The sequence below is a fragment of the Pseudomonas sp. NPDC087697 genome, from assembly GCF_044743155.1.
Taxonomy (GTDB): Bacteria; Pseudomonadota; Gammaproteobacteria; order Pseudomonadales; family Pseudomonadaceae; genus Aquipseudomonas.
In genome coordinates this window covers 1-57,671 of record NZ_JBIUVW010000037.1, presented here as the reverse complement: position 1 = coordinate 57,671, position 57,671 = coordinate 1, and the positions used below count along the sequence as shown (strand labels likewise).

The 57,671-nt window shown below is 59.5% G+C and carries 51 protein-coding genes and 4 pseudogenes (1 of these 55 running past the window's edge); 22 read left to right on the top strand and 33 right to left on the bottom strand.

Features of this window, described 5'->3' with window-relative positions; all coding sequences use genetic code 11:
• The 5 genes in view from pilQ to ACIPIN_RS21785 are tightly spaced (at most 13 nt apart) and all read right to left on the bottom strand, a layout consistent with a single transcriptional unit that may run on beyond the window.
• Positions 1-1,227, bottom strand: the 5' portion of a protein-coding gene (gene pilQ, locus ACIPIN_RS21805) for a type IV pilus secretin PilQ (RefSeq protein WP_401121958.1). It extends 858 nt beyond the left edge of the window; only the first 1,227 of its 2,085 coding nucleotides appear in the window; it begins with the start codon at positions 1,225-1,227; the stop codon falls past the left edge of the window.
• A gap of 13 nt (positions 1,228-1,240) precedes the next feature.
• Positions 1,241-1,768, bottom strand: a complete 528-nt coding sequence (locus ACIPIN_RS21800) for a pilus assembly protein PilP (RefSeq protein ID WP_401121957.1) — start codon at positions 1,766-1,768, stop codon at positions 1,241-1,243.
• Positions 1,765-2,388 carry a type 4a pilus biogenesis protein PilO gene (pilO, locus tag ACIPIN_RS21795; protein ID WP_401121954.1) on the bottom strand — a complete coding sequence of 208 codons (624 nt, stop codon included), beginning with the start codon at positions 2,386-2,388 and terminating at the stop codon, positions 1,765-1,767. Before pilO ends, ACIPIN_RS21800 begins: the two co-directional genes overlap by 4 nt.
• Positions 2,385-2,951, bottom strand: a complete 567-nt coding sequence (locus ACIPIN_RS21790) for a PilN domain-containing protein (RefSeq protein WP_401121952.1) — start codon at positions 2,949-2,951, stop codon at positions 2,385-2,387. The genes pilO and ACIPIN_RS21790 overlap by 4 nt, the downstream gene beginning before the upstream one ends.
• Complete coding sequence (locus tag ACIPIN_RS21785; protein ID WP_401121950.1) at positions 2,951-4,015, bottom strand: pilus assembly protein PilM; 1,065 nt, start codon at positions 4,013-4,015, stop codon at positions 2,951-2,953. The genes ACIPIN_RS21790 and ACIPIN_RS21785 overlap by 1 nt, the downstream gene beginning before the upstream one ends.
• A 215-nt stretch (positions 4,016-4,230) precedes the next feature.
• On the opposite strand from ACIPIN_RS21785, the gene ACIPIN_RS21780 reads away from it, so the two are divergent.
• Complete coding sequence (locus ACIPIN_RS21780) at positions 4,231-6,666, top strand: penicillin-binding protein 1A (protein WP_401121974.1); 2,436 nt, start codon at positions 4,231-4,233, stop codon at positions 6,664-6,666.
• A 1,141-nt stretch (positions 6,667-7,807) separates the two neighbouring features.
• Here the strand turns inward: ACIPIN_RS21780 and ACIPIN_RS21775 are convergent.
• The 3 genes from ACIPIN_RS21775 to rpmE all read right to left on the bottom strand — a co-directional run bounded on the left by ACIPIN_RS21775 (position 7,808) and on the right by rpmE (position 10,297).
• Positions 7,808-9,076: a malic enzyme-like NAD(P)-binding protein gene (locus ACIPIN_RS21775; RefSeq protein WP_401121948.1), complete on the bottom strand. Its 1,269-nt coding sequence runs from the start codon at positions 9,074-9,076 to the stop codon at positions 7,808-7,810.
• Between the two features lie 181 nt (positions 9,077-9,257).
• A complete protein-coding gene (locus tag ACIPIN_RS21770; RefSeq protein WP_401121972.1) occupies positions 9,258-10,040 on the bottom strand; it encodes a thermonuclease family protein in 783 nt (260 codons plus the stop codon).
• Positions 10,041-10,081: 41 nt separating this feature from the next.
• Positions 10,082-10,297 carry a 50S ribosomal protein L31 gene (rpmE, locus tag ACIPIN_RS21765; RefSeq protein ID WP_054595223.1) on the bottom strand — a complete coding sequence of 72 codons (216 nt, stop codon included), beginning with the start codon at positions 10,295-10,297 and terminating at the stop codon, positions 10,082-10,084.
• 449 nt (positions 10,298-10,746) lie between these two features.
• On the opposite strand from rpmE, the gene ACIPIN_RS21760 reads away from it, so the two are divergent.
• The 10 genes from ACIPIN_RS21760 to ACIPIN_RS21715 all read left to right on the top strand — a co-directional run bounded on the left by ACIPIN_RS21760 (position 10,747) and on the right by ACIPIN_RS21715 (position 23,796).
• Entirely contained in the window at positions 10,747-12,966 is a 2,220-nt protein-coding gene (locus ACIPIN_RS21760) for a primosomal protein N' (protein ID WP_401121946.1), read from the top strand.
• Between the two features lie 238 nt (positions 12,967-13,204).
• Positions 13,205-14,941: an arginine--tRNA ligase gene (gene argS, locus ACIPIN_RS21755; RefSeq protein ID WP_401121943.1), complete on the top strand. Its 1,737-nt coding sequence runs from the start codon at positions 13,205-13,207 to the stop codon at positions 14,939-14,941.
• 1 nt (position 14,942) lies between these two features.
• Positions 14,943-15,653, top strand: coding sequence for an SPOR domain-containing protein (locus ACIPIN_RS21750; RefSeq protein ID WP_401121941.1), 711 nt, complete (start codon positions 14,943-14,945; stop codon positions 15,651-15,653).
• A 254-nt stretch (positions 15,654-15,907) separates the two neighbouring features.
• Positions 15,908-16,438: an ATP-dependent protease subunit HslV gene (gene hslV, locus ACIPIN_RS21745; RefSeq protein ID WP_007899242.1), complete on the top strand. Its 531-nt coding sequence runs from the start codon at positions 15,908-15,910 to the stop codon at positions 16,436-16,438.
• A gap of 54 nt (positions 16,439-16,492) precedes the next feature.
• On the top strand, positions 16,493-17,833 hold the full coding sequence (gene hslU / locus ACIPIN_RS21740) for an ATP-dependent protease ATPase subunit HslU (protein WP_401121937.1): 1,341 nt from the start codon (positions 16,493-16,495) through the stop codon (positions 17,831-17,833).
• A 177-nt stretch (positions 17,834-18,010) separates the two neighbouring features.
• A complete protein-coding gene (locus tag ACIPIN_RS21735; protein ID WP_262112569.1) occupies positions 18,011-18,388 on the top strand; it encodes a DUF971 domain-containing protein in 378 nt (125 codons plus the stop codon).
• 243 nt (positions 18,389-18,631) lie between these two features.
• Positions 18,632-20,311, top strand: coding sequence for a class II poly(R)-hydroxyalkanoic acid synthase (gene phaC / locus ACIPIN_RS21730; RefSeq protein ID WP_401121935.1), 1,680 nt, complete (start codon positions 18,632-18,634; stop codon positions 20,309-20,311).
• A 147-nt stretch (positions 20,312-20,458) separates the two neighbouring features.
• Complete coding sequence (gene phaZ, locus ACIPIN_RS21725; protein ID WP_123423951.1) at positions 20,459-21,316, top strand: poly(3-hydroxyalkanoate) depolymerase; 858 nt, start codon at positions 20,459-20,461, stop codon at positions 21,314-21,316.
• Between the two features lie 114 nt (positions 21,317-21,430).
• A complete protein-coding gene (gene phaC / locus ACIPIN_RS21720) occupies positions 21,431-23,113 on the top strand; it encodes a class II poly(R)-hydroxyalkanoic acid synthase (RefSeq protein WP_401121932.1) in 1,683 nt (560 codons plus the stop codon).
• 62 nt (positions 23,114-23,175) lie between these two features.
• Positions 23,176-23,796, top strand: coding sequence for a TetR/AcrR family transcriptional regulator (locus ACIPIN_RS21715; RefSeq protein ID WP_401121930.1), 621 nt, complete (start codon positions 23,176-23,178; stop codon positions 23,794-23,796).
• A gap of 155 nt (positions 23,797-23,951) precedes the next feature.
• Here the strand turns inward: ACIPIN_RS21715 and ACIPIN_RS21710 are convergent, their stop codons facing one another.
• The 3 genes from ACIPIN_RS21710 to ACIPIN_RS21700 all read right to left on the bottom strand — a co-directional run bounded on the left by ACIPIN_RS21710 (position 23,952) and on the right by ACIPIN_RS21700 (position 25,667).
• On the bottom strand, positions 23,952-24,740 hold the full coding sequence (locus tag ACIPIN_RS21710) for a phasin family protein (RefSeq protein ID WP_401121928.1): 789 nt from the start codon (positions 24,738-24,740) through the stop codon (positions 23,952-23,954).
• Positions 24,741-24,750: 10 nt separating this feature from the next.
• On the bottom strand, positions 24,751-25,173 hold the full coding sequence (locus ACIPIN_RS21705; RefSeq protein WP_401121926.1) for a phasin family protein: 423 nt from the start codon (positions 25,171-25,173) through the stop codon (positions 24,751-24,753).
• A gap of 218 nt (positions 25,174-25,391) precedes the next feature.
• The gene (locus ACIPIN_RS21700; RefSeq protein ID WP_401121924.1) at positions 25,392-25,667 is read right to left on the bottom strand and encodes a polyhydroxyalkanoic acid system family protein; all 276 of its coding nucleotides are present in this window, start codon (positions 25,665-25,667) and stop codon (positions 25,392-25,394) included.
• Positions 25,668-25,821: 154 nt separating this feature from the next.
• Here ACIPIN_RS21700 and ubiE point away from each other — a divergent pair, with 154 nt between their 5' ends.
• The 10 genes from ubiE (at position 25,822) to ACIPIN_RS21650 (ending at position 33,940) form a co-directional block, all read left to right on the top strand.
• Positions 25,822-26,592, top strand: a complete 771-nt coding sequence (gene ubiE / locus ACIPIN_RS21695) for a bifunctional demethylmenaquinone methyltransferase/2-methoxy-6-polyprenyl-1,4-benzoquinol methylase UbiE (RefSeq protein WP_401121921.1) — start codon at positions 25,822-25,824, stop codon at positions 26,590-26,592.
• Positions 26,592-27,215 carry an SCP2 domain-containing protein gene (locus tag ACIPIN_RS21690; protein WP_401121919.1) on the top strand — a complete coding sequence of 208 codons (624 nt, stop codon included), beginning with the start codon at positions 26,592-26,594 and terminating at the stop codon, positions 27,213-27,215. Before ubiE ends, ACIPIN_RS21690 begins: the two co-directional genes overlap by 1 nt.
• Complete coding sequence (gene ubiB / locus ACIPIN_RS21685) at positions 27,212-28,816, top strand: ubiquinone biosynthesis regulatory protein kinase UbiB (RefSeq protein ID WP_401121917.1); 1,605 nt, start codon at positions 27,212-27,214, stop codon at positions 28,814-28,816. Before ACIPIN_RS21690 ends, ubiB begins: the two co-directional genes overlap by 4 nt.
• A gap of 81 nt (positions 28,817-28,897) precedes the next feature.
• Positions 28,898-29,296, top strand: a complete 399-nt coding sequence (hisI, locus tag ACIPIN_RS21680; RefSeq protein WP_054595207.1) for a phosphoribosyl-AMP cyclohydrolase — start codon at positions 28,898-28,900, stop codon at positions 29,294-29,296.
• Entirely contained in the window at positions 29,289-29,621 is a 333-nt protein-coding gene (locus ACIPIN_RS21675; protein WP_018929162.1) for a phosphoribosyl-ATP diphosphatase, read from the top strand. Before hisI ends, ACIPIN_RS21675 begins: the two co-directional genes overlap by 8 nt.
• A 25-nt stretch (positions 29,622-29,646) precedes the next feature.
• The gene (locus ACIPIN_RS21670; protein WP_401121914.1) at positions 29,647-29,928 is read left to right on the top strand and encodes a twin-arginine translocase TatA/TatE family subunit; all 282 of its coding nucleotides are present in this window, start codon (positions 29,647-29,649) and stop codon (positions 29,926-29,928) included.
• Positions 29,929-29,938: 10 nt separating this feature from the next.
• Entirely contained in the window at positions 29,939-30,370 is a 432-nt protein-coding gene (gene tatB / locus ACIPIN_RS21665; RefSeq protein WP_401121911.1) for a Sec-independent protein translocase protein TatB, read from the top strand.
• Entirely contained in the window at positions 30,367-31,161 is a 795-nt protein-coding gene (tatC, locus tag ACIPIN_RS21660; protein ID WP_401121908.1) for a twin-arginine translocase subunit TatC, read from the top strand. Before tatB ends, tatC begins: the two co-directional genes overlap by 4 nt.
• Positions 31,158-31,865: a 16S rRNA (uracil(1498)-N(3))-methyltransferase gene (locus tag ACIPIN_RS21655; RefSeq protein ID WP_401121904.1), complete on the top strand. Its 708-nt coding sequence runs from the start codon at positions 31,158-31,160 to the stop codon at positions 31,863-31,865. The genes tatC and ACIPIN_RS21655 overlap by 4 nt, the downstream gene beginning before the upstream one ends.
• Before the next feature lie 158 nt (positions 31,866-32,023).
• The gene (locus tag ACIPIN_RS21650) at positions 32,024-33,940 is read left to right on the top strand and encodes a methyl-accepting chemotaxis protein (RefSeq protein WP_401121901.1); all 1,917 of its coding nucleotides are present in this window, start codon (positions 32,024-32,026) and stop codon (positions 33,938-33,940) included.
• Positions 33,941-34,060: 120 nt separating this feature from the next.
• On the opposite strand, the gene ACIPIN_RS21645 is transcribed toward ACIPIN_RS21650, so the two are convergent.
• The 12 genes and pseudogenes from ACIPIN_RS21645 to ACIPIN_RS21590 form a co-directional block, all read right to left on the bottom strand.
• A complete protein-coding gene (locus ACIPIN_RS21645) occupies positions 34,061-34,795 on the bottom strand; it encodes an amino acid ABC transporter ATP-binding protein (protein WP_401121899.1) in 735 nt (244 codons plus the stop codon).
• On the bottom strand, positions 34,788-35,747 hold the full coding sequence (locus ACIPIN_RS21640; protein ID WP_401121896.1) for an amino acid ABC transporter permease: 960 nt from the start codon (positions 35,745-35,747) through the stop codon (positions 34,788-34,790). Before ACIPIN_RS21640 ends, ACIPIN_RS21645 begins: the two co-directional genes overlap by 8 nt.
• A 162-nt stretch (positions 35,748-35,909) precedes the next feature.
• The gene (locus ACIPIN_RS21635) at positions 35,910-36,707 is read right to left on the bottom strand and encodes a transporter substrate-binding domain-containing protein (RefSeq protein WP_401121894.1); all 798 of its coding nucleotides are present in this window, start codon (positions 36,705-36,707) and stop codon (positions 35,910-35,912) included.
• Between the two features lie 289 nt (positions 36,708-36,996).
• Positions 36,997-39,567: a glucans biosynthesis glucosyltransferase MdoH gene (gene mdoH, locus ACIPIN_RS21630; RefSeq protein ID WP_401121891.1), complete on the bottom strand. Its 2,571-nt coding sequence runs from the start codon at positions 39,565-39,567 to the stop codon at positions 36,997-36,999.
• Positions 39,560-41,320, bottom strand: coding sequence for a glucan biosynthesis protein G (locus ACIPIN_RS21625; RefSeq protein ID WP_401121888.1), 1,761 nt, complete (start codon positions 41,318-41,320; stop codon positions 39,560-39,562). Before ACIPIN_RS21625 ends, mdoH begins: the two co-directional genes overlap by 8 nt.
• A gap of 277 nt (positions 41,321-41,597) precedes the next feature.
• The gene (gene dtd / locus ACIPIN_RS21620; RefSeq protein WP_401121885.1) at positions 41,598-42,035 is read right to left on the bottom strand and encodes a D-aminoacyl-tRNA deacylase; all 438 of its coding nucleotides are present in this window, start codon (positions 42,033-42,035) and stop codon (positions 41,598-41,600) included.
• Positions 42,032-43,003: a prolyl aminopeptidase gene (gene pip / locus ACIPIN_RS21615; RefSeq protein WP_401121883.1), complete on the bottom strand. Its 972-nt coding sequence runs from the start codon at positions 43,001-43,003 to the stop codon at positions 42,032-42,034. Before pip ends, dtd begins: the two co-directional genes overlap by 4 nt.
• A 104-nt stretch (positions 43,004-43,107) precedes the next feature.
• Positions 43,108-44,043, bottom strand: a complete 936-nt coding sequence (locus ACIPIN_RS21610) for an alpha/beta hydrolase (RefSeq protein ID WP_401121881.1) — start codon at positions 44,041-44,043, stop codon at positions 43,108-43,110.
• A 211-nt stretch (positions 44,044-44,254) separates the two neighbouring features.
• Entirely contained in the window at positions 44,255-45,199 is a 945-nt protein-coding gene (locus ACIPIN_RS21605; protein WP_401121879.1) for a choline ABC transporter substrate-binding protein, read from the bottom strand.
• A gap of 251 nt (positions 45,200-45,450) precedes the next feature.
• Positions 45,451-45,699: pseudogene (locus ACIPIN_RS21600) on the bottom strand (N-formylglutamate amidohydrolase); the annotation flags it as partial.
• A pseudogene (locus ACIPIN_RS21595) lies at positions 45,692-46,120 on the bottom strand (amino acid permease); the annotation flags it as partial. The pseudogenes ACIPIN_RS21595 and ACIPIN_RS21600, both read right to left, overlap by 8 nt.
• Positions 46,117-46,405: pseudogene (locus tag ACIPIN_RS21590) on the bottom strand (glycine betaine ABC transporter substrate-binding protein); the annotation flags it as partial. The pseudogenes ACIPIN_RS21595 and ACIPIN_RS21590, both read right to left, overlap by 4 nt.
• 184 nt (positions 46,406-46,589) lie before the next feature.
• Between ACIPIN_RS21590 and ACIPIN_RS21585 the strand changes: the two are divergent.
• Positions 46,590-47,114 carry a hypothetical protein gene (locus ACIPIN_RS21585; RefSeq protein WP_401121877.1) on the top strand — a complete coding sequence of 175 codons (525 nt, stop codon included), beginning with the start codon at positions 46,590-46,592 and terminating at the stop codon, positions 47,112-47,114.
• Positions 47,115-47,129: 15 nt separating this feature from the next.
• Here the strand turns inward: ACIPIN_RS21585 and hutG are convergent, their stop codons facing one another.
• From hutG to ACIPIN_RS21535, 10 genes and pseudogenes are all read right to left on the bottom strand, one after another.
• Positions 47,130-47,933 carry an N-formylglutamate deformylase gene (gene hutG / locus ACIPIN_RS21580; protein WP_401121874.1) on the bottom strand — a complete coding sequence of 268 codons (804 nt, stop codon included), beginning with the start codon at positions 47,931-47,933 and terminating at the stop codon, positions 47,130-47,132.
• 10 nt (positions 47,934-47,943) lie between these two features.
• Positions 47,944-49,149, bottom strand: a complete 1,206-nt coding sequence (hutI, locus tag ACIPIN_RS21575) for an imidazolonepropionase (protein WP_401121872.1) — start codon at positions 49,147-49,149, stop codon at positions 47,944-47,946.
• A 20-nt stretch (positions 49,150-49,169) separates the two neighbouring features.
• A complete protein-coding gene (locus tag ACIPIN_RS21570; RefSeq protein ID WP_401121869.1) occupies positions 49,170-50,576 on the bottom strand; it encodes an amino acid permease in 1,407 nt (468 codons plus the stop codon).
• A gap of 107 nt (positions 50,577-50,683) precedes the next feature.
• Positions 50,684-52,213, bottom strand: coding sequence for a histidine ammonia-lyase (gene hutH, locus ACIPIN_RS21565; RefSeq protein WP_401121970.1), 1,530 nt, complete (start codon positions 52,211-52,213; stop codon positions 50,684-50,686).
• A 148-nt stretch (positions 52,214-52,361) separates the two neighbouring features.
• Complete coding sequence (gene hutH, locus ACIPIN_RS21560; protein ID WP_401121867.1) at positions 52,362-53,885, bottom strand: histidine ammonia-lyase; 1,524 nt, start codon at positions 53,883-53,885, stop codon at positions 52,362-52,364.
• 141 nt (positions 53,886-54,026) lie between these two features.
• Positions 54,027-54,851 carry a glycine betaine/L-proline ABC transporter ATP-binding protein gene (locus ACIPIN_RS21555; protein WP_401121865.1) on the bottom strand — a complete coding sequence of 275 codons (825 nt, stop codon included), beginning with the start codon at positions 54,849-54,851 and terminating at the stop codon, positions 54,027-54,029.
• Entirely contained in the window at positions 54,848-55,699 is an 852-nt protein-coding gene (locus ACIPIN_RS21550; protein ID WP_401121863.1) for an ABC transporter permease, read from the bottom strand. The genes ACIPIN_RS21555 and ACIPIN_RS21550 overlap by 4 nt, the downstream gene beginning before the upstream one ends.
• A 70-nt stretch (positions 55,700-55,769) precedes the next feature.
• Positions 55,770-55,904 (bottom strand): annotated as a pseudogene (locus ACIPIN_RS21545) (histidine ABC transporter substrate-binding protein); the annotation flags it as partial.
• Complete coding sequence (locus ACIPIN_RS21540) at positions 55,870-57,336, bottom strand: purine-cytosine permease family protein (RefSeq protein ID WP_401121862.1); 1,467 nt, start codon at positions 57,334-57,336, stop codon at positions 55,870-55,872. The gene ACIPIN_RS21540 and the pseudogene ACIPIN_RS21545, both read right to left, overlap by 35 nt.
• 167 nt (positions 57,337-57,503) lie before the next feature.
• On the bottom strand, positions 57,504-57,671 hold a 168-nt coding region (locus tag ACIPIN_RS21535), incomplete at its 5' end, for a hypothetical protein (RefSeq protein WP_401121967.1).

Here is a 57,671-nt window from a genome sequence, read left to right as displayed (position 1 = left end):
GACAGTGATCGAACCGCGCTCATCAATTTTCGCCTCGGCGCTGGTCACCGACTGGAACAGCTTGGCGATATCCGCCGCCTTGGCGTAGTTGACCTGCAGCAGCTCACGGCGCAATGGCGCCAGTTCGGCGATCTGTTTGCGTGACTCCAGCTCCTGGCGCTCGCGGGCAGCGATCTCTTCTGCCGGTGCTACCAGCAGGACGTTGCCGATTTTGCGCTTGTCCAACCCTTTGGTTTTGAGCACCAGATCCAGTGCCTGATCCCACGGTACGTTTTGCAGGCGCAAGGTGATGCCGCCCTGCACCGTGTCACTGGCCACCAGATTGAGGTTGGTGAAATCGGCGATCAGTTGCAGTACCGAGCGCACGTCGATGTCCTGGAAATTCAACGACAGCTTCTCGCCGCTGTAGGCAAAGCGCTCTGCGTTACGTTTCTGCAGATCGTCGACGGTCATCGGGCGGACGCTGACAGTCAGCTTGTTATCGGTCTGGTAAGTCGAATAGTCGAATGCGCCGCTGGGTTCGATGCTGATGCTGGCTTTATCGGAAGACGCACTGGCGTTGACGAACTGCACCGGCGTGGCGAAATCCTTGACGTCCAGACGAACCCGCAAGCGCTCAGGCAACTGGGTTTTGGCGAAGTTGAGGATGATCTTGCCGTCATGTTCCTGGATATCCGGGCTGATACCCGGGTCTGACAAATCAATGACGACATTGCCTTCACCCTGCTCACCGCGCTGAAAGTCCACACCGCGAATAGCCTTGTTTACGGGGGCGTAGGTCTTGGCAGGAGCGGGAATGCCGCTGGCCACACGCGGTGCGGCGGGCCGGGGTTTCTGAGCGCCAGCAGTGGCCTGCCCAACCACCACGTATAGCGTGTTGCCCTCGACTCGTGTGCTGTATGGCGTCAACTGCGTCAGGTTGATGATCAAGCGCGTCCGCTCCTTGGCCTCGACCACCGTCGCACTGCGGGCGTTGCCACCCCCCAGGTCACGAGTCTTGCTTGTCAGCTGACTGCTCACACCCGGTAAATCGAGGGCGATTCGTGCCGGTTGATCGGTGGTGTAGCCATGGGGCGCGGGCGGTGGCCCATCGAAAGCCAGTTTCAACTCGACGCGATCCCCCGGCAGCGCGGCGACATCCAGCGCTTTGAGATTGGCCGCCTGTACCATCGGTGAAAGCAGCGCCATCCATAGCGAAAAACCGAGGGTTGAAAGGATCCTGTTCATGATTCGAGTTCCACTATGAGTGCTCTTTCAAAGGAATAGTCCGCGGTCGTTCCAGCCAGGCACCCTCGCCATCGGGAACGATTTCGACCACATCGACTTGCGAGTCACTGATGGCCACAATCCGGCCATCATTGCGACCCAGGTAGTCACCGACCTTCAGTCGATGCACCCCACCGGCACCGCGCAACAATGCGAAAGCGCCTGAGGCATTGGAGATGGTGCCGACCATTTCAAACTGCTCGATGTTGAAACCTTCGAGGTATTGCTTGATCCGCTTCGGATCGGGTTTGACGTTGCGCGAGCCCTGTTTTCGACCTGCCAGATCGACCTTGACCTGTGGCGAAAACGGGCTGCGCAACGACGCAGCGTTATAGGTGAAGGTTTCGTACGATCTGAACGTCGGCACAGGTTCAATCTTGCCGGGCGGGCGCAGGCGCACCTCGTTCATGTAGGCATCCAGATCGCTGAAGTCGTTACCGTTGCCACAACCAAGGAGACTCCCCAACAACACAGCCAGCGAAAACCATCGGGCCGCATTCATTTCTGCAGCCCCTTGTCGTTGTAACGGTAGGTCTTGGCCAGGATGTTCATGCGCAGTTTCGAGCCGCTGCCCGGAACGACCGGCTCGATGTTGAAATCGTGCAGGGTGACGATTCGCGGGAGACTGGCGACGCCACTGACGAAGGTCGCCAGATCATGGTAGGCGCCGGTGACGGTGATCTGAATCGGCAGCTCGATATAGAACTGTTGGGTGACTTCCGGCAGCAGCTTGATCTCTTCGAACTCCAGCCCGCTGCCCAATCCAGTCCGGGTGATGTCCTCCAGCAGACCGGGCACTTCGGTATCGCCGGGCAATTGCCGCAACAGCACGCCGAAGGAGGTTTCCATCTCCTTCATCTGCTCGGTGTAGCGCTCCAGATTGGCCGCGAGGTGTGCTTTGCTCGCGAACTGTTCCTTGAGGGTGATTTCCCCGGCACGGGACTGTTCGAGCTGATCTTCAAGCTCCTTGAGGTAAAAGCTGTAGCCCAGCGCCAGCACCAGAACCATCAGCAGCCCGACTACCAGGCCTTTGACCGCCGCGGGCCAGGAGCCCATGTTGCTCAGGTCCAGGTCATTGATATCGACCTTGCGCAAGCTTTCGAACCATTCGGCCGGACTCATTTCGCGTCCTCCGCTGCGGTCGGTTGAGTCTGACGAACGCTCAACTGGAACACGTTGGCTTGATCCAGCGCACCGGCCGTGGTCGCTTTGACTTCGGTCAGGCTAGGCGCCTCGAACCAGTCGGACGCATCAAGGTTACGCATCAGGTCCGAGACGCGATTGTTCGATTCGGCCGCACCACTGATGGACAGCGTTTTATCGACCATTTTCACGTTGGTGAAATACACCCCGTCTGGCAGGGTGCGCGCCAATTGATCGAAGATCCGCCCGCTGACCGGCCGGTTGCCTTGCAAGTCCTGGATGATCCGCATCCGCTCCACAAGTTGCTGGCGCCGGGCTTTAAGGTCGCTGATCTGCTTGATCCGGTCATCGAGCACAGCAATTTGTTTAGCGACGTAATCGTTGCGCGCGACTTGCCGATCAATGGCACTGCTGATGTATCGGTCACCCAGCAGAATCACGCCGACTGCCGCGACCAACACGCCGGCCAATACCAACAGAAAGCGCTTGCGACGTTCCTCACGCAGTTCTTCGCGCCAAGGAAGAAGATTGATCCGCGCCATCAGTCGAAACTCCTTAGCGCCAGGCCGCAGGCAATCATCAGCGCCGGCGCATCACTGACCAGGGCACCGGCGTTGACCTTGCTGCTCAATGTCATGTCCGCGAACGGATTGGCCACCTGCGTCGGCGTGCCCAGACGCTGCTCGATCAGCCGATCCATCCCGGCGACGGAGGCCGTACCACCGGCCAGCAGGACGTAGTCGACCGCGTTGTACTGGCCCGAGGCGAAAAAGAACTGCAACGATCGCGAAACCTGCTGCACCAGCGCCTCGCGGAACGGTTGCAGGACTTCGCTGACGTAGTCGTCAGGCAAACCACCCTGTTTTTTTGCAAGCCCGGCCTGTTCGACGGTCATGCCATAGCGACGCTGGATTTCCTCCGTCAACTGACGACCGCCGAACAACTGCTCACGGGTGTAGATGATTCGGCCGTTGGACAACACGCTCAAGGTGGTCATGGTGGCGCCGATGTCGACCACGGCCACCGTCGAACTCTCGGATACGCCGGCCAACTGCGCCTTCAGCAAGCCGAATGAACGCTCCAGCGCGTACGCCTCGACATCGACGACCCGTGCGGTCAGGCCGGCAAGGGCCAGCGCGGCTTCGCGAACTTCGACGTTTTCCTTGCGACAGGCTGCCAGCAGTACATCGACCCGCTCGGGATTACGACGGGAGGCGCCCTGTACTTCAAAATCGATGGCGACTTCTTCGAGGGGATAGGGAATGTATTGGTCAGCTTCGATCTTCAGCTGATTTTCCATGTCATCCGGGGAAAGCCCGGCATCCATTTCGATGGTCTTGGTGATGACGGCTGATCCGGCAACCGCCACCGCGACACTTTTGACGCTGGTTTTGGCCTTGAGCAACACCCGGGACAACGCCTGCCCGACACCTTCCAGATCGGCGATATTTTTCTCGACCACCGCGTTGATCGGCAGCGGCTCTACCGCATAGGCTTCGACACGGTACCGATTGCCTGCGCGGCTGAGCTCGAGCAGCTTCACCGAGGTAGAGCTGATGTCGATCCCCAAAAGTGTGCGGTTTTTTTTATTGAAGAGTCCTGGCACTTGCAATTCCCTATGACTATCCGTGAGTTACGGACTCTTTATCGTTCGTTGCATTCAATAGCTGCGCCTTGACAGCGGCGCCAAATGCGCTTTCGGTGGAAAAATGCTTATAATGCCCAGCGTTTTTTCCGCTTTCTCAAGCGCGGGCCGATCCTTGCTTACCCTGAAGCCCTGACGCCTAATTCATTCTTTACCCTGGATGTCCAAAAGCCTTGATTCGTCTGCTGAAATTTTTCGGGTGGTCCATCGTCGCCGTTTTCTGTGGACTGCTCCTCGGTCTGAGCGGCGCCTTTCTTTACCTTAGTCCTGGATTGCCGTCCGTGGAGGCGCTGAGAAGCATTCAGTTGCAGATTCCTTTGCGGGTCTACAGCAGTGACGGCAAGTTGATCGCGGAGTTTGGCGAAATGCGCCGCACGCCGATCCGTTTCGCCGACATCCCGCCCAACTTCATAAATGCGTTACTAAGTGCTGAAGACGACAACTTCGCCAATCACTATGGTGTCGACCCCAGCAGCCTGATGCGTGCCGCAACTCAATTGGTCAAAAGCGGACACATTCAATCCGGCGGCAGCACCATCACCATGCAGGTGGCAAAGAACTTCTTCCTCAGCAGCGAACGCAGCTTCTCGCGCAAGACCACGGAAATCCTCCTGGCCCTGCAAATCGAGCGTCAGCTGACCAAGGACGAGATCCTTGAGCTCTACGTGAACAAGATCTATCTGGGCAACCGTGCCTACGGCATCGAGGCGGCGGCGCAGGTGTATTACGGCAAGTCGATTCGTGACGTCAGCCTGGCGCAGATGGCGATGATCGCCGGCCTGCCGAAAGCCCCTTCGCGCTTCAACCCGCTGGCCAACCCTGCGCGCAGCAAGGAACGTCGCGACTGGATCCTGGGGCGCATGTACAAGCTCGGGAAAATCGACGAGGCGGCGTATCAGACTGCGATCAACGAGCCGCTGAATGCCAGCTATCACGTGCCGACGCCGGAAGTGAACGCGCCGTACATCGCTGAAATGGCCCGCGCCGAAATGGTCGGCCGTTATGGCAGCGATGCCTACACCGAAGGTTTCCGCGTCACCACTACCGTGCCGAGCAACCTCCAGGAAATGGCCAACACCGCCGTTCATGAAGGCCTGGTCACCTACGACCAACGTCACGGCTACCGCGGCCCTGAATCCCGCCTGCCGGGCAAGACGCCCGCCGCCTGGGCCACAGAGCTGACCAAGCAGCGCACCATCAGCGGCCTGGAACCAGCCATTGTCACCTTGGTCGAGAAAAACGGCGTGCAGGTCCTGACCCGCAGCGGCGAAGAACATGTCAGCTGGGACAGCATGAAATGGGCGCGCCCTTTCCTGAATACCAACAGCATGGGCCCGGCACCGAAGCAGCCATCGGACGTCGCCCAGGTCGGTGACCTGATTCGCGTACAGCGCCAGGACAACGCCCTGAAGTTCAGCCAGATTCCGGTCGCCCAAAGCGCGCTGGTTTCGCTGGACCCGCAAAACGGCGCCATCCGTGCGTTGGTCGGCGGCTTCGCTTTCGAGCAGAGCAACTACAACCGCGCGATGCAGGCCAAGCGCCAACCGGGTTCGAGCTTCAAGCCATTCGTCTACAGCGCTGCGCTGGACAACGGCTACACCCCGGCAAGCCTGGTGAACGACGCACCGATCGTGTTCGTCGACGAGTACCTGGACAAGGTCTGGCGTCCGAAGAACGACACCAACACCTTCCTCGGCCCGATCCGCATGCGTGAAGCGCTCTACAAGTCGCGCAACCTGGTGTCGATCCGTTTGCTCCAGGCGCTGGGTGTCGATCGCACCATCGACTACATCAGCAAATTCGGCTTCAACAAGCAGGACCTGCCGCGCAACCTGTCGCTGGCGCTGGGCACCGCAACACTGACGCCGATGGAAATTGCCACCGGCTGGAGTACCTTTGCCAACGGCGGCTACAAGATCACCCCGTACATCATCGACAAGATCGAAAGCCGCAACGGTGACACGCTGTTCGTCGCCAATCCGCCAAGCGTGCCAAAGGGCGATATCGCCAGCAGCGGGATTGCAGCGCCGGTGAGCAACACGTTTACGGTCAACCCGACGCCAGGCGAAGCCCCGGTGGCGCAAACCACCGTACAAGCCCCGGCCGTCGCGGAACGGATCATCGACGGGCGCACCACCTTCATCCTCAACAGCATGCTTGAAGACGTGATCAAGCTGGGGACCGGGCGTCGCGCCCTGGCAATGGGCCGCAGCGACATCGCGGGCAAGACCGGGACCACCAACGAATCCAAGGATGCCTGGTTCTCGGGCTACAACGCCGATTACGTGACCACGGTCTGGACCGGTTTCGACCAACCGGAAAGCCTTGGCAAGCGCGAGTTCGGCGGCACTGTCGCGCTGCCAATCTGGATGAACTACATGGGCGCTGCGCTCAAAGGCAAGCCACCACACACGCAGGCCGAACCGGAAGGCATCCTCAGCCTGCGGGTTGATCCGGTCAGCGGCCGTGCGGCCACTCCAAGCACGCCAGGCGCCTACTTCGAGCTGTTCAAGTCCGAAGACACGCCACCATCGGTCAATGAGCTGGGCAACGGCAATGCGCCGGGCAGCCCACTACCAGCGGACGAAGCGGCGCCGATCGATTTGTTCTGATCACACAGCCCCACCCAAAAGCCCCGCTCTTCGTTTGAAGGCGGGGCTTTTTAGCATCTGGAGGTGGCAGCTGTACGCGGATTGACAGACCGGGAATCAAGGGACCCGGCACACCCGAAGGTGTCCCACGCACAGCCACCATGACACGATACCCCAGACGAAAAATCGCCTGAAATAGGTCTTGGGCGCTGGTGCGCCTTGATTTACACGGACGGTCAAATCCGGTCGCTGAATGAGTAGCGACGTCCAAAGGCTAGACGCGGTGCTTCCGAGCGGCAACCTGAAAGACATGTCAGATGTTTCTGCGTTACTCGTGATGCTGTCATCGAGTTCAAGCCTCTTCCTACGGGCATTACACAAATCCCAATAACGCAGGAACGATCGAGCCAGATCAAAAGATCGCAGCCTGCGGCAGCTCCTGCGAATATCTCCCCACCCACAATGAAGTGGCGCGCCCCAACCACTCAGGCCGGCTGTCAGGCCGCCGTGCTTTGCTTTTGACCTGCCCGCCCCTCCGGGAGGCCGAGTGGAGGTGTTCATCAGGGGGTTGGCGCGCAGCGCCGTACGGCGTAGCCGGACACCTCGAGAGGAGGTCGTCGCGCAGCAGACCGTAGGCGATGCCCCCTGATGGACACCGGAGCGAGGGAACGCCGAGCCTAGGCGAGGTGCCGGACGCTTGGGGCGAAGCCTTTTGCTTACTTTTCGGCGTCTGGAAAAGTGAGGCGCCGTAAGGGCGAAACCCTAAGCAGCCGTTACCGCAGGAATGGATATGTACACCTGCAAGAGATTGGTCGGCTGTCAGGCCGCCATCGCGAGCAGGCTCGCTCCCACAGTTTTGATTGATGTACATCTGCGGGAGATGGGTCGGTTGTCAGGCCGTCTTCGCGAGCAAGCCCGCTCCCACAGTTTTGATTGGGGGACATCTGAGGGAGATGAGTCGGCTGTCAGGCCGTCATCGCGAGCAAGCTTGGCTCCTACAGTTTTGATTGGTAGTACATCTGCGAAAGACAGGCCGGCTGTCAGGCCGCCTTCGCAGGCAAGCCAGCCCCACAGTTTTGATTGGTGTACATCAGCAAAAGACAGGCATAAAAAAACCCCGACTCGCAAGAGCCGGGGCTTTCTGTTGAAGCGCTACAGCGGCTTAGCCGTTGAACACATCATCCACGCTTTTCAGCGGGTAGTTCTTCGGATACGGCAGGGTCGCCACACCGGTCTCGATCGCAGCCTTGGCCACAGCATCAGAAATCACAGTGATCAAACGCGCATCCATTGGTTTCGGAATGATGTACTCACGACCGAACTCCAGCTTGATGCCACCGTAAGCGTCACACACTTCCTGAGGCACTGGCAGCTTGGCCAATTCACGCAGAGCGTTGGCCGCAGCCACTTTCATTTCTTCGTTGATGCGCTTGGCGCGAACGTCCAGAGCACCACGGAAGATGAACGGGAAGCCCAGTACGTTGTTCACCTGGTTCGGGTAGTCCGAACGGCCGGTAGCCATGATCACGTCGCTACGGGTGGCGTGAGCCAGTTCCGGGGCGATTTCCGGATCCGGGTTGGAGCACGCGAACACAATCGGGTTGGCCGCCATCAGCAGCAGGTTTTCAGCGCTCAGCAGGTTCGGACCGGACAGACCAACGAACACGTCTGCGCCTTTCAGGGCGTCAGTCAGAGTGCGCTTGTCGGTCGCGTGAGCGAAGACAGCCTTGTACTGGTTCAGGTCGTCACGGCCGGAGTGGATCACACCGGTACGGTCAACCATGAAGATATTTTCGATGTTGGCACCCATGCTCACCAGCAACTTCATGCAGGAGATGGCGGCAGCACCGGCACCCAGGCAGACGATCTTGGCTTCCGGCAGGGTTTTGCCAGCGATTTCCAGGGCGTTGATCATGCCGGCAGCGGTCACGATCGCAGTACCGTGTTGGTCATCGTGGAACACCGGAATGTCGCACTGCTCGATCAGAGCACGTTCGATCTCAAAGCACTCAGGTGCCTTGATGTCTTCCAGGTTGATGCCACCGAAGGTGATGGAGATACGCTTGACGGTGTCGATGAAGGCTTGCGGGCTTTCGGAGTCGACTTCGATGTCGAACACGTCGATACCGGCGAAGCGCTTGAACAGCACGCCTTTACCTTCCATCACCGGTTTGGAAGCCAATGGGCCAAGGTTACCCAGGCCAAGAATCGCGGTGCCATCGGAAATGACTGCAACCAGGTTGCCTTTGCCGGTGTATTTGTAGGCCAGTTCAGGATCGCGGGCGATTTCGCGTACTGGTTCGGCTACGCCGGGGCTATAGGCCAGCGACAGATCGCGGGCGGTAGCGGTGGCCTTGGTGAGCTCGACACTCAGCTTACCTGGACGAGGATGGGCGTGATATTCGAGAGCGGCAGTTTTCAAATCAGACATGTGGGCATTCCGCTTTTACTGTTGAACGACGGACCGCCGAGGATACTCGCGTCGCAAAGTCCCCACAAGACTGACCGGTCACCCCCGTCAAGGGCCCTGCCCTATGACTTTGGGCCAAGAGCCACGGAACACAAGGGCTCAACTGTTCACAATCAGATTAAAAAATGTCTACAATTTCTTTTTACGGCACTGCTTGCAGCATGGCCGGATGGGTCAATGGCAACAACCAGCGCGCCTGACCGGATTCCAAACCACCGCGCCGCGAGCGATCGAGCACCCAGCCACGCGCCTCGATCTGCTTGCCGTTGAGCCGCTCCAGCGCCGCCAGATCGAATTGATCGAACAGATTGGATGCAACGCGCAATACAACCGAATCCTGCAACTCGATCCAAACGCCGCCACGATTGCGTTGAACCTTGCTCACACGACCACTGAGCACGGCAAAACCCGAAGTGTTGATCTGCGCTGCTTTCAGTACAGGCGACTGCCGCCAAAGCCCCAGCCCCGCCTGCCGCGCAGTGCGTTCGGCGGCCTGTTGGCAACTGACCAAATCGACGTTCGGCGCCACCGCCACCTGGTAACCGAGGCCTTCGGCAAGCATCTGCGCTTCGAGATTGACACCGTTGGCGCTGTAGAGATGGGCCAGGGTACGTCCGTAGCGATCCTTGCCCTCTTGACCCGCCAACAAACCCAACCGTCCGTCACTTGTCGCCACTAAAGCTTCCAGACGCTGGCGTGCGGCTACGGCGAAAGGCTCGTCGGACCGACCTTTCTTGCCCAGTTCCGGGGTATTCAAGCCAATCATGCGCACGCTGCGGCCGTCGCTCAGGCGCACCGTGTCGCCATCCACCACGCGTTGCACGCGGACGGCTTCCAGGCCCATGGGCGCCGGGCAGAAGGCCTGAGCACTGGAAAGCCAAATCGCAGACATAAAAAAGGCGCCCGCGAGGGACGCCTTTTTCATCAATCCGGAGAAGCCGAAACGGCTTTCCAAAATGATCAGCCTTAGGCTTTTTTGCCGAAAGCACCGAAACGATCGGCGAACTTCTGTACACGGCCGCCAGTATCCAGAGTCTTCTGCTTACCGGTGTAGAACGGGTGGCACTCGTTGCATACGTCGATCGCCAGAGGCTTGGCCAGGTTCGAACGAGTTTCGAACTTGTTGCCACAGCTGCAGGTAACTGCGGTGATTTCGTATGTTGGATGGATATCGGCTTTCATGGTGTCTTCCTCGGGCTAGCGTGCCGCCACTCAACACTATTGTTGAATACCGCACGTAATTAGGCCGCGGATTCTACCAGACCTTTGCAATCACGCAAGCTATGCAAAGTGTCCTCCATCAGAAAAGGCCGTTCGATTCAGGCGGCGGCTTTTAATGCCATGCGGCGTTGCCGCTCCTCCCCATAGCGCGCTATGACTCGTCGCGGCGCCTTGCCTGACATTAAGATCCACTCGCCAGCTCTCGAACGCTTTCCTGATGGAGGACACCACTCCGACCGTCTGCTAGGCTCCCGGCCTCAAGCGCAATCCCTGTGGGAGCGGGCTTGCTCGCGAAAAGGGCGTAACATTCAATGCCTCAGGTGACTGTTACACCGCTTTCGCGAGCAAGCCCGCTCTCACAAGTAGCGCCCGGCCCTTCACTTATTGCCTGTTTATCGAGACCCCCCCGCGTGCCCGACGCCATTTTGCGCCTCGCCCTGCCTTCGCCCCTGCGCCGCTTGTTCGACTACCGTGCCCCGGCTGGAGTCCTGCGCGCGCACTTGCATCCGGGCATGCGGCTGCGGGTGCCGTTCGGCCGCCGCGAGATGATCGGGATACTGGTGGAAGTCACCAGCCACAGCGAAGTCCCGGCCGATAAGCTCAAACCGGCACTGGCCCTGCTCGATGCCACACCACCGCTACCGGCAGCGCTGTTCAAGCTGTGCCTGTGGACGTCCCAGTATTACCAACACAGCCTCGGCGACACCTTGAGCTGGGCGTTACCGGTACTGTTGCGCCAGGGTGAGCTGGCCGAAACGCGCCAGGAACGCTTCTGGTCAATCACCCCGGGCGCCAAACTGGATGATCCGCGCATCGCCCGCGCTCCGCGTCAACGCGAGGCACTGGCGACGCTGGCCCAGCATCCTCACGGCGTCGCCCATCAACTGCTGAGCAAGTTGATGCTGAGCAAGGACAGTCTCGACCTGCTGCTGGCCAAAGAACTGGTGCAGGTGGAGATCCGCAAACACGCGCCCGGCGAGCGTCACGAACACTGGCTGGCGCAACCGGAGCTGCCGCTGAACCCGGAACAGCGCGCCGCGTATGAAGCGATCCGCGCAGGCTTCGACAGTTTTCATGCGTTCCTGTTGGCCGGCGTTACCGGCAGCGGCAAGACCGAAGTCTATTTACAGCTGATCCGCGAAACCCTTGAGGCCGGCAAGCAAGCGCTGGTGCTGATTCCCGAAATCAACCTCGGACCGCAGACCCTGGCGCGCTTCGAGCAGCGCTTTAATGCCCGTATCGCCTTGGTGCATTCGGCAGTCAATGATCGCGAACGGCTGGAGTCCTGGCTCGCTGCCCGGGATGGCGAGGCCGACATTATTATCGGCACCCGCTCGGCGCTGTTCACGCCAATGAAGAACCCCGGGCTGATCATCATCGATGAGGAGCACGACGGCTCTTATAAACAGCAGGAAGGTTTGCGCTATCACGCCCGCGACCTGGCGTTGGTACGAGCACGACAGGAAAACATCCCGATTGTCCTCGGCTCGGCGACTCCGTCACTGGAAAGCCTGCACAACGCCTATACCGGCCGTTATGGACTCCTGCGCCTGAACGAGCGCGCTGGTGGTGCGAAACAACCACGCTTCCTGCGTCTGGACGTCAAAAGTCGTCCGTTGGACAGCGGCATATCCGGCCCGATGCAACAGGCGATCGGCCAGACACTCGCCGCTGGCCAGCAAGTATTGGTATTCCTCAACCGTCGCGGCTTTGCGCCCACTCTGCTCTGTCATGACTGTGGCTGGATGTCCGAATGTCAGCGCTGCGATGCGCGGATGACCGTGCACCAGCGCTCCGGCGAGTTGCGTTGCCACCATTGTGGCTACGTCGAGCGTGTCCCTCGACATTGTCCAAAATGCGCCAAAGTCGATTTACGACCGGTGGGCGCCGGCACCGAGCGCGCCGAGGAGCGTCTGGGGATTCTGTTCCCGGACTACCCGGTGTTGCGGGTCGACCGCGACAGCACCTCGCGTAAAGACGCAATGAATCAACTGTTCGCGACTATTCAGAAAGGTCATCCGTGCATTCTGGTAGGCACGCAGATGCTCGCCAAAGGGCATCACTTCCCACGGGTGACGCTGGTGTCGATTCTCGATGCCGATGGCGGACTGTTCTCCGGCGACTTCCGCGCCAGCGAACGCATGGCCCAGCTGATCGTGCAGGTGGCGGGGCGCGCCGGCCGAGCGGAAGAGCCGGGCAAAGTGATCATTCAAACCCACCTGGCTGACCACCCGCTGCTGGTGCAACTGACCGAACAAGGTTATTTCGCCTTTGCCGAGCAGGCCTTGAGCGAACGTCGTTCCGCCGGACTGCCACCGTTCTCGCACCTGGCGCTGTTGCGGGCCGAAGCGCACAAACCGGGGCAGGCCGAAAGCTTCCTCGATGAAGCGTGCAGCGAGGCTGAGCGATTGCTGGACGAGCACAACCTGACCGGCATCGAATTGCTGGGGCCCGTGCCGGCACCGATGGAACGCCGGGCCGGGCGTTATCGTGCGCAGCTGTTGTTGCAAGCCACTGCGCGGGCACCGCTGCATCGACTGCTGAGTGCCTGGCTGTTGGCGCTGGAACAGATGCCGAGCGGGCGGCAGGTGCGCTGGTCTTTGGATGTTGATCCTGTCGATTTGTATTGATTTGAAGATCGCCTTCGCGAGCAAGCCCGCTCCCACAGTGGATCTACAGTGCTCACCTATTATGTGTCTGGTACAAAATCCCTGTGGGAGCGAGCCTGCTCGCGATGGCGTCGGATTTGTCACCACATATCCATAACCTGCCTGCTAAGGTTGGCAAGCCCGACTTCGCAACGGATAATGCCCAGTTTTTCCACCTGCGCATTGATGCGCCGCCGCTCTGCGGTTGAAAGAGAAGACCATGAAAGACACCATTCGCCAGTTGATCCAGCAAGCCCTCACCCAACTCGTTACCGACGGTGTGTTGCCTGAAGGCCTGACGCCGGCGATTCAGGTGGAGAACTCCCGTGACAAGACTCACGGCGACTTCGCCAGCAACATCGCCATGATGCTGGCTAAGCCTGCCGGCATGAAGCCGCGCGATCTGGCGGAAAAAATCATCGCCGCGCTACCGGTTGACGAAAACGTCAGCAAAACCGAAATCGCAGGTCCGGGTTTCCTCAACTTCTTCCAGAACACCCAAGCCCTGGCCTCGCGCCTGGACGCTGCCCTGGCGGATACCCAAGTCGGCGTGCGCAAGGCCGGTCCGGTGCAGCGCACCGTGGTCGACCTGTCGGCGCCGAACCTGGCCAAAGAGATGCACGTCGGTCACTTGCGTTCGACCATCATCGGCGACGGCGTGGCGCGCGTGCTGGAGTTCCTTGGCGACACGGTGATCCGTCAGAACCACGTGGGCGACTGGGGTACCCAGTTCGGCATGTTGATGGCGTACCTGCAAGAAAACCCGATCACCAGCGACGAGTTGTCGGACCTGGAAAACTTCTACCGCGCCGCCAAGCAGCGCTTCGACGAATCCGCAGAGTTCGCCGACCGCGCCCGTGGCCTGGTGGTCAAGCTGCAAGCCGGTGACCCGGAATGCCTGGCCCTGTGGACCAAGTTCAAGGACATCTCGTTGTCCCACTGCCAGAAAATCTACGAGCAGTTGAACGTCAAACTGACCATGGCCGACGTGATGGGCGAAAGTGCCTATAACGACGACCTGATCAACGTGGTCAACAACCTCAAGGCCAAGGGCATGCTGGTCGAGAGCAACGGCGCCCAGTGCGTGTTCCTCGATGAATTCAAGAACGCTGACGGCGACCCGCTGCCAGTGATCATCGTCAAGGCCGACGGCGGCTACCTCTACGCCACCACCGACCTGGCGGCTGTCCGCTACCGCAGCGGCGTACTGAAAGCCGATCGTGCGCTGTACTTCGTCGACCAGCGTCAGGCCCTGCACTTCCAGCAAGTGTTCGAAGTGGCCCGCCTGGCCGGCTTCGTGACCCATCCGATGGAAATGGAACACATGGGCTTCGGCACCATGAACGGCGCCGATGGCCGTCCGTTCAAAACCCGTGATGGCGGCACCGTGAAGCTGATCGATCTGCTGAACGAAGCCAAGGACCGCGCCTACACGCTGGTGAAGGAAAAGAACCCTACACTTGCCGAAGCCGACCTGCGCAACATTGCCAAGGTCGTGGGCATTGGCGCGGTGAAATACGCCGACCTGTCCAAGCACCGCACCAGCGACTACAGCTTCAACTTCGACCTGATGCTGAACTTCGAAGGCAACACCGCGCCATATCTGCTGTACGCCTACACCCGTGTGGCCGGCGTATTCCGCAAACTCGGCAAGGACTTCAGCGAAGTCGAAGGGCAGATCGTCCTCGAAGCCACTCACGAACACGAACTGGCCGCCAAGCTGGCGCAGTTCGGTGAAGTGCTGAACAACGTCTGCGACAAGGGCACGCCGCACATTCTTTGCACCTACCTGTACGACGTTGCCGGTCTGTTCTCCAGCTTCTACGAGAACTGCCCGATCCTCAGCGCCGAAACACCGGCACAGATGCAAAGTCGCTTGCGCCTCGCCGCATTGACCGGTCGCACTCTCAAGCAAGGCCTGGAACTCTTGGGCCTGGAAACTCTGGAGCGTATGTAAGTTGGCTGCCAAGAAAAAACCAGCACCAAAGCGTGGCGCCAGCCGTTACCAAGCTCCTGCAAAAAAGCCGATTCCAGGCTGGCTATGGATGGCCATCGGCCTGACCGTGGGTGCATTCATCGTATTCCTGATGAAGCTGGAGCCGGGCAAGGGCAGCGAAACTGTCAAGCGCGAGAAAGTGGAGCAACAGAAAGCCACCAAGATCGCCGAGGCCAACAAAACCCCGCCGAGCCCGACGCAACCGGTGAAGCCGAAGTACGACTTCTACACCTTGCTGCCGGAATCGGAAGTCATCGTGCCGCCGGATGCCGTGCCGGAGAAAACCCTGCCGACGCCGCAGACCGCGCCCGTAGCGCCCGTTGCGCCGGTAACTCCGGCAGAAGCGGCGAAGATCGACACCGCGCGTGCGCAGGCAGCCCTGAGCGGCGTCACTCCGCCGCCAGCGCCACCGGTGACGAAAGCGGCGCCGGTGACCAAGTTCTTCCTGCAGGCCGGTTCGTTCCGCAAGCAAGCTGACGCCGACAAGGTTCGTGCACAGATCATTCTGCTCGGCCAGGCGGTTTCGGTGGAGTCCGGCACGGTGAAGGATGAGACCTGGTACCGCGTACTGGTCGGCCCGTTCAGCAACCGCGAACAGCTGACCACTGCGCAGAAACAACTGGCCGGCAGCGGCTTCAGCAACCTGTTGTTACAACAACGCCAAAGCCGCTGATCACCTGCCACCGCAGCTCCCGCAGGAGACATACATCCCTGTAGGAGCTGCCGCAGGCTGCGATCTTTTCGGAGATTTCCGGGTATTCGGCTGACTGAGGATCAAGAGCAAGATCAAAGGATCGCAGCCTTCGGCAGCTCCTACGCGCCTCGCACCGCTCGTCCCCCGCCACGTCCTGCAGTTGAAAAACGCTCCACCACCCCCATATGAGTTTGCATAAGGCATTTTCGCCCCGCTGCGTGGAGACTCTTCCCTTGACCACCATCGTTTCAGTTCGCCGCCACGGCAAAGTCGTCATGGGCGGCGACGGCCAGGTTTCTCTCGGCAATACCGTGATGAAAGGCAACGCGAAGAAAGTTCGCCGCCTGTACCACGGCCAGGTCATCGCCGGTTTTGCCGGCGCCACCGCTGACGCCTTTACCCTCTTCGAACGTTTCGAAGGCCAGCTTGAGAAGCACCAGGGCCACCTGGTTCGCGCCGCTGTCGAACTCGCCAAAGAATGGCGCACCGATCGTTCCCTCAGCCGCCTCGAAGCCATGCTCGCAGTCGCCAACAAAGACGCCTCCCTGATCATCACCGGCAACGGCGATGTGGTTGAACCCGAAGAAGGCCTGATCGCCATGGGTTCCGGCGGCGGTTACGCGCAGGCCGCTGCCAGCGCCCTGCTGAAGAAAACCGATCTGTCAGCCCGCGAAATCGTCGAAACCGCGCTCGGCATCGCCGGCGACATCTGTGTATTCACCAACCACACTTTCACCATTGAGGAGCAGGACCTCGCTGAGTAAGCCTGTGTTGGCCTTGCGCCACGGCTCATTCTTGCTTGAGGACCGCCAATTACTATGCCAATGACTCCCCGCGAAATCGTCCATGAACTCAGTCGCCATATCATCGGCCAGGACGATGCCAAGCGCGCCGTCGCCATCGCCCTGCGTAACCGCTGGCGCCGGATGCAGCTGCCTGAAGAGCTGCGTGTTGAAGTAACGCCCAAGAACATCCTGATGATCGGCCCGACCGGTGTCGGTAAAACCGAAATCGCCCGTCGCCTGGCCAAACTCGCCAACGCGCCGTTCATCAAGGTCGAAGCGACCAAGTTCACCGAAGTCGGCTATGTCGGCCGTGACGTCGAATCGATCATTCGCGACCTCGCCGATGCAGCGATCAAGCTGCTGCGCGAACAGGAAATGATCAAGGTTCGCCATCGCGCCGAAGACGCCGCCGAAGAGCGCATCCTCGATGCACTGCTGCCGCCGGCACGCATGGGCTTCAGTAACGAAGACGCCGCGCCGGCCCAGGATTCCAACACCCGCCAACTGTTCCGCAAGCGCCTGCGCGAAGGTCAGCTGGATGACAAGGAGATCGAAATCGAAGTCGCCGAAGTATCCGGCGTCGATATCTCCGCGCCACCGGGCATGGAAGAAATGACCAACCAGTTGCAGAGCCTGTTCGCCAACATGGGCAAGGGCAAGCGCAAGAGTCGCAAGCTCAAGGTCAAGGAAGCACTGAGACTGGTGCGCGACGAAGAAGCCAGCCGCCTGGTCAATGACGAAGAGCTCAAGGCCAAGGCCCTGGAAGCGGTCGAACAGCACGGCATCGTGTTCATCGACGAAATCGACAAGGTTGCCAAGCGTGGCAATTCCGGCGGTATCGATGTATCCCGCGAAGGCGTACAGCGCGACTTGCTGCCGCTGATCGAAGGCTGCACGGTCAACACCAAACTGGGCATGGTCAAAACCGACCACATCCTGTTCATCGCCTCCGGCGCGTTCCACCTGAGCAAGCCGAGTGATCTGGTGCCCGAGCTGCAAGGTCGTCTGCCGATCCGCGTCGAACTCAAGGCCCTGACCCCGGAAGACTTCGAGCGCATCCTCAGCGAGCCGCACGCATCGTTGACCGAGCAATACCGTGAGCTGCTGAAAACCGAAGGCGTGACCATCGAGTTCATGCCGGACGGCATCAAGCGTGTGGCGGAGATCGCCTGGCAAGTCAACGAGAAGACCGAGAACATCGGTGCGCGTCGCCTGCACACCTTGCTCGAACGCCTGCTCGAGGAGGTGTCGTTCAGTGCCTCTGATCTGGCCAGCACCCACAGCGAGGAACCGATCCGCATCGACGCTGCATACGTCAACAGCCACCTCGGCGAATTGGCGCAGAACGAAGACCTGTCCCGTTATATCCTGTAAGCCATACTTACAGCGCTAGCGGACCTGTGGGAGCGGGCTTGCTCGCGAAAGCGGTCTGACATTCAACGTTGATGCTGAATGTTATGCCCCTTTCGCGAGCAAGCCCGCTCCCACATTTGAACTGCGGTGTTTTGCAGATCAGGTTCCAACAGGTCTCCCACTGACGGACTACAGGTCATGACCAAACTCCCCACCGATATCAAACTGCACAAAGCCTCGAAAACCCTGGAGCTGAAATACGCGCCCGATGAGGTCTATCACCTGAGCGCAGAATTTTTGCGCGTGCACTCTCCTTCCGCCGAGGTCCAGGGCCATGGCAAACCTATCCTGCAATTTGGCAAGATCGGCGTAGGCCTGAACAAGGTCGAACCGGCCGGTCAGTACGCACTGAAATTGACCTTCGATGACGGCCACGACAGCGGCCTGTTCACCTGGGAATACCTGTACGAACTGGCGCGACGATATGACGCACTCTGGGACGACTATCTTGCCGAGCTCAAAGCCGCCGGAAAATCCCGCGATCCAAGCGTGTCTGTCGTCAAGCTGATGCTCTAGGTCAAGGCTCTCGCTCTTTAGAGGGCATTTTCTAATTTCATCTGTTTGAATGCTGGGCTGCGTGGCCGAGGATCGGCCTGCTTGCGAAAAAAATTAAACTCGGGTAACCAATGGAGCTGGCAAGTTCTGTGCATTTTGTAGTGTTGCGCAATTAACGGTCACCCGAGCAGTAGTACCTGGCATTTGCTGTGTGACTACACAGCAGGCCTCAGGTACTCGCCTCAGGACAATGGAGCGTCGTAGATGAGTAACAAGAATAACGATGACCTGAAATTTCAAGCCTCGGAAAATACCCTGGGGCTTAATCCGGTCATCGGCTTGCGTCGAAAGGATCTGCTTACCTCTGCCCGCATGGTGCTGACCCAGGCCATCAAACAACCCATCCACAGCGTCAAGCATGTCGCGCACTTTGGCATTGAGCTCAAGAACGTGATGCTCGGTAAATCCGAGTTGCAACCGGAAAGCGATGACCGTCGCTTCAACGATCCGGCGTGGAGTCAGAACCCGCTCTACAAACGTTATCTGCAAACCTACCTGGCGTGGCGCAAGGAACTCCACGACTGGATCGGCGACAGCAAACTGTCCGAGCAGGACATCGCCCGCGCGCACTTCGTGATCACCCTGATGACCGAAGCCATGGCCCCGACCAACAGCGCGGCCAACCCTGCTGCCGTCAAACGCTTCTTCGAAACCGGCGGCAAAAGCCTGCTCGATGGCCTCTCCCACCTGGCCAAGGATCTGGTGAACAACGGCGGCATGCCGAGCCAGGTCAATATGGGCGCCTTCGAAGTCGGCAAGAGCCTGGGCACCACCGAAGGCGCGGTGGTTTTCCGCAACGATGTACTGGAGCTGATCCAGTACCGGCCAATCACTGAACAAGTGCACGAACGCCCACTGCTGGTGGTGCCACCACAGATCAACAAGTTCTACGTTTTCGACTTGAGCCCGGACAAAAGCCTGGCGCGCTTCTGCCTGCGCAACAACGTGCAGACATTCATCGTCAGCTGGCGCAACCCGACCAAGGCCCAGCGTGAATGGGGTCTGTCGACCTACATCGAAGCGCTCAAGGAAGCGGTCGACGTGGTCACCGCGATTACCGGCAGCAAAGACGTGAACATGCTCGGTGCCTGCTCCGGCGGCATCACCTGCACCGCCCTGCTGGGCCACTACGCAGCGATCGGCGAGAAGAAGGTCAACGCCCTGACCCTGCTCGTCAGCGTGCTCGACACCACCCTTGATTCCCAGGTCGCACTGTTCGTCGACGAACAAACCCTGGAAGCCGCCAAGCGCCACTCCTATCAGGCCGGTGTGCTCGAAGGTCGCGACATGGCCAAGGTCTTCGCCTGGATGCGCCCCAACGACCTGATCTGGAACTACTGGGTCAACAACTACCTGTTGGGCAACGAGCCTCCGGTCTTCGACATTCTGTTCTGGAACAACGACACCACCCGACTGCCTGCGGCGTTCCACGGCGACCTGATCGAAATGTTCAAAAACAACCCACTGATCCGTCCCGATGCACTGGAAGTGTGCGGCACGCCGATCGACCTCAAGCAGGTTACGGCAGACGTCTACTCCCTGGCAGGCACCAACGACCACATCACACCGTGGAAGTCGTGCTACAAGTCGGCGCAGCTGTTTGGTGGCAAGGTCGAATTCGTGCTGTCCAGCAGCGGACATATCCAGAGCATTCTGAACCCGCCGGGCAACCCGAAATCCCGTTACATGACCAGCACCGACATGCCGGCCCATGCCAACGACTGGTTAGAGAACTCAACCAAGCACACTGACTCCTGGTGGCTGCACTGGCAGGCCTGGCAAGCCGAGCGTTCGGGCAAGCTGAAAAAAGCCCCGACCGTACTCGGCAACAAGACCTATGCGGCAGGTGAAGCATCACCGGGGACATACGTGCATGAACGCTAACTGACACACCTCGTCCATGTGGGAGCGGGCTTGCTCGCGAAAGCGGTCTGACAGTCAATGAATGTGTTGGATGTCATGGCCCCTTCGCGAGCAAGCCCGCTCCCACACTGGACAAGTGATAGCGACCCAACCCACAGGGCTTGAAGCATGCCGCAACCGTTCATATTTCGTACCGTCGACCTGGATGGTCAAACCATCCGCACCGCGGTACGCCCCGGCAAGCCTCACTTGACGCCCTTGCTGATTTTCAATGGCATCGGCGCCAACCTGGAGCTGGTGTTTCCGTTCGTCCAGGCGCTGGACCCGGACCTGGAAGTGATCGCCTTCGACGTTCCCGGTGTCGGTGGCTCTTCGACACCTAACCACCCCTACCGCTTTCCCGGCCTGGCCAAGCTAACCACACGGATGCTCGACTACCTCGATTACGGGCAAGTCAACGTGGTTGGCGTTTCGTGGGGCGGGGCACTTGCCCAACAGTTCGCCTTCGACTACCCCGAGCGCTGCAAGAAGCTCGTTCTGGCAGCGACGGCGGCGGGTATGGTGATGGTGCCGGGCAAACCGAAAGTGCTGTGGATGATGGCCAGCCCAAGACGCTACATCCAGCCATCCCACGTGATTCGCATTGCGCCGCTGATCTACGGCGGTTCGTTCCGCCGTGATCCGAACCTGGCGGCGGAGCACGCGAGCAAAGTGCGTTCGGCGGGCAAACTCGGCTACTACTGGCAGCTATTCGCGGGCCTCGGCTGGACCAGTATTCACTGGCTGCACAAAATCAATCAGCCGACCCTGGTGCTGGCCGGTGATGATGACCCGCTCATTCCGCTGATCAATATGCGCATACTCGCCTGGCGTATTCCCAATGCCCAGCTACACATAATCGACGACGGTCATTTATTCCTGATCACCCGGGCCGAGGCCGTCGCACCGATCATCATGAAATTTCTCCAGGAAGAACGCCAACGGGCAGTGATGCATCCGCACCCGGCGTCGTTCGGCGGCACTTGACGTACTGCGTACGTCGACAGGATTGTCGAAAGCCGCAAGGGAGGTCCGGAGCGACTATGGTGTCTATTCGCAATTGATGTACTTGTTGATGGCTTGACGAAGGAGTGTTGACTCATGCGAGACAAAAAAGCGCCGGGCGCCTTTCCTCCACCCGCCGCATTCATCAATGCTCAGAGTGCGATCACTGGTCTGCGCGGCCGGGATCTGTTCTCGACTCTGCGCAGCGTCGCCGCCCATGGCTTGCGCCACCCGGTGCACAGTGCCAAACACGCACTGGCGCTGGGCGGGCAACTGGGCCGAGTGCTACTCGGCGAGACCTTGCACCAGCCCAACCCTTCGGACACCCGCTTCGCCGACCCGAGCTGGGCCCTCAATCCGTTTTACCGGCGCGGTCTTCAGGCCTACTTGAGCTGGCAGAAACAGGTCAAAAAATGGATCGATGAAAGCGGCATGTCCGCGGATGACCGTGCACGTGCGCAATTTGCCTTTACCCTGCTTAACGACGCAGTCTCGCCTTCCAATACCTTGCTCAACCCACTGGCGGTCAAGGAGCTGTTCAACTCTGGCGGCCAGAGTCTGGTACGTGGTCTCAGCCATCTGTTCGACGACCTGATGCACAACAACGGCCTGCCCAGCCAGGTCACCAAGCACGCCTTCGAGGTCGGCAAAACGGTTGCCACCACCACCGGCGCCGTGGTGTTTCGCAACGAATTGCTCGAGCTGATCCAGTACAAGCCGATGAGCGAAAAGCAGTACGCCAAACCGCTGCTCGTGGTGCCGCCGCAGATCAACAAGTACTACATTTTCGACTTGAGCCCGCACAACAGCTTCGTCCAGTTTGCGCTGAAGAACGGTCTGCAAGTGTTCATAGTCAGCTGGCGCAACCCGGATGTGCGCCATCGCGAATGGGGCCTGTCGAGTTATGTCGAAGCGGCGGAAGAAGCGCTGAATGTCTGCCGGGCGATCACCGGCAGCCGCGAGGTCAACCTGATGGGCGCCTGCGCCGGAGGCCTGACCATCGCCGCCTTGCAAGGCCATCTGCAAGCCAAGCGGCAACTGCGGCGGGTCGCCAGCGCGACCTATCTGGTCAGCCTGCTCGACAGTCAACTGGAAAGCCCGGCGACCCTGTTCGCCGACGAGCAGACCCTGGAGGCGGCCAAGCGTCGCTCCTACCAGAAAGGTGTGCTCGAAGGCCGCGACATGGCCAAGGTCTTTGCCTGGATGCGCCCCAACGATCTGATCTGGAACTACTGGGTCAACAACTACCTGTTGGGCAAAGAGCCGCCAGCGTTCGACATTCTCTACTGGAACAATGACAACACTCGCCTGCCGGCAGCCTTTCACGGCGACCTGCTGGACTTCTTCAAGCACAACCCGTTGACCCATCCTGGCGGACTGGAGGTCTGCGGCACCCCGATCGACTTGCAGAAAGTCAACGTCGACAGCTTTAGCGTCGCCGGGATCAACGATCACATTACGCCTTGGGACGCGGTGTACCGCTCGACACTGCTGCTGGGGGGGGAACGGCGCTTCGTGCTATCCAACAGTGGTCACGTGCAGAGCATTCTCAATCCACCGAGCAACCCCAAAGCCAACTATGTCGACAACCCGAAACTGAGCAGCGATCCACGTGCCTGGTACTACGACGCCAAACATGTCGACGGCAGTTGGTGGACCCAATGGCTGGGCTGGATTCAGGAACGTTCCGGTACTCAACACGAAACCCTGATGGCCCTCGGCAACCAGAACTATCCACCGATGGAGGCGGCGCCAGGCACTTACGTGCGCGTACGCTGAACTCTCCCCGTGCCACGGCCGGAAGTGCCGGCCGTGGCCTGACGAATCATTAAGAAGACTGGATGAAAACCCGCGACCGGATTCTTGAATGCGCCTTGCTGCTGTTCAATCAGAAGGGCGAGCCAAATGTTTCCACCATGGAAGTTGCCAATGAGTTGGGGATCAGCCCCGGCAACCTCTACTACCATTTTCACGGTAAGGAGCCGCTGATTCTCGGACTATTCGACCGATTTCAAAGCGAATTGACGCCGCTGCTCGACCCACCGTCGGACGTGCAACTGGCACCGGAAGATTACTGGCTGTTCCTGCACCTGATCGTCGAACGCCTGGCGCACTACCGCTTCCTGTTCCAGGACTTGTCGAACCTGGCCGGACGCTTGCCGAAACTGGCCAAGGGCATCCGCAATTTACTCAATTCCCTCAAGCGCACACTGGCCTCGTTACTGGCGCAGTTGAAGACCCAGGGGCAACTGGTCAGCGATACCCAGGCACTGGGACAACTGGTGGAACAGATCACCATGACCTTGCTGTTTTCCCTGGACTATCAGCGGATTCTCGATCGTGAAGGCGAAGTGCGAGTAGTGGTCTACCAGATCATGATGCTGGTGGCGCCGCATCTGCTGCCGCCGGCGAAACTCGCGACCGAGCAGTTGGCGTTGCAGTACCTGGAAGAACACGATTAAAGATCAAAAGATCGCAGCCTTCGGCAGCTCCTACGGGTGTACGCGGTTTCATGTAGGAGCTGCCGCAGGCTGCGATCTTTTCGGCTGACGACTCAAACCCCAAACAAAAACGCCCGACCTTCGCAGGCCGGGCGTTTTTGCGTGCCCTGGGTTAATCAGGACTGACTGGTTGGCGCCGATGGTACTGGCGTAACAGTCGGGGTCACAGCAGGGGTTGGCGCCGTGGCGGAGTTCGCCGGGCTGACCGGTGCTGCCGGTTTGGCGGCGGCCACTGCTGGTTTCGGTGCGGCAGCTTTCGCAACTGCAGGTTTTTTGGCTACAGGCTTCTTCGCAGCAGCCGGTTTAGCGGCTACCGGTTTGGCTGCTGGCTTGGTCGCTGCAGGTTTGGCTGCTGCGGTTTTCGCCGCTGGCTTGGCTGGCGCTTTAGCCGCTGGTTTGGCGGCCGGTTTAGCGGCAGCTTTGACCAGTGGTTTGGCGGCAGTTTTAGCGGCTGGTTTGGCTGCTGCGGTTTTAGCTGCAACAGGCGCAACCTTGGCACCGGTGAGTTTTTCGATTTGCTTGGTCAGGGTATCGACCTTGCTGTGCAGCGCTTTGACTTCATTGCGGCTTGGTACGCCAAGACGCGAAATGGCGCTGTTCAGGCGCTTGTCGAAAGCCCCTTCCAGCTCGTCCCACTTGCCCAGCGCGCGATCCTTGACACCGCTGATACGCGACTTGGCCGATTGAGCGGAGCCTTTGGCAGCGTCGACTGTTTTGCCGACAGCGCTCTTGGTGAGCTTCTCGGCCTTCTCGCCATCCTTAACCAATGTATCGAAGAGTTTGCTGCCGTCAGTGTCGATCTTCGAGTACACGCCTAAACCAGCAAGCCAGATTTTGCGGGAGTAGTCTTCGACTTTCCCAATCCACGAGCTGCCTTCTTTCTCGGTGTTCTTTTTGCCAGCCATCCCGTTCTCCTTAATGTTTACGCGCGACACGTTCGAGCAATGCCGTCAGCTCATCGAGCTTAGCAGAGAGTGTCTCAACGTCATGTTTAGACGGAATGCCGATACGATTCAAGGCACTTGCGACACGCGTGTCGAAAGCCTTCTCGACTTTGTCGAGTTGAACTTCGACTTTGCCTCTGAAGCTGGTGACATCGCTCTTCACGCTATCAATCTGAGTGTTGGCCGCTTCAAGTTGTGTCGTCACAACTTTTTTGCCTTTACTTTCAACAGTTTGACCAGCCTTGATCAACTCCTGAAAGTACTCGCTGCCTTCCTGACCGACCTTGGTGTAGGCACCCAGGCCTGCCAGCCAGATCTTGCGGGCATAGGATTTCACTTCGTTCAACGCCGTCGGCTGAACGTCAGTTTTTTTCTTCAAAGTAACTTTGGCCATGGTGCACCTCACGCGCAGAAGGTTTGAGGAACTGCCCGTCAAGCGTCGGGCTCAGGCACAACGTAGTGAGAAAAATTAGAAACGGCACCCTAACAACCGCAACAATTGGGTGGTGCCTAAAACCTGTAGGAGCAAAGCTTGCTCGCGATGAACGATAACGTGGTGTGCCTGGCATACCGCCTCGCGGGCAAGCCTTGCTCCTACAAAAACAAGGGCAATCAGACCAGGGCTTTATCGAGGGCCCTTTCGATTTCCGATTTGATGGTCCCGCTCATCGCTGACATCAACAGACCGAGTTCGACATCGATCCTGATCGAGGTGTCGCCCACATACACCGCACCTTTGACCCCGGAACGCTTGAGGTTCAGGGTGTCGCCCGACCATTGAGGTACCAGACCATATTGCACAGCCAGTTTTTCCGCCAGTTTGTCAGCCTTCTCGCGGGCTGCTTCCTTACCCAGGCCATGGGCACGCTCAACACTGATATGGGCCACTGAATGACTCCTGCTTTATCGGGACTTGCCTCAAACATTCTGACCCTACTGCGTCAAAACGTCCGGGCGGTTGCCTATCTTACCTTCAGCCTTGCCAAGACAAAGCATGCCTGCGGGATTAGAATGTCGCGCATTCTCTTTTGGTGACAGCGATATGACTGATCAGCGCAAAGGCAGCGATGCCGAACCCACCACTCACTTCGGCTTCAAAAACGTTCCGGAAAGCCAGAAAGCGGAAAAAGTCGCTGAGGTTTTCCATTCGGTAGCCGCCAAATACGACCTGATGAACGACCTCCTGTCGGGCGGCATGCACCGCCTGTGGAAGCGTTTCGCGATCGAACTGTCGGGCGTTCGCACCGGCAACCGCGTGCTGGACATCGCTGGCGGCACCGGCGACCTGACCCGAAAGTTCTCGTACCTGGTAGGCCCGACTGGCCAGGTAGTGCTCGCCGACATCAACGAATCCATGCTCAAGGTCGGTCGTGACCGCCTGCTGGATCTGGGTGTGGCCGGCAACGTCGAGTTCGTTCAGGCCGACGCTGAAAAGCTGCCGTTCCCGGACAACCACTTCGACTGCGTGACCATTGCGTTCGGCCTGCGCAACGTCACCCACAAGGAAGACGCCCTGCGTTCCATGCTGCGGGTACTCAAGCCGGGCGGTCGTTTGCTGGTGCTGGAGTTCTCCAAACCTACCAACGCGCTGATGTCCAAGGCCTACGACGCCTACTCGTTCGCCTTCATGCCGTTGATGGGCAAGCTGATCACCAATGACTCGGAAAGCTATCGCTACCTGGCCGAATCGATCCGCATGCACCCGAATCAGGAAACCCTGAAGTCGATGATGGTCGAAGCCGGTTTCGACCGCGTGACCTACCACAACATGACCGCAGGCATCGTCGCCCTGCACCGCGGCATCAAGCCCTGATGTTGCTCGCCGGCCTGCTCGCCAGTGTCGAACTCGGCCTCAACCGGGTACTGCGGCTCGACAGTACGGCGCTGCCGCGTCTGGCACGCTTGAACGGCAAGGTGATTGCCGTCGATTGCCGCAACCCGGCGTTGCAGATGTTTATTCTGCCCAGCGACGAAGGCCTGATGCTGGCGGCGCACTGGGCCGCGGATGCCGACTGCACCTTGCGTGCACCGGCCGCGAGCCTGCTCGCGCTTGCCTTGAGCAAGGACAAGACGTCGGTCCTGCATGGCCCTGAAGTTGAACTCGACGGCGACAGCGGTGTGCTGCTGGCGCTGGCTTCAGTCCTTCAAGACCTGGAGCTGGACTGGGAATACGAACTCTCGCGCTGGCTCGGCCCGGTCGCCACGCAACTGCTGGGCGGTCACTTGCGCAGCCGCGCACGCTGGTATCAGCAAGGTTTCACCAGCCTGAACCAGAACCTTGCCGACTACCTCGCCGAAGAATCGCGCGCCCTCGTCGGCCAACGCGAAGCCGATGCGCGGTTTAGTGAACTGGACCAGATCAAACTCGATCTGGAACGTCTTGAGGCGCGCTTCGAGCGTCTTTCCCGATCCCTTGATTCAAGCGATAACGCATGAAGCTGCTTGCCGTCCGCCGTTTGTTGCGCATCCAGCGCGTCGTGATCCGCTACCGCCTCGATGACCTGCTGTTCGCCCTGCCACTGCCGTGGTTCCTGCTGGCGCTGCGTTATGCACTGCCGTGGCGCTGGTTCCCGCGTAAAACCCTGGACCTGAGCCGAGGTGCGCGCTTGCGGCTGGCGTTGCAGGACCTGGGGCCGATTTTCATCAAGTTCGGGCAGATTCTTTCCACCCGGCGCGACTTGCTGCCCGAAGATATCGCCGATGAGCTGATGCTGTTGCAGGACCGTGTACCGCCGTTTGACTCTCAAGTAGCGGTCAAGCTGATCGAAGAACAGCTGGGCAAGAAGATCAGCGATGTGTTCAGCCGATTCGACATCGAGCCGCTGGCCTCGGCCTCGGTGGCGCAGGTCCATGCGGCACAGCTCAAGAGCGGCGAAGAAGTGGTGGTCAAGGTCATCCGCCCGGGCCTCAAGCCGATCATCGCGCAAGACCTGGCCTGGCTGTTCATCCTCGCCCGCGCGGCAGAAAAACTCTCTGCCGACGCGCGCCTGCTGCACCCGGTGGACGTGGTCAGCGACTACGAGAAAACCATCTTCGACGAGCTCGACCTGCTGCGCGAAGCGGCTAACGCCAGCCAGTTGAGACGCAACTTCGACGGCTCGCCGCTGCTGTACGTGCCACAGGTCTACTGGGACTGGTGCCGGCCAAAAGTGTTGGTGATGGAGCGTATCTACGGGATTCAGGTCACGGACCTGGCGACCCTCGCCGACCAACGCACCGACATGAAAATGCTCGCTGAACGTGGCGTGGAGATTTTCTTCACTCAAGTGTTCCGCGACAGTTTCTTCCACGCCGACATGCACCCCGGCAACATCTTCGTTAGCACCGTGCAGCCGTGGAGCCCGCAATACATTGCGATCGACTGCGGGATCGTCGGCAGCCTGACCCCCGAAGACCAGGATTATCTGGCGCGCAACCTGTTCGCGTTCTTCAAGCGCGACTACCGTCGCGTGGCCCAATTGCACATCGATTCGGGCTGGGTGCCGGCGGAAACCAAACTCAACGAATTCGAAGCGGCTATCCGTACGGTGTGCGAGCCGATCTTCGAAAAACCGTTAAAAGATATTTCCTTCGGTCAGGTGCTGATGCGCCTGTTCCAGACGGCGCGCCGCTTCAACATGGAAGTGCAGCCGCAGCTGGTGCTGCTGCAAAAAACCTTGCTCAACATCGAAGGCCTGGGTCGTCAGCTGTACCCGGACCTGGACCTTTGGAACACCGCGCAACCATTCCTGGAACGCTGGATGCGCGAGCGCGTCAGCCCGAAAACCTTGCTGGGCAATCTGCACAACCAGGTCGAACAACTGCCGCATCTGGCCAACATGACTCGCGACCTGCTCGACCGCATGTCGCAGCCCCACATCGTAAACCCGCCACCGGCCTGGCACCGTCGCTCGGACGACTGGTTCCTGCGCCTGCTCGGCACCGCACATCTGGCGGGCGGCGCGATCCTGCTGGCCGGCGGCCCTCTGGACGGGCTCGGCCATTGGCCCGGCGCAATCATGGTGGCCGTAGGCTTGTATCTGATCGTTCGCCGATAGCCAGAGCCCCCGCAGACTGGCACACTGTTTCAACGCCAGGGCTCCACTACTGAAGTGTCGAGCCCACTGTCGGAGTCGAAGATGAAAGATTGGCTGGACGAGATCAAATGGGACAGCGACGGCCTGGTGCCGGCGATCGCCCAGGATCACAAAACCGGGCGCGTGCTGATGATGGCCTGGATGAACCGCGAAGCGCTGGAACTGACCGCCGCCGAGAACCGCGCCATTTACTGGTCACGTTCGCGCGGCAAGCTGTGGCGCAAGGGCGAAGAGTCCGGGCATGTGCAAACCTTGCATGAGATGCGCCTGGACTGTGACGCCGACGTGATCATTCTGATGGTCGAGCAAATCGGCGACATCGCCTGCCATACCGGCCGTCAAAGCTGCTTCTACCGCGTCTATGAGAACGGCGACTGGAAAACTGTCGACCCGGTCTTGAAAGACCCGCACGCCATCTATTCGGACCACAAACATGACTGACACCCTGACCCGTCTGGCCCAAGTGCTGGAAGAGCGTAAAGGCGCTGCCGCCGACAGCTCCTATGTCGCCAGCCTTTACCACAAGGGCTTGAACAAGATTCTGGAAAAAGTCGGCGAAGAATCGGTCGAGACCATCATTGCCGCCAAAGACGCCGCCATCAGCGGAGATTGCAGTGATGTAATCTACGAAACCGCTGACCTATGGTTCCATAGCATGGTCATGCTCGCCCAACTGGGGCAGCATCCGCAGGCTGTGCTCGATGAGCTGGACCGCCGCTTCGGCCTGTCCGGTCACGTCGAGAAAGCCTCGCGCCCGTCCGCCTGAATAACTATTAGAGAGGAGCAGCAACATGGGCATTTTTGACTGGAAACACTGGATCGTCATCCTGATTGTCGTGGTACTGGTATTCGGCACCAAGAAACTGAAAAACCTCGGCACTGACGTCGGCGAAACGATCAAGGGCTTTCGCAAAGCCATGAATGACGAAGAAAAGCCTGCTGAACCAGTCGTTCCGCCTACCACTGCACAGCCAACATCGCCGGTGCAGCCACAGGCCTCGACACTGAAGGAGTCGCACACTATCGACGTGCAGGCCCACAAAGTCGAAGAGCCAACCCGCAAAGACTCGTGAGCACAGACTAATGTTCGGTATCAGCTTCTCTGAACTGCTGCTCGTCGGCCTCGTTGCCCTGCTGGTGCTGGGCCCCGAGCGTCTGCCGGGCGCTGCGCGCACCGCCGGCCTGTGGATCGGACGCCTGAAGCGCAGCTTTAACGCGATCAAACAGGAAGTTGAACGTGAAATCGGCGCTGACGAAATTCGTCGGCAACTGCACAACGAGCACATTCTGTCGCTGGAGCAAGAGGCGCGCAAAATCCTCAACCCGACCCAGCAGCCGACGCCGGTTGAGACGGTGGCCGAGCAGGCGGTTCAAGCGCCTGCACCGGTCGCCGAAGCTGCACCGATCGCTACGCCGGTTGAAGTTGCCGCACCACCGACAGCGCCTGTTACTCCTGCGGCGGCATCCACTGCGCCAGCCCCCCACGATCCAACACAGCCGCCGCGAGCCCCATGAGCGATATTCCAGAGAATGACCAGCACATGCCGCTGGTATCGCACCTCACCGAGTTGCGCACTCGCCTGCTGCGCTGCGTCGCGGCGATCTTCCTGATCTTCGCCGGGCTGTTCGCCTTCACCCAGCAGATCTACACCTTCGTCTCGATACCGCTGCGCCAGTATTTGCCGGCGGGCGCGACGATGATCGCCACCGACGTGTCCTCGCCGTTCCTGACACCGTTGAAGCTGACCATGATGGTCTCGCTGTTCCTGGCGATCCCGGTGATCCTGCATCAGATCTGGGGCTTCATCGCGCCGGGCCTGTACAAGCATGAGAAGCGCATCGCGGTGCCGCTACTGGTGTCGAGCATCCTGCTGTTCTACACCGGCATGGCGTTCGCCTACTTTCTGGTGTTCCCGTTGATCTTCAAATTCTTCGCTTCGGCCACTCCGGCGGGCGTGGAAATGATGACCGACATCACCAGTTATCTGGATTTCGTCATGACGCTGTTCTTCGCCTTCGGCGTGGCGTTTGAGATCCCGGTGGCCGTGGTGCTGCTGGTATGGATCGGCGTAGTCGACGTCAAATACCTGAAGAAGATCCGTCCGTATGTGGTCATCGGCTGCTTCGTGGTCGGCATGATTCTGACCCCTCCGGACATTTTCTCGCAGACCCTGCTGGCCGTGCCGATGTGGCTATTGTTCGAGATCGGCATCCTGTTTGGCAGCCTGATCAGCAAACGTAGCGACCATACGGACGACCAGCCGGCTGACGATCACAACGACCAGCCGCCAGCGACTCAGCCGTGAACCTGCTGCTCCTCGAAGAGGCCGATTTCATTGCGGCCGACCGGGTAATCCTGCGCGATCGCCGACTGACCCACATGCAGGAAGTGCATCGTGCGGCGGTCGGCGACAGCCTGCGGGTCGGGCGTATCGGCGGTTTGATGGGCTCAGCCGAGTTGCTGCGCCTGGACGTTGATGAAGCCGAATTGCGCGTCACCCTCGACCAGCCACCACCGGCCAAACTGCCGCTGACCCTGTTGCTCGCCCTGCCACGGCCGAAGATGCTGCGCAGAGTGTTTCAGACGGTGGCCGCCATGGGTGTGCCGCGAATCGTGCTGGTGAACAGCTATCGGGTCGAGAAGAGCTTCTGGCAGACGCCGTTCCTCGAACCCGAGGCGATTCGCGAGCAACTGATCCTCGGCCTGGAACAGGCCCGCGACAGCGTGCTGCCCGAAATCGTCATCGAAAAACGCTTCAAACCCTTCGTTGAAGACCGCCTGCCGGCCATCACCGACGGCACCCTCGGACTGATCGGCCACCCCGGCAATTACCCGCCCTGCCCCCGCGGGCTGGACGAACCGGTGACCCTGGCCATCGGCCCGGAAGGTGGCTGGATCCCCTACGAAATCGACCTGCTGACCAAGGCCGGCCTGCAACCGGTACAGCTCGGCGACCGCATCCTGCGGGTTGAAACCGCCGTCACGGCCCTGCTTTCGCGCCTGTTCTAACACGCCCCCACGTAGGAGCTGCCGCAGGCTGCGATCTTTTGATCTTGATTTGCAGACCATTTGAAAAGATCGCAGCCTGCGGCAGCTCCTACAGAAAACTGCGCACCCGCCGATATTCTCTCTAGAAATCCAATAAGTGGTCATAGGGGGTCCGCAGAATGTACCGATGGTTAGCCGAAAACCTTGGAAATTTAAGCGTCAATCGCAAGCTTGGCATTGGCTTCGGCCTGGTGTTGCTCTTGACCCTGCTGATTACCGTAAACGGCTGGATGGGCATGAGCAGCATCATCAGTCGCGGTGACAAGCTCGGTTATATTTCCAGTCTCAACGAGCTGACCAAAGACCTGCGCATTGCGCGTTTGGACTACGAAATGCGCCGCGGTGAACAAGGCCCGGCGGCGGTCAGCGACCTGTTGGGCAAGCTCGACGAGAGCCTGCAAGGCGCCCTCAAGATCATCGTGAAACCGGCTAATGTGGCAATGCTCAATCAGCAGATTGCAGCCGTCAGCGAGTACAAACACGCCTTTGCCGACATGACCCAGGCCACCGCCAACCGCGAAGCAGCCCGCGACAAACTCGGTGCCACCGCCGACAACGCCGCAGCCCGCGTGGCGGAGGTCGAAAAGTCCCTGCTGCAAGGCGACAGCATTGCCCAGTTCAACAGCATCATTGAGCTAGGCAAGTTGATCCAGCAAGCACGCTTCCAGGTGCGCGGCTACACCTACAGCGGCAAGCTCGAGGCTGAGCAACCGGCGCAGGATGCCATCGACAACGCCCTGAAGTACCTCAAGACCCTGCCGGAAAAACTCCCGGAACAGCACATCGCCAGCCTGCAACAAGCCACCGACTCATTGATCGCTTACCGCGCGGTCGTCAGCCAATACCGCGACTCCCAAGTGGCCAGCGTCACCGCCCTCAAAGACATGGCCCGGCAAGGTGACCTGCTGTTCGACCTGAGCAAGAAACTCACCGCCGCGCAAACTGCGACGCGTGACACCGAAGCCGCCGATGCCAAAAACACCCTACTCCTGGCGACCGCTCTGGCACTGGCGTTCGGCCTGCTCGCAGCCTGGGCCATCACCCGACAGATCGTCATCCCGCTGAGCCAGACCCTGAAAGCCGCCGAGCGCGTAGCCGCCGGGGACCTGACTCACAACCTCATCTCCCAGCGTCGCGATGAACTCGGTCAGCTGCAACGCGCCATGCAGAGCATGACCGACGGCCTGCGCGAACTGATCGGCGGCATCAGCGAAGGCGTGACACAGATCGCCAGCGCCGCCGAAGAGCTGTCCGCCGTGACCGAGCAGACCAGTGCCGGGGTCAACAGCCAGAAGGTTGAAACCGATCAGGTGGCCACCGCCATGAATGAAATGGCTGCCACGGTTCAGGAAGTTGCACGCAACGCCGAAGAAGCATCGGAAGCCGCCGTCGCCGCCGACCAACAGGCCCGCGAAGGCGACAAGGTAGTCGGCGAAGCCATCGCGCAGATCGAACGCCTGGCCACCGAAGTAGGCAATTCCACTGAAGCCATGGGGCACCTCAAGCGCGAGAGCGACAAGATCGGCAGCGTGCTGGATGTGATCAAGTCCGTGGCCCAACAAACCAACCTGCTGGCTCTCAACGCCGCTATCGAGGCTGCGCGCGCCGGTGAAGCCGGACGTGGTTTCGCCGTGGTTGCCGACGAAGTGCGCAGCCTGGCGCAACGCACCCAGAAGTCCACCGAAGAGATCGGAGAACTGATTGTCGGCCTGCAAAGCGGTACTCAGCAGGTTGCCACCACCCTGGACAACAGCCGCAGCCTGAGCGAAAGCAGCGTCGAACTGACCCGTCGTGCCGGCGGCTCGCTGTCAAACATCACCCGCACCGTCTCGGCGATTCAGGCAATGAACCAGCAGATCGCCGCAGCCGCCGAACAGCAAAGCGCCGTAGCCGAAGAGATCAACCGCAGCGTGCTGAACGTGCGCGACATCTCCGACCAGACCTCGGCCGCCAGCGAAGAGACCGCCGCCTCCAGCGTCGAGCTGGCGCGATTGGGCACCCATCTGCAGATGCTGGTGGGCAAGTTCAAGGTTTGAGGTGATGCCATCGCGGGCAAGCCTTGCTCCTACGAACTCATGTTTGCCGCAAGATTCGGGCACGACATAAATCTGTAGGAGCAAGGCTTGCCCGCGATAGCGTTCTTGCAGGCGGCTGAATTACAAAACCTGCCGCAAAAACGCCTGCGCCCTTGGATCTTTCGGGGAATCGAAGAACTCGGCCGGCGAGGCATCTTCCAGCAATTTGCCGTGATCGAAGAACAGCACCCGATCCGCCACTTCCCGCGCAAAGCCCATTTCGTGTGTCACGCAGACCATGGTCATGCCTTCCACGGCCAGGGTCTTCATCACGTCCAGCACTTCGCCGACCATTTCCGGGTCCAGTGCCGAGGTCGGTTCATCGAACAACATGACCTTCGGCTCCATGGCCAGCGCCCGGGCAATCGCTACGCGCTGTTGCTGACCGCCAGAGAGGCGTGAAGGGAACTCGTTGGCCTTCTGCGCGATGCCAACTTTTTCCAGCAATGCCAGGGCCTTGGCCTCACGTTCTTTCTTGCCGCGCTTGCGCACGACTTTCTGCGCCAGGCAGAGGTTCTCCAGCACCGTCATGTGCGGGAACAGGTTGAAGTGCTGGAACACCATGCCGACTTCACGGCGGTAAGCGTTGACGTCGGTTTTCGGGTCAGCCAGTTGCAAACCGTCGATGCTCACCGAGCCCGAGTCAAACTCTTCCAGCCCATTCAGGCAACGCAGAAAGGTCGACTTGCCGGAACCCGACGGGCCGATCACCACCAGCACTTCGCCCTTGGCCACTTGCGTGGTGACGTTGTCCACCGCACGGACCACTTGGCCGCGGGTGTCGAAGACTTTTACCAGATCGCGGACTTCAATCACTTTGCGCGAGCCTCCGCTCAAGCCGGCTGGCGATTTTCGACAGCGGCAGGTTGATCAACAAATACAGACCCGCGACGCAGAAGAGGATTTCGAACGGCGAGAACGAGGTGGTGATGACTTCACGGCCGCTTTTGAGCAGCTCGGTGATGGCGATCACCGACACCAGCGAAGTGTCCTTGACCAGACTGATGAATTGCCCGGCCAACGGTGGCAGCACGCGTTTGAACGCTTGCGGCAACACCACGTGGCGCATCGACTGGCCGGCGCTCAAACCCAGCGAACGGGCAGCTTCGTTCTGCCCACGGGCAATCGACTGCACGCCCGAACGGATGATTTCTGCCACGTAAGCGCCGGTAAACAGCGACAACGCGGCAATCCCGGCGAATTCGCGGGACAGGTTGAGCACCGTGCCGATGAAGAAGTAGAAGATAAATATCTGCACCAGCAGCGGCGTACCGCGCACCAGTTCGATGTAGACGGTCGACAGGTCGCGCAGGGTCGGGTTGTTCGACAGCCGGCAGAGGCCGGTTGCCAGACCGATCAGCAGCCCGAGCACGCCCGACACCAGCGACAGCCACAAGGTTGTCCACAGCCCCCACAACAGCGGTCCTGCTGCCCAATGCCGGGTCACGCCGACCACATCGCCTTCCGCCACATCGTCGCCACGGGCGACTTGCAGGCTGTTGTCATCGACCGTCAGGTGCTGTTCGACCCCGGCGTCGTTGCGTAAGGTCACTTCGGCCTTATCGCCTTTGCGCACCAGGTCACTGACGGTGGAGATGTCCGCGGCACGCTGAGTCTCTTCGGCGTGATAGGCGAAGTACTGCGGCACGCGGTTCCAGCGCCATTCGTAGGACATCAGCGAGGTGGCGTAATACAAGGCGCCAGCCATGCCGATCAGCACCAGCACGGTCAACACGTGCCAGGGCCATTGGGCTTTTTTCTGTTTCATTTGCTTTGAAAATTCCGAATTCTGTGTCGCCGGGGAGGCCGTCATCGCGAGCAAGCTCGCTCCCACAGTGGATCGGTGTGAACACAACATTTGTGTCCGGCGCAGATCCTGTGGGAGCGAGCTTGCTCGCGATTGAGGCGACGCGGTCTATCTGACCAAGCCTTATTCCATGTCCTTGAGCCAAGCGGTGTCTTTGAACCACTTGTCATGGATGCGATCGTAGGTGCCGTCTTCGTGGATCTGGTGCAGGAAGTTGTTGATGAAGTTGATGCTGTCGTAGTCACCCTTCTTCAGACCGAAGGCCAGCGGTTCGTAGGTGAACGGCTTGTCGAGGAACACCAGCTTGCCGTTGCCGACCTTGTTCACTGCCACGACGTTGTAAGGCGCGTCGTAGATGAAGGCGTCAGCCTTGCCGTTGACCACGTCGAGCACGGCTTCCTGCTCGTTGTCGTAGCCGTGGTATTTGGCTTTGGAGATCAGCTTCTTCGCGACCATTTCGCCGGTGGTGCCAAGTTTGGAGGTGATGCGATAGTCGGCGGTGTTCAGGTCTTTATAGGACGTGATGGTGCCTTCCAGGTCTTTGCGGATCAGCAATGTCTGGCCGACCACGATGAACGGCTCGCTGAAGTTCAGGCGCAGGTTGCGTTCCTGGGTCAGGGTCATGCCGCTGCCGATCATGTCGAACTTGTCGGTCATCAGGGCCGGGATGATCCCGTCGTAACCGGTGGACACCATCTCCAGCTTGACGCCCATGGCCTTGGCCATCGCTTTGAGGATGTCGACTTCAAAGCCGATGATCTCGCCGCGCTTGTTGGTCATTTCGAACGGCATGTAGGTCGGGTCCATGCCGACTTTCAGCGTGCCGCGCTTGACCGCGTCGTCGATAGCGCCGGCGTGCGCCGCGTTGACTGCCATCAATGCCGTGACGCCGAGCAGCAGCATCGAGAGAGACTTCTTCATCACCAAATCCCCTAACCCATCGTATTGTGAGGCGCGCAAAAAGCCGATTTCCGTTTGAAAACCGACAGTTACGGACAGAAAGTTGTCCGGGCACACCAAAGAGGGTGGCGATGCTAACGCACTCGTCCGTTTGCACAAGGGGTTGGGCGGGAATTGTTTTTTGGGGGAGGCGGAAAAACAAAAGATCGCAGCCTTCGGCAGCTCCTACGGATGTACACCCTGTAGGACCTGCCGAAGGCTGCGATCTTTTCGAAAGCGCCCCGCTTCTAAACGAAGCGGGGCTTTTTCATCAGGCCGGAAGCGCCTGGGGTATTGCCGGTTTAAGCGGCAGCAGCGGCGCATGCGGATCGGCTTTCACCGACGCTCGCCAAGCTTCCAGCCACTGCGCGTCACCTTCGCTCCAGACCTGCTCATGCAGGCGACCCAGTGCCACAGGATCGCTCAGTAACTGCAGGCGCTCATGGTTGTTCAACCCGGCAGGCCCGACTTTCAGCGCATGGCGAACCCGTTCGATACGCAGCCACTCGATTGGCTCGGCCTGACCGTGACGCGAAGTCGCCAACGCACAGGCCAGGGCATTCTGCTGCGGATCGACCACTGCGCGGATGAAGCCGTCGTTCAGTGCGTGCCAACGGTTTTCGTGGGTGTACTGATCAGTCGCCAGCAAAGCCTGTGGCGGTGCGTATTCCTCAGGGATCAGGAACAGGCTCTCGTCACGGGATTTGAGGCCCAGCTTCACGCGGCTGGAGATCACCGACACCGGGATCGACAGCATCAACGAACCGACGATCGGCACCAGCCACCAGAGGAAGCTCGGGTTCAGCCAGATCACCAGCAAGGCCCAGAAGAAGCCCAGCAAGGTTTGCGGACCATGGCGGCGCACCGCTTCGCTCCACGGCGTGGAGTCGTCGTCACGCTGTGGCGAGTTCCAGGTCGCAGCCCAGCCGAGGAATGCGGCGAGTACGAAACGGGTATGGAAAATCATCCGTACCGGTGCCAGCAGCATGGAGAACAACATCTCCAACAGCATCGACAGGGTCACCTTGAACTTGCCACCGAACTCTTTCGCGCCCTTGGCCCAGATCAGGATGATGCTCAGCAACTTCGGCAGGAACAACAGCACGATGGTCGTCGAGAACAACGCAACGGCCTTGTCCGGGTGCCATTGTGGCCACAGCGGATACAACTGTCGTGGCTCCATGAAGTACTGCGGCTCCATCAGCGTGTTGACCGCCAGCAGCGCAGTCGACAGCACCAGGAAGAAGAACCACAGCGGCGCCGACAGGTAAGACATCACGCCAGTGAGGAACACCGCACGGTGTACCGGGTGCATGCCCTTGACCAGGAACAGCCGGAAGTTCATCAGGTTGCCGTGGCACCAGCGACGGTCACGCTTGAGTTCGTCGAGCAGGTTGGGCGGCAATTCTTCGTAGCTGCCAGGCAGATCGTAAGCAATCCACACGCCCCAGCCGGCACGGCGCATCAGCGCAGCTTCAACGAAGTCGTGAGAAAGGATCGCCCCTGCGAACGCACCTTTACCGGGCAACGGCGCCAGGGCGCAGTGCTCGATGAACGGCTTCATCCGGATGATCGCGTTGTGGCCCCAGTAGTGGGATTCGCCCAACTGCCAGAAGTGCAGACCGGCGGTGAACAGCGGACCGTATACCCGCGTGGCGAACTGCTGCATGCGCGCATACAGCGTATCCATGCCCGAGGCACGTGGCGCGGTCTGAATGATCCCGGCGTCCGGCGTGGCTTCCATCAAGCGCACCAGACTGGTCAGGCATTCGCCGCTCATCACGCTGTCGGCGTCGAGTACGACCATGTACTTATAGTCACCGCCCCAACGACGGCAGAAGTCGTCGAGGTTACCGCTTTTGCGTTTTACGCGACGACGGCGGCGGCGATAGAAGATTCTCCCGAAACCCTTGGCTTCGCGGCAGACGTCCAGCCAGGCCTGCTGCTCGGCGACGCAGATGTCGGTGTCGTTACTGTCACTGAGGACAAAGAAGTCGAAACGGTCCAGGTCACCGGTAGCGGCGACCGACTCGAAGGTCGCACGCAAACCGGCGAACACCCGCGGTACGTCTTCGTTGCAGATCGGCATCACCAACGCGGTGCGAGCGTCCTTGGGAATCGGCTCGTTACCGGCACTGGCGCCGGAAATGCGGTACTTGTCGTGCCCGGTAAGCAACTCGAGGAAGCCCATCAGCGCAGTCCAGAAACCGGCCGAGACCCAGCAGAACAGAATCCCGAACAGAATCAGAATGCTGGTTTGCAAGGCATACGGCAGCACTTGAATGGCGGTCTGGAGCAGCGGTTGGTGCAGGACTTCGTTGAGATCGACGAACGACCAGCCCTGGTACGGCATGATGCCTTTCATGTACCAGCCCGCAACGATGGTCTGGCCCAGCATCAACACCAGCAGAATATAGCGGCGGATCGAACCGACGGTGCGCCAGCGAGCCGCCGGCAACACGCGATCATCCTTGGGCGGAGCCGGAGGATTGGTGCGACCGGTCAGCCGACGCCAGCCACGTACCAGGATATTGGTACGCCATGGCTCGGGCACGACCTTGGTCCGACGAATCGGTGGGGTTGCCTTGAGGCAAACCCGACCGCTGGCGTCGAGCGCCAGCATCTCGGCCTCTTCAAGCTCCTCGGCGGAGTTGAGGGTCAGCCGACGGCCGACCGAGGCTTGCGCAGCCTCGCTCGGCGCATCGAACGCCTTCGACGACAGGCGTTCATGCAGTTCGCTGAAGGATTTGCAGCCCGCGAGTTCAGCGCGCTGCTCATCGGTCATCGGCAGGTGCGCCAGGTACTCGCTAAGAGTCTCCGGCTGTACTTGGGAATTACTCATCGGCTGGCAACTGGTAGCTCCAGGTCTCGGTCAGCACTTGTTCAGTCGTGGCTGCATCCGGGGCAGGAGGTGTGGCAGGGGCTGCTTCGGCAGCGACAGGCTGCTTGGCGTCTTTGTCTTTCTTGTCGAGCTTCTCTTGTTGCCTGGCGGCGATTTTGTCGGCCTTGGCAACGGAAGAATTGGCGCTCGCCACCGGGGCCTTGACCGGCTCAGGCACTACGATGTCCTTGACCAGTGCAGCACGCATCTCAGTGGACTTGCCCGGATCCTTGATCTTCATGCGCAGCGTCAGGCGCCAGCCCTGGGTCTCAGGGTTGTAGCGCACGCTGTTCTCAACCACCTCGGCGTTGTCACCAACACTGACCTGGCTGCGAACCGGCGCGTCTTCTGGCAGCGCCTTGAGGGACGGGCCTGTGAAGTCCACCAGGTAAGCAACGCTACCGTCCGGCTGACGAATCAGGTTGGACTGTTTCACGTCACCGGTGGAGCGCAGGGTCTGTTGAACCCAGGCACTGTCCGACGAATGCAGAGCAGCTTCGTCGATGGTCCAGTGCAGACGGTAGGCGAAATCCAGTGGCTGACCTGGCTCAGGCAGTTTTTCCGGGCTCCAGAACGCCACGATGTTGTCGTTGGTTTCGTCGGCGGTCGGGATCTCTACGAGGTCGACCGTGCCTTTGCCCCAGTCGCCTTTTGGCTCGATCCAGGCACTTGGGCGCTTGTCGTAGCGGTCATCGAGGTCTTCGTAGTGGCTGAAGTCACGACCACGTTGCAGCAGGCCAAAACCACGCGGGTTCTCGACCGAGAAATTACTCACGGCCAGATGTTTCGGGTTGTTCAGTGGGCGCCAGATCCACTCGCCGTTGCCGGCATGGATCGACAGACCGCTGGAGTCGTGCAGTTCGCGACGGTAGTTGAGAACCTTCGACGGCTGGTTGGCGCCGAACAGGAACATGCTGGTCAGTGGAGCGATACCCAGCTTGCTGACCTTCTCGCGCAGGAACATCTGCGCCTTGACGTCGACAATGGTGTCGCTGCCCGGACGCAGGGTCAGGCGGTAGGCACCGGTGGCACGCGGCGAGTCCAGCAGGGCGTAGATCACCAGGTGCTTGTCGGTCGGCTTGGGTTGCGCAATCCAGAACTCGGTGAAACGCGGGAACTCTTCACCGGACGGCAACGCAGTGTCGATCGCCAGGCCACGCGCGGACAAGCCATAGGTGTGGCCTTTACCGACGACGCGGAAGTAGCTCGCGCCGAGCATGGTCATGATTTCGTCTTGCTTGTCGGCCTTGTTGATCGGGTACAGCACACGGAAGCCGGCATAACCCAGCTGTTCGGTGGCTTTAGGATCGAACTTCACGTCGCCGAAATCGAAACGACTCGGGTCGTACTTGATCTCTTCAACGCTGTTGGCAGTGATTTCGTTGATCTTCACCGGCGTGTCGAAGTGCATGCCCTGGTGATAGAACGACAGCTTGAACGGGGTTTTCTGATCGGCCCATTCGGCTTTTTCGGTCAGGAAACGAATTTTCTGATAGTCCGCGAATTTCATGTCACGGAATTCGTTCGGCAGATTGCTGCGCGGGGCTTCGTATTTCTGCCCGGCCTTCTCTTTTGCCTTGGCCGACACATCATCCAGATTGAATGCCCAAAGCTGGCCAGCGCTGAGCAGGCAAAGCAAGGCAGAGCCCGTCACCAGTGCGTTTCGTAACCGTTTGGCAGACAATTTTGGTGCATTACAGGGACTAACAATCACGAGCAACCCTCGCCGAAAACAGATCAAAAAACCAACGGCTAGCTATCTATGTGCCAGGTTGGCGAGCATTGTTCCGACTCCGATGGGCCTAAATGATTCCCCAAACGGTTCCGGACAAGTCTCTACCTAAGTCAAAAATGGGCCAACGAACGCTGATCCCCGTAGCGCGGGATTATCTAGTAGGCCGCGTTACAACGCATCAGGGGTAACAAAGTATTTATCGCGAAAAACCCCTGTTTTCGACCGAAACACGCCTGAAAAGATGTTTCAAGCGCTTTCAGGTCTGTAACAGGAAGGTTACCGGGCCATCATTGACCAGATGCACCTGCATATCCGCGCCAAATCTACCTGATGCCACTTTGCCATGAACCTGCTGCGCTTTGGCTAATATATAGTCAAATAGCTCTTCTCCCAGTGCCGGTGGGGCAGCGGTAGAAAAGCTCGGACGCAAACCATTTTTGGTATCGGCGGCCAGGGTGAACTGCGATACCAACAGCAAACCACCGCCGACGTCGGCCAAGGACAAGTTCATCTTGCCCTCGGTGTCACTGAATACCCGATAGTTAAGCAGCTTATGCAGGAGTTTGTCGGCGCTTGCCCGAGTGTCTTCAGGCTCGACCGCCACCAGCACCAGCAAACCCTGGTCTACCGCACCCACAATCTCCCCCGCCACTTCGACGCGCGCGCCACGCACGCGCTGTAACAGGCCTTTCATGCTTCTTCAGGTGGCAGATCAAGCAAACGCCGGGCCATCTGACTGGCCGCACGCACCAGTGCATCGGTGATTCCCGGTTCGGACGCCGCATGCCCGGCATCGCGGATCACCTGCAATTCGCTGTTCGGCCAGGCTTGATGCAGTTCCCAGGCGTTATCCAACGGGCAGATCACGTCATAACGGCCGTGGACGATGACACCCGGCAAATGGGCGATCTTGCCCATGTCGCGAATCAGCTGGTTCGGCTCAAGGAAGGCGTTGTTGGTGAAGTAGTGGCATTCGATCCGGGCGATCGACAGCGCGCGCTGCGGCTCGGAGAAGCGCTCGACCACCATCGGGTTCGGACGCAGGGTGGCCGTGCGGCCTTCCCAGGTCGACCAGGCCTTGGCCGCATGCATCTGGGCAATCTGGTCGTTGCCGGTCAGACGCTTGTGGAAAGCACTGAGCAGGTCGTCGCGCTCGTCCGCAGGGATCGGTGCGATGTAGTCCTGCCAGTAATCCGGGAACAGACGGCTGGCGCCGGCCTGGTAGAACCATTCGATTTCCTGCGGACGGCAGAGAAAGATCCCGCGCAGAATCAGACCGTGCACACGCTCAGGGTGGGTTTGCGCGTAGGCCAGTGCCAGGGTCGAACCCCAGGAGCCGCCGAACAGCACCCATTTGTCGATACCCAAGTGCTGGCGAATTCGCTCAAGGTCGGCGACCAGATCCCAGGTGGTGTTGTTTTCCAGGCTGGCGTGCGGGGTAGAGCGACCGCAACCGCGCTGATCGAATGTGACAATACGGTACAGGTTCGGATCGAAGAAGCACCGACTCTGTGCATCACAACCAGCCCCCGGGCCACCGTGAATGAACACCACCGGCAAACCTTCCGGTGAACCACTTTCGTCGACGTATAGCGTGTGTGTTTCATCGACAGCCAGATCGTGCCGGGCGTGAGGTTTGATCTGTGGGTACAAAGTCTGCATTGCGCGCTCCGTAAGGGGTCGAGGTCATCCCTGGGGGGACTTCTATTATTCTGCCGTCCGGCATCATAAACCCGAATTACGTCAATGAGCATGCCCGCGAAAAATCAGACTTCGCTTACAAGAAACCGATGCAAATACGCCAACAGGTTTTCATACAGCAGATCCACTTCCGCGACCTGGCCCCGGCCGCGCAAACAGCCGTGAACCAGCCCTTTGCCCGGATACAGACAGACCTCGCCCCCTGCGGTTTCAAGTCGCTGGGCATAACTGACACCGTCGTCGCGCAGCGGGTCGAACTGCGCGACGGCGATCATCGTCGGTGGCAAACCGCTGAAATCATCGGCGAGCAATGGCATGGCATAGGCCGACGGGTGCCGTGAACCGCGCAAGTACAACGCGTGATAGCAGTCCAGGTCGCTGCTGCTGAGTAGCGGCGCGTCGGCACATTCGCTGCGCGATGGGAGCCTGGCGTCACCGCCCAGTCCTGGATAGATCAAGACTTGCGCGCAGGGCAAGCGCTCGCCCCGGTCGCGCAGCGCCAGACACAACGCGGCGGCCAGATTGCCGCCGGCGCTGTCACCGGCCACCAGCATCCGCGTAGCGTCCAGCGCAAACGGGCTCGCCCCGGCGCACAGTGCTCGCCACACGTTCAGGCAGTCATCGAATGCCGCCGGGAATGGATGCTCCGGTGCCAGCCGGTAATCGACGGCAATCACCAACACGCCCAGAACCGTCGCCAGTTCGGCGCAAATGAAGTCGTGCGAATCCAGATCCCCCACCACCCAGCCACCGCCGTGCAGATACAACATGCACGGCCAGCCCGAATCCGGCGGTGAAGCCGGCGGCTGGTAGGACCGGACGGCAACACCGCCCAGCATGAAATCGGCGACCGCCAGCCCCTCCGGCCGAGCAGGGGTAAATGCCCGGCACATTTGGCTGTAGGCCTGACGCAGCCCGTTCAGACTGCTGTCAGCGCTGTTGAAGCTGAGGGTTTTTTCGACGAATGCCGAGAGCTGCGGTGAAAGCGGGTAATCGGACATGCTGGAGTGACCTGGGTAGCAAAGGAGTCAGCCCCCTCAGGGGCTGGGCAAACCCTGTGGCGAGGGGGCTTGCCCCCGTTGGGTTGCGAAGCGACCCTAAAATCAGCCACCGCGAGTATCCAGAGAGCTCGCGATTGCCGGATTACGACCGCTTCGCGGCCGAGCGGGAGCAAGCTCCCTCGCCACAGGCTCTTGTGTTCCGGCTTTAGTTTTATTTCAAACTGGCCTGTACCGCCGCCAAACCGTCCTTGCCATTAAAACTGCTGACACCCGCCAGCCAGCGCTGAAGATCCTCGGGGTGATCACGCAGCCATTGCCGGGCGACATCCTGAGCGGTCTTGCGCTCCATGATCGGCACCATCAACTGGCTTTCCTGAGACGCGGTAAATGTCAGGTTTTCCAGCAAACGGTTCACGTTCGGGCAACGCTGGGCGTAATCCGGCGCGGTCACGGTCGAGACAGTCGCCGCACCTTCATTAGGACCGTAGACATCCTCGCTGCCGGTCAGGTAGTTGATCTTCATGTTGATGTTCATTGGATGCGGGGTCCAGCCGACGAACACCACGAACTCCTTGCGATTGACCGCCCGCTGCACGGCAGCAAGCATGCCGGCCTCGCCGGATTCGATCAGCTTGAAGTCCTTGAGGCCAAAGTGATTGGTCTCGATCATGGTTTTGATGGTGGTGTTGGCGCCGCTGCCCGGTTCGATGCCGTAGATTTTGGCACCCAACTGGTCTTTGAATTTGGCGATATCGCCGAAGGTTTTCAGACCCGCCGCCGCAACATAGTCGGGTACCGCGAGGGTAGCCTGGGCGTCAGACAGGCTGGGTTTGTCCATGACTTTGAGTTGATTGGCGGCGATGAACGGCGCGATGTTCTTGTCCATCGCCGGCTTCCAGTAGCCGAGGAAGATATCCAGGCGTTTGTCGCGGATGCCGGCAAAGATGATTTGCTGCACGGCGCTGGTTTGCTTGCTTTCGTAGCCAAGTCCATTGAGCAAGACATCGGCCATGCCACTGGTGGCGATCACATCGGTCCAGTTGACCACTCCCATGCGCACGGACTGGCAGGACGCCGGTTCGCTGGCAAAGGTGTTGGCGCTCAGAAGTGCGGTGCCGGTAAGGATTAACAGACAGCGGTTGAACAGTCGTTTCATCGGGAAGGCTCGCTCGGCAGCTGGTTATTGTGGGCCCGGTGTCTTCATGCACCGTGCCCACAACGTTACTCAGCGAAGCTAGCGCCAAAGCGCCCTGTGGCGACTGTGTTTTGCACAGTGGCGACTGTCCCACCACCCTGTGGCGAGGGAGGTTACCTTGTGGGAGCGAGCCTGCTCGCGATGAGGCCATTGCATTCAACATTGCTGTTGCCTGTCAGTCCGCCATCGCGAGCAGGCTCGCTCCCACAGTGTTATGCGCCGTAGTGCTTCTGCCCCCAGGCCAACAACCCTTCCAGCAATTCCTTGAGCACCACTTGCGTCGGCGCCGCCAGGTCCGGGCGATAGCGGAACGGCTCGACCTCTTCCATGTAGGTGCACTGCCCCAGCTCCAGCTGCACCGCGTGGATGTTTTCGGCCGGGTTGCCGTAATGACGGATGATGTGGCCGCCCTTGAAGCGCCCGTTGAGCACATGGCTGTAAGCCGTGTGCCGGGCGCAGACGCATCGCCACCTGAGTGAACAGAATCATCAGCCAGACCCAGACCGTTGCGAAGGTCGCAATGGACGCAATCAGCAGGAACACGTTTTCCGGAATCAGGTAGTTCAACAACACGTCCAACAGCAGCGCGACACTCATCACCACCACGGTCATCCACGGCACACCGTGACGGGACAATTGGGCAAAAGCCTTTGGCGCGTGACCTTGTTCGGCCAGGCCGTACATCATGCGGCCGGCGCCAAAGATGTCACTGTTGATCGCCGAGACAGCCGCCGAGATCACCACGATATTAAGGACAGTCGCCGCCGAGCTGATACCGAGGTTGTCGAAAATCTGCACGAACGGGCTGCCCTGGCTGCCGATCTGCTGCCATGGAAAGATCGACATCAGCACAAACAGGGTCAGCACGTAGAACAGCAGAAGTGATTCGTCTCGATCATGGCTTTGATCGTGGTATTGGCGCCGCTGCCCGGCTCGATGCCATAGATTTTGCCGCCGAGATGATCCTTGAATCGGACGATGTCGGCGAAGGTTTTCAAACCGGCGGCAGCCACGTAGTCAGGCACCGCGAGCGTTGCTTGAGCGTCGGACAGACTCGGTTTATCCATGACCTTCACTTGATTGGCGGACACGAACGGCGCGATGTTTTTTGTCCATCGCCGGTTTCCAATAACCGAGGAAGATATCCAGACGCTTGTCGCGGATGCCGTAGCCAAGGCGTTGACATTCAAATAAAGCGCGAGAGGGCGCGTATAGAAAGAACAATATAACCAAACAATCTAAAGAACTGTCAAAAGTACCAGCAGACAAAAAACCTTGAGAAATATTAAATCAACAAGCAGAACAGCAACCGCTACCCGCAAAGATAATATTTCAATCCGGAGAATATAGTATGAGCACGCCTTCTACATCACAAAAGCCTAATGAAGAATTCAATGCGACCATAAAATTTCCAACTGGAGACTTCTCATTCAAGGCGAACAAAATAAATATAGAAAAGAGCGTCGACTCAACAGGAATTGAATGCTGGACACTAGCAGCCTTCCAAGACATCTTTAAAGACCCAGCCTATAAAAAGGGCTTAGCTAGCATTAAAGAAGTTATCGCAATTCAACTACATATCGCACGAGATAAACTCACCGATGATCAACAGCTGTTTCCCGCGGCCATTCCGCCCTTACTGAACAAAAACAGTGGAAACCTGTCCAAAATTGTCGACAAAATACCTGATAAAGACAATCTGATAGATACGGTCGAAACCTACCTGGGCGACACTGGCCATATAGACTACGAGTGGGACGCAGATAGAACACGCATCACAGGCAATTTCGAACTTTGGGTAGGAGACTCCAACCAAGAAACCTTCCGACTATTTGGATACTTCAATCTATTAAACAGGGGCCAACATCTAATTTAATGCCAGCCCCCAACCTTACTTCAAGAAATTTTTAGATCCCCAATCCAACAAACCTTGCAGCAATTCCTTGAGCACCACTTGCGTCGGCGCCGCCAGATCAGGCCGATAGCGGAACGGCTCGACCTCTTCCATGTAGGTGCACTGCCCCAGCTCCAGTTGCACCGCGTGGATGTTTTCGGCCGGGTTGCCGTAATGACGGGTGATGTGGCCGCCCTTGAAACGCCCGTTGAGCACATGGCTGTAATCAGTGTGCCGAGCGCAGATGGCTTCGAGCTGGCTGGCCAGCTGTGGATCGCAACTGGCGCCGTTGAAGGTGCCAAGGTTGAAGTCCGGCAGCTTGCCGTCGAACAGGTGCGGGACCACCGAACGGATCGAGTGCGCATCGAACAGCAGCGCATAACCGAACTCGGCTTTCAGCCGCGCCAGTTCTTGCTGCAAGGTGCTGTGGTACGGCGTCCAGACTTTCTCCAGGTACGTCGCACGCTCTTGTGCCGACGGCTCCAGCCCTTCGCGGAACAACGGCACGCCGTCGAACAACGTCGCCGGGTACAGACCGGTCGTCGCACCGACATACAACGGCTTGTCGTCTGACGGACGGTTCAGGTCGATGACGAACCGCGAATACTCGGCGGCCAGGGTGCTGGCGCCCAGCTCAGCGGCGAACTCGTAGAGCGTGGGAATATGCCAGTCGGTGTCCGGCAGGCTTTGCGCCTCGGGGATCAAACCGGCTTCAACCGCAGGCGTCAGACGCACGCCAGCGTGAGGCATGCTGATCAGCAGCGGCACCCGGCCTTGTTTGAAGTTCAGAACCTTATCCACAACCGTTCTCCTATAACTCGACTTCAACGCCGTGACGCACGACGCGTTTTTCCAGGTCACCACCCAACCAATACGACAGGTCGGCGGGACGATCGATCTGCCAGGCCACGAAGTCAGCGACTTTGCCAACTTCAAGCGAACCGTGGGTGTGCTCCATGCCCAATGCCGTGGCGGCGTGAATAGTCGCGCCGGCCAGGGCCTCTTCCGGGGTCATGCGGAAACAGGTGCAGGCCATGTTCAGCATCAACCGAACCGACAACGCCGGCGAGGTGCCGGGGTTGAGGTCGCTGGCAATGGCGATTTTCACCCCGTGCTTGCGCAAGGCATCCATCGGCGGCAACTGGGTTTCCCGCAGGAAGTAGAAGGCCCCCGGCAGCAACACCGCAACGGTGCCGGAGGCGGCCATGGCGATGGCGTCATCTTCGGTCATGAACTCCAGATGGTCGGCCGACAACGCGTGATAACGCGCCGCCAGACTGGAGCCGTGCAGGGACGACAGCTGCTCGGCGTGTAGCTTCACCGGCAAACCAAGTTTCTGCGCGGCAACGAACACCCGCTCGACCTGCGCTGGCGAAAACGCCAGGTATTCGCAAAACGCATCCACCGCATCCACCAGACCTTCAGCGGCCAGCGCCGGGAGCATTTCAGAGCAGATGTGGTCGATGTAGTCGTCGGCGCGGTCGGCATACTCTGGTGGCAAGGCGTGAGCGGCCAGGCAGGTGCTGCGCACGCTGACCGGCAGTTCGGCGCCGAGGCGGCGGATCACCCGCAGGATTTTCCGCTCGCTGGCCAGGTCGAGGCCATAACCGGATTTCATCTCGATGCTGGTCACGCCATCACGCAGCAGGCTTTTCAGACGTTTTTTCGCACTGGCAAACAGCTCGTCCTCGGTCGCCGCACGCGTGGCACGCACGGTGCTGGCGATACCGCCACCAGCCGCCGCGATTTCTGCATAGCTCACGCCTTGCAGACGCTGCTCGAACTCGCCGCTGCGGTTGCCGCCGAACACCGTGTGGGTGTGGCAGTCGATCAGGCCCGGGGTGACCCAGGCCCCCGCGAGGTCATGGACCTCGGGGTATTCGCCGGACGGCAGCTCGCTACGTGGGCCGATCCACTCAATGTGCGCTCCTGACGTCACGATGGCGGCATCCTCGATGATCGAGTAAGTGCCCTGCGCCATGCTTGCAACGTGGCAGTGTTGCCAGAGAGTTTTCATCCGAGGCCTCCGTTAGGTTATCAATGAGAAAAAGAAGGATCACGTGCGACCAGGGCTGCCTGCCCTGCCGCCGGTTTAACCCACGTCAGGTAAGCCAGCACCAGCAACACAATCCAGACCACGCCGACGATCAGTGCCGCCTGAGTGTCCGGGAAATAGCCCAGTACGCCAAAGACAAACAGCATGAACGCAATCGCCGCCATCGGCGCATAAGGCCAGAACGGTACCGGGAATTTCAACTGCGCGACTTGCTCAGGCGTCATGGAACGACGCATCGCCACCTGAGTGAACAGAATCATCAGCCAGACCCAGACGGTAGCAAAGGTCGCAATGGACGCGATCAGCAGGAACACGTTTTCCGGAATCAGGTAGTTCAGCAACACGCCCAACAGCAATGCAATGCTCATCACCACCACGGTCAGCCACGGCACGCCGTGACGCGACAATTGGGCAAAAGCCTTCGGCGCATGACCTTGTTCGGCCAGGCCATACATCATGCGGCCAGCGCCAAAGATGTCACTGTTGATCGCCGAAACGGCGGCCGAAATCACCACGATATTGAGGACGGTCGCGGCCGAACTGATGCCCAGGTTGTCGAAAATCTGCACGAACGGGCTGCCTTGGCTGCCAATCTGCTGCCAAGGGAAGATCGACATCAGTACGAACAGGGTCAGCACGTAGAACAGCAGAATGCGCAGCGGTACGGCGTTGATCGCCTTGGGCAATACGCTCTGCGGGTCTTTGGCTTCACCGGCGGTAACGCCGATGATTTCGATGCCGCCGAAGGCAAACATCACTACCGCAAACGAAGCGATCAGACCACCGAAGCCGTTCGGCATGAAGCCGCCCTGGGTCCAGAGATTGGTGATGCTGGTGACCTGGGAGCCTGGCGCATTGCTGATACCGAACAGCATGATGCCGAAGCCGCCGAGGATCATCGCGACGATGGCGGCGACCTTAAGCAGCGAAAACCAGAACTCCATTTCACCGAAGACTTTGACGTTGCACAGGTTCAGGCCGCCGATCACCGAAACGATGCCGAGCACCCAGATCCAGCGCGCGACTTCCGGAAACCAGAAGCCCATGTAAATGCCAAATGCAGTGACGTCGGCCAGGCCGACGATGACCATTTCAAAAGCGTAGGTCCAACCCAGAATGAAGCCTGCCATCGGTCCCAGGTAGGTGCTGGCGTATTGACCGAAAGAACCTGCAACCGGGTTGTGCACGGCCATCTCACCGAGGGCGCGCATGACCATGAACACCGCCGCACCACCGATCAGGTAGGCGAGCAGCACCGCAGGACCGGCCATCTGGATGGCCGAGGCAGAACCGTAAAACAGCCCGGTGCCGATAGCCGACCCCAGCGCCATGAAGCGAATATGTCGGGCAGATAGCCCGCGTTTCAAGCCGTTTGCTGGCTTTTGCATTTCTCGTCCTTAGTTGTTCTTATCGACGCAAAATCGAATCGCGAGCAAGCTCGCTTCTACAGGTTCAGCACAATCCTGTGGGAGCGAGCTTGCTCGCGATAGGGCCATTACAGGCTAGGCAGCAACTTCGCCATCACCAGCTCATTCAAGCAGCGCGAAGCCAGCAGTTCGCTCGCGGCGTTGATGTCCGGCGCAAAGAAACGGTCCTTCTCGTAGAACGGTACTTTGTCACGCAGGATGCCCCGTGCCTTCTCCAGTTTCGAGGAGGTCTTCAGACCGTCACGCAGGTCCAGACCCTGACACGCGGCCAGCCACTCGACAGCCAGAACGCCGCGAGTGTTTTCGGCCATTTCCCACAGACGCTTACCAGCGGCTGGTGCCATGGAAACGTGGTCTTCCTGGTTGGCGGAAGTCGGCAGACTGTCCACCGAGTGCGGGTGCGACAGTGCCTTGTTCTCGCTGGCCAGAGCCGCCGCAGTCACCTGGGCGATCATGAAGCCGGAGTTCACGCCACCGTTGGCTACCAGGAACGGCGGCAGTTGCGACATGTGCTTGTCCATCATCAGCGAGATGCGGCGTTCGCTCAGGGAGCCGATTTCAGCGATGGCCAGAGCCATGTTGTCTGCCGCCATGGCGACCGGTTCAGCGTGGAAGTTACCGCCGGAGATCACGTCACCTTCAGCAGCGAATACCAACGGGTTATCCGATACAGCGTTGGCTTCGATTGCCAGGACTTCAGCAGCCTGACGGAACTGAGTCAGGCAGGCGCCCATGACTTGTGGCTGGCAACGCAGCGAGTACGGGTCCTGAACCTTTTCGCAGTTCTCATGCGAATCGGAAACCTGGCTGCGCTCACCCAACAGGTCGCGGTAAGCGGCAGCGGCATCGATTTGGCCTTTTTGGCCACGGGCAGCATGAATACGAGCATCGAACGGCGAACGCGAGCCGAGTACCGCTTCAACAGTCAGACCGCCAAGTGCCAGAGCGCCAGCGAACAGGTCTTCACCTTCGAACAGGCCACGCAGCGCGTAGGCGGTGGACACCTGAGTACCGTTGAGCAGCGCCAGACCTTCTTTGGCAGCCAGGGTCAGCGGCTTGAGGCCCGCAACTTTCAGCGCCTCGGTCGCTTCCAGCCATTCGCCTTTGTAACGGGCCTTGCCTTCGCCCAGCAGCACCAGCGACATGTGGGCCAGAGGCGCCAGGTCACCGGAAGCACCCACCGAACCTTTCAACGGAATGTGCGGGTAAACCTCGGCGTTGATCAGGGCGATCAGCGCGTCGATCACCACCCGGCGAATGCCGGAGAAACCACGGCTCAGGCTGTTGACCTTGAGCACCATGACCAGACGCACCAGGGCGTCGCTGATCGGCTCGCCAACACCGGCCGCGTGGGACAGCACCAGCGAGCGCTGGAGGTTTTCCAGGTCTTCGCTGGCAATGCGGGTCGAAGCCAGCAGGCCGAAACCGGTGTTGATGCCGTACGCGGTACGGTTTTCCGCGAGGATCTGTTCCACGCAGGCAACGCTGGCCTCGATTTGGGCGGAAGCGCTGTCGTCGAGGCTGATTTTGACCGGTTGCTGATAAACAGCACGCAGTTGGGCAAGGCTCAGTTGGCCAGGGATAAGATTCAGGTTCAGGGCAGTCACATTCGTTCTCCTTTTGAGAGCTTTTATGCTCTTTATATTAAGAGCAGTTAACTAACCAGACGCTCCGGATGATTCCGTTGTCCGTCGCTGCCCGCTTTTTTAGGGGGCTGGCGCCTTGGCACGCTGGCTTTTGTAGAAATCAGTGCAAATTGGGTAAAGCGTTTTGAAGCAGTATCGGGTCTTTCAAAATCGAGGCTGCGCTGGCGATGTCCGGCGCCAGCCAGCGGTCCTGGTCATAGGCCGCAACGCGCTCGCGCAGCAGGCGCCAGGCGGTGTCGGTGCCAGCGCCGAAGCGCTGACCTTTGAGAAATTCAAAAGCCTGCGCAGCCAGCAAATACTCGATGGCGAGGATCTGCGTGCAGTTCTCCAGCGCCCTATGCAGCTTTAGCGCAGCGTTGGTGCCCATGCTCAGATGATCTTCCTGCAGGCCCGAGGTGACGTAGTTGTCGAGCACCGCCGGTTGCGCCAGCTGGCGGTTTTCCGCGCACAACGACGCGGCGACGTACTGGACGATCATCATCCCGGAGTTCACGCCGGGGTTAGCCACCAGAAATGCCGGCAAGCCGCTGACGTGCGGGTTGATCAAGCGATCGAGACGACGTTCGGCAATCGAGCCGATTTCCGCCATGGCAATCGCCAGCAGATCAGCAGCCAACGCCACCGACTGGCCGTGCGGGTTAGCCTGGGACATCACCCGGAAGTTGTCCGGCGTGCCCAGCAGCATCGGGTTATCGGTGACGGAATTGAGTTCGGTTTCGATCTGCCGGGTCGCGTGCGCCAGTTGATCGCGGGCCGCGCCGTGAACCTGCGGAATCGAACGAATGCTCAGCGCGTCTTGAGTACGGATACCTTTGCTCGCAGCGATTACTTCGCTGCCATCGAGCAAAGTACGCAGGTTGATACCCACCTGTTGCATGCCCGGATGCGGTTTGAGGGCGATGATCTCGGCGTCGAACGCAGCGATCTGACCGCGCTGGGCTTCGAAGCTCATGGCACTGATCACGTCGGCCCATTGCAGCAGGCGAGTCGCGTCGGCCAGGGCCAGGCAGCTGAGACCGGTCATGCACGGCGTGCCGTTGACCAGACACAGGCCGTCTTTGGCGCCGAGCTGCACAGGTTTCAGACCTTCTTCGGCCAGGGCTTGCTGGGCCGAGACGATCTGCCCGCGGTAGCTGACCTGACCAACGCCCAACAGCGCGATGCCGATGTGCGCCATGTGCGTCAGGTAACCCACCGAGCCTTGGGACGGCACTTGCGGAGTAATGCCACGGTTGAGCAGCGCCAGCAGTGCCTCGACCACTTGCCGGTGCAGGCCGGATTTGCCGTGGCTGTAGTTGATGATTGCCGCACACATGATCGCCCGGGTCTGTTCGTCGGCCAGAGGCGCACCGACGCCACAGGCGTGACTGAGCAAGGTGTTGCGCGACAATTGGCTCAGTTGCTCGCCTTGCAGGGATACATTGCACAACGCGCCTAAACCGGTGTTGACGCCATAGGCGCGCTCGCCGCTGATGACGATGCGCTGGACGATGGCCTGAGCGTTGTTGATCCGCGCCCAGGTGGCAGGCGACAGCTCAAGCACCACGCCACCACGGGCAACAGCAACCACATCCTGCCAATGCAACGGGGCATCGGCGATAACGATTTTTTCAGCCTGGGACATCTTTAACCTCATCCGTACAACCTGAATATTGATGCAGCTTCACTGACGCTATCGCGAGCAAGCTCGCTCCCACATTGAAACGCGTCCCCCTGTGGGAGCGAGCTTGCTCGCGATGAGGCCAGCCCAGTCACCACAAACTCTTCAAACCACCGCCGCACGCCGCTGAACGAAACGATCGACGTATTCGTCGGCTGGCGAATGCAGGATCTCTTTCGGCGTGCCGACCTGGATCAACCGGCCATCCTTGAGGATCGCAATGCGATTGCCAATGCGCACGGCTTCGTCGAGGTCGTGGGTGATGAACACGATGGTCTTGTGCAAGGTCTTTTGCAGTTCGAGCAACTGGTCCTGCATCTCGGCGCGGATCAGTGGGTCGAGGGCGCTGAAAGCCTCATCCATCAGGATGATGTCAGTGTCCGCTGCCAAAGCACGGGCCAGACCCACACGCTGACGCATACCGCCGGACAGTTGATGCGGGTATTTGTTTTCGTAGCCTTTGAGGCCCACGGTGTTGATCCAGTGCTGCGCGCGCTCGGCACACACGTGCTTGCTTTCGCCACGTACTTTCAAGCCATAGGCGACGTTGTCCAGCACGTTTTTGTGCGGCAGCAGGCCGAAGCTCTGGAACACCATGCTGATCTTGTGCCGACGGAATTGACGCAGGGCCTCCATGTCGTATTGCAGGATGTCCACGCCGTCCACCAGGATCACGCCGCTGGTCGGGTCGATCAGGCGGTTGATGTGACGCACCAGTGTCGACTTGCCAGAACCCGACAGGCCCATGATCACGAAGATTTCGCCGGTATCAATGCTCAACGACAGATCGTTCACACCGATCACGCAGCCGGTCTCGGCCAGCACCTGATCCTTGCTCTTGTTCTGTCGGATCATGTTCAGCGCGTCGGCCGAACGGTTACCGAAAATCTTGAAGACATTTTTGACTTCGATCTTGGCGGCGTTGCTCATTGGCTCACCTCATGCCGTGGACGACCGTAAGCTTGGGTAATGCGGTCAATGACCACCGCAAGAATCACGATCGCCAGACCGGCTTCAAGACCACGTCCGACGTTCAGGGTCTGGATACCCACCAGTACGTCTTCACCCAGACCTCGGGCACCGATCATCGAGGCGATCACCACCATCGACAGAGCCATCATGGTGGTCTGGTTGATCCCGGCCATGATGCTCGGCAGGGCCAGCGGCAGTTGCACCCCAAACAGTTGCTGCCAACGGTTGGCACCGAAGGCGTTGATGGCTTCCATCACTTCGCGATCGACCTGGCGAATGCCCAGATCGGTCAGGCGAATCAGCGGCGGTACGGCGTAGATCACGGTGGCGAAAATCGCCGGGACCTTGCCCAGACCGAACAACATCAGCACCGGGATCAAGTACACAAAGCTGGGCATGGTTTGCATGATGTCGAGCAACGGCATCAGCACCGAACGCAGGCGATTGCTGCGCGCCGACAGAATGCCCAGCGGTATGCCGATCAGCACCGAAATAACCGTCGCCACCAGCATCAGCGCCAACGTTTGCATGAGCTTTTCCCAGAGGCCGACAGCGCCCACCAGGAACAACAAACCAACGATCACCACCGTCGTCACCCACTTACGGGTAGCGTGCCAGGCAATGCCGGCAACGATCGCCAGCATCAACCACCACGGTGCCGCGCGCAGCAGGCCTTCGAGGTTGACGATGGCCCAGAGCAAGGTGTCGGAGATGTGTCGGAACACATCTCCATAGTTGACGACCAGCGTATCAACCCACGTGTTGACCCAGTCGGCGATGGAAAAGGTGAAGCTTTCGGGAAACATAAGAGACTCTCAATCAAGTGGATGTGGCGAACGTCCCGGCCAGCCTCTCGGTTAGCCGGGAGGTATCTGCCTACAGTGCCGCGTTGATTTTCCTGGCAGCGTCGGTGGTGACCCACGCCTGCCAGATCTCAGGATGTTCCTTCATGAAGATCTTCGCCAGTTCCGTCCAATCAGATCGCTGCAACGCCATCCGCCCCACTTGTTTTCGCTTCTGAAACGTCGCCCTGCTCTACCGGCAGGATCAGGCGCTCGGGTACTTTGCTGTGCCACTTCTTGGCGGCGAAGTAGTACATCGCCGCCGGTACCACCAGACCGATGATCCATGAGATGTCGGTATCACCGAGGCTCGCGACCAGAGGGCCGGTGTAGAAGTGGGTGGAAATGAACGGCATTTGAATCAACACGCCGAACACGTAAATGCTGATGCCCATGATGTTCCAGCGACCGTAGCGCCCCTCAGGGTTGGACAGTGCCGGAATGTCATAGCGCTCTTTGGTGATGCAGTAGAAGTCCACCAGGTTGATCGCGCTCCACGGCGTGAAGAACGCCAGCAGGAACAGGATGAACGCGGAGAATTCCTTGAGGAACGAGTCCTTGCCGAGCAATGCCAGTGCAGCGGCGAGCGACACCATGATGAAGATGTACAGCAGGCGCACGCCGCTTCCAATGTGGCGGCTGCCACGGAAGCCACTGATGATCGTCGCGATCGACATGAAGCTGCCGTAGGCGTTCAACGTGGTCACGGTGACTTTGCCGAAAGCCACGGCGAAGTACAGCAGCGCCGCGACAATCCCGGTACCGCCCAGGCTGACAATGAACGACACCTCATGGTGAGCGAACTGCGAACCGGCCAAGGCTGCGGCGAACACACCGAAGACCATCGACGCCTGTGCACCGATCACCGAACCCAGGCCAACGGCCCAGAAGGTTTTCGACGCAGAGGTGCTACGCGGCAGGTAACGCGAGTAGTCCGCCACATAAGGGCCGAACGCGATCTGCCAGGACGCCGACAGCGACACCGCCAACAGGAAACTCGCCACAGAGAAGTGCTTGTTGCCCAGCAGCGCACTGATGTCGTTACCGGCCAGCAGTTTGTAGAACAGGTAGATGAACGCCACCACGCCCAGCACACTGGCGACCCGACCGATGCCGTGGATCACCCGATAGCCAAACATAGTGAAGACCATGATGCTGCCTGCGAACAGCGCAATGCCGACCCAGTCTTCAACGTGCAGCAACTGCGCTACCGCCTGCCCTGCCAGCAACGAACCGCTGGCAGAGAAGCCGATGTACATCAGGCACACCAGCACCAGCGGAATCACCGCCCCATACACGCCAAACTGCACGCGGCTGGAGATCATTTGTGGCAAGCCGAGTTGCGGACCTTGGGCTGCGTGCAGCGCCATGACACCACCGCCGAGCAATTGGCCGATCAGCAAACCGATCAACGACCAGAACACATCCCCGCCCAGTACCACCGCCAATGCACCCGTCACAATCGCGGTGATTTGCAGGTTGGCACCCAACCACAGGGTGAACTGACTCAATAGACGACCGTGTCTTTCCGCTTCCGGGATGTAGTCGATCGAACGTTTCTCGATCAACGGTTTACTGCGTGCACGATCATCATTAGCCATGGGTCAACCTCTGTGGATTGTTATTAGGGTTGTCGCATTTCTGTAGGAGCTGCCGCAGGCTGCGATCTTTTGATTTTCAGCGTCTGTCATGACGCTGAAAGATCGCAGCCTGCGGCAGCTCCTACGGGTCTTGCGTTGGGCCACCCGTCAGGGTGGCCCGTTGTTTCTTATCGGCCGGTGATCATCGGCAGGTTCAGGCCCTGCTCGTTGGCGCAGTCGATCGCGATCTGGTAACCGGCATCGGCGTGACGCATGACGCCAGTCGCCGGGTCGTTGTGCAGCACGCGAGCGATACGCTCGGCCGCTTCGTCAGTACCGTCGCAGACAATCACCAT

Bases quoted from the DNA above. Each gene is read 5' to 3' on its own strand.
- ACIPIN_RS21800 (WP_401121957.1), bottom strand. From the start codon at position 1,768: ATGAATGCGGCCCGATGGTTTTCGCTGGCTGTGTTGTTGGGGAGTCTC.
- pilO (WP_401121954.1), bottom strand. From the start codon at position 2,388: ATGAGTCCGGCCGAATGGTTCGAAAGCTTGCGCAAGGTCGATATCAAT.
- ACIPIN_RS21790 (WP_401121952.1), bottom strand. From the start codon at position 2,951: ATGGCGCGGATCAATCTTCTTCCTTGGCGCGAAGAACTGCGTGAGGAA.
- ACIPIN_RS21775 (WP_401121948.1), bottom strand. From the start codon at position 9,076: ATGTCTGATTTGAAAACTGCCGCTCTCGAATATCACGCCCATCCTCGT.
- ACIPIN_RS21770 (WP_401121972.1), bottom strand. From the start codon at position 10,040: ATGAAAAAGGCGTCCCTCGCGGGCGCCTTTTTTATGTCTGCGATTTGG.
- rpmE (WP_054595223.1), bottom strand. From the start codon at position 10,297: ATGAAAGCCGATATCCATCCAACATACGAAATCACCGCAGTTACCTGC.
- argS (WP_401121943.1), top strand. From the start codon at position 13,205: ATGAAAGACACCATTCGCCAGTTGATCCAGCAAGCCCTCACCCAACTC.
- hslU (WP_401121937.1), top strand. From the start codon at position 16,493: ATGCCAATGACTCCCCGCGAAATCGTCCATGAACTCAGTCGCCATATC.
- ACIPIN_RS21735 (WP_262112569.1), top strand. From the start codon at position 18,011: ATGACCAAACTCCCCACCGATATCAAACTGCACAAAGCCTCGAAAACC.
- phaC (WP_401121935.1), top strand. From the start codon at position 18,632: ATGAGTAACAAGAATAACGATGACCTGAAATTTCAAGCCTCGGAAAAT.
- phaZ (WP_123423951.1), top strand. From the start codon at position 20,459: ATGCCGCAACCGTTCATATTTCGTACCGTCGACCTGGATGGTCAAACC.
- phaC (WP_401121932.1), top strand. From the start codon at position 21,431: ATGCGAGACAAAAAAGCGCCGGGCGCCTTTCCTCCACCCGCCGCATTC.
- ACIPIN_RS21715 (WP_401121930.1), top strand. From the start codon at position 23,176: ATGAAAACCCGCGACCGGATTCTTGAATGCGCCTTGCTGCTGTTCAAT.
- ACIPIN_RS21710 (WP_401121928.1), bottom strand. From the start codon at position 24,740: ATGGCTGGCAAAAAGAACACCGAGAAAGAAGGCAGCTCGTGGATTGGG.
- ACIPIN_RS21705 (WP_401121926.1), bottom strand. From the start codon at position 25,173: ATGGCCAAAGTTACTTTGAAGAAAAAAACTGACGTTCAGCCGACGGCG.
- ubiE (WP_401121921.1), top strand. From the start codon at position 25,822: ATGACTGATCAGCGCAAAGGCAGCGATGCCGAACCCACCACTCACTTC.
- ACIPIN_RS21690 (WP_401121919.1), top strand. From the start codon at position 26,592: ATGTTGCTCGCCGGCCTGCTCGCCAGTGTCGAACTCGGCCTCAACCGG.
- ubiB (WP_401121917.1), top strand. From the start codon at position 27,212: ATGAAGCTGCTTGCCGTCCGCCGTTTGTTGCGCATCCAGCGCGTCGTG.
- hisI (WP_054595207.1), top strand. From the start codon at position 28,898: ATGAAAGATTGGCTGGACGAGATCAAATGGGACAGCGACGGCCTGGTG.
- ACIPIN_RS21675 (WP_018929162.1), top strand. From the start codon at position 29,289: ATGACTGACACCCTGACCCGTCTGGCCCAAGTGCTGGAAGAGCGTAAA.
- ACIPIN_RS21670 (WP_401121914.1), top strand. From the start codon at position 29,647: ATGGGCATTTTTGACTGGAAACACTGGATCGTCATCCTGATTGTCGTG.
- tatB (WP_401121911.1), top strand. From the start codon at position 29,939: ATGTTCGGTATCAGCTTCTCTGAACTGCTGCTCGTCGGCCTCGTTGCC.
- tatC (WP_401121908.1), top strand. From the start codon at position 30,367: ATGAGCGATATTCCAGAGAATGACCAGCACATGCCGCTGGTATCGCAC.
- ACIPIN_RS21650 (WP_401121901.1), top strand. From the start codon at position 32,024: ATGTACCGATGGTTAGCCGAAAACCTTGGAAATTTAAGCGTCAATCGC.
- ACIPIN_RS21640 (WP_401121896.1), bottom strand. From the start codon at position 35,747: ATGAAACAGAAAAAAGCCCAATGGCCCTGGCACGTGTTGACCGTGCTG.
- ACIPIN_RS21635 (WP_401121894.1), bottom strand. From the start codon at position 36,707: ATGAAGAAGTCTCTCTCGATGCTGCTGCTCGGCGTCACGGCATTGATG.
- mdoH (WP_401121891.1), bottom strand. From the start codon at position 39,567: ATGAGTAATTCCCAAGTACAGCCGGAGACTCTTAGCGAGTACCTGGCG.
- dtd (WP_401121885.1), bottom strand. From the start codon at position 42,035: ATGAAAGGCCTGTTACAGCGCGTGCGTGGCGCGCGCGTCGAAGTGGCG.
- pip (WP_401121883.1), bottom strand. From the start codon at position 43,003: ATGCAGACTTTGTACCCACAGATCAAACCTCACGCCCGGCACGATCTG.
- ACIPIN_RS21610 (WP_401121881.1), bottom strand. From the start codon at position 44,043: ATGTCCGATTACCCGCTTTCACCGCAGCTCTCGGCATTCGTCGAAAAA.
- ACIPIN_RS21605 (WP_401121879.1), bottom strand. From the start codon at position 45,199: ATGAAACGACTGTTCAACCGCTGTCTGTTAATCCTTACCGGCACCGCA.
- ACIPIN_RS21585 (WP_401121877.1), top strand. From the start codon at position 46,590: ATGAGCACGCCTTCTACATCACAAAAGCCTAATGAAGAATTCAATGCG.
- hutI (WP_401121872.1), bottom strand. From the start codon at position 49,149: ATGAAAACTCTCTGGCAACACTGCCACGTTGCAAGCATGGCGCAGGGC.
- ACIPIN_RS21570 (WP_401121869.1), bottom strand. From the start codon at position 50,576: ATGCAAAAGCCAGCAAACGGCTTGAAACGCGGGCTATCTGCCCGACAT.
- hutH (WP_401121867.1), bottom strand. From the start codon at position 53,885: ATGTCCCAGGCTGAAAAAATCGTTATCGCCGATGCCCCGTTGCATTGG.
- ACIPIN_RS21555 (WP_401121865.1), bottom strand. From the start codon at position 54,851: ATGAGCAACGCCGCCAAGATCGAAGTCAAAAATGTCTTCAAGATTTTC.
- ACIPIN_RS21550 (WP_401121863.1), bottom strand. From the start codon at position 55,699: ATGTTTCCCGAAAGCTTCACCTTTTCCATCGCCGACTGGGTCAACACG.
- ACIPIN_RS21540 (WP_401121862.1), bottom strand. From the start codon at position 57,336: ATGGCTAATGATGATCGTGCACGCAGTAAACCGTTGATCGAGAAACGT.